Here is a 57671-nt window from a genome sequence, read left to right as displayed (position 1 = left end):
TCCCAAAGGTATAGGTGCATTGTATGTGAGACATAAACCTAGAATACGCCTTCAACCCCAAAGTTTTGGTGGGGGGCATGAAAGAGGCCTACGCTCTGGTACATTGGCAACCCATCAAATCGTCGGCATGGGGGAGGCATTTGCTTTAACTGAACACTTGCGTCTAGAAGAACAGGGGCGTATCTTAAGTTATAGTAAACGTTTATGGAATGGCATAAACCATTTACCAGGTATTCAGCTTAATGGTGATGCACATAAACGAATCGCTGGAAATTTGAATATAAGTTTTGCAGGATTGGATGGTGACTCGTTACTTTTAGCATTAAATGAATTAGCGATTTCTACTACTTCAGCATGTAGCTCTGCAAGCCTCCAACCCTCTTATGTGCTTAAAGCCTTAGGGTTAAGTGATGATCTTGCACAAAGTACGTTGAGGTTATCCATTGGGCGTTTTACTAAAGAAGAAGAAATTGAACATGCAATTAATACAATTTGCACACAAGTCACTCGATTGCGCGAAATATCGCCATTATGATGTATAATAAAACAGTACAAGATTACTTTTTTTTACCAAAACATGTAGGTGTCATTGATCTCAATCATGCTCTTGCCGTGATGGTAAAAAATAGTCAAAAAAACCAGGGAACTATTGAGTTTTACATGCAATGCAACTCAGAGGGTAAAATTCTGCGTACTTGTTTTAAAACTAATGGCAATCCCTACGTGATTGCGGGTCTGGAATGGTTATGCAGGCAGTTAGAGGGAAAGGCTGTAGATAATCTACCAACGATTGATCATTTGGTAATTATTAAAAACCTGGATATTCCAATTACCCAATACCCTATAGCATTAAGAATCATAGATATTTATAAAGAAATCATGCTTTTAATAAAAAATAAACCTCTTACATAGCCAGTAGATTTTGCTTCATTGCAAATAATCAACTGGAAAATGAGAGAGGTCTTCACATAAATTGAGAGGTAGTATCATGAGCGTTATCATGCATCATGCAGAAAATAAAACAACTGAAATCAGTTTTACTGATGCAGCTTTAAAACACGTAGTATCTTATTTACAAAAAAAACCTGGACATGCAGGAATCCGCCTATCAGTAAAAAAAACGGGCTGTTCGGGTTTATCCTATGTTGTGGATTATGTGTTGGCACCACTGGAAGGAGATTTAATTCTACCGTTAACTGAAGAATACGTTGTCTGTGTTGATAAAGCCAGTTACCCATTTCTTAAAAAGATGGAGGTTGATTATGTCAAACAAGGATTAAATCATAAGTTCGTATTTAACAACCCCAACCAAACGGGTCAATGTGGTTGTGGGGAAAGCTTTACTGTCGATTAAACATAATCCGCCAAAGCACAGTATAACCGAAACCCTATGCCAGCGAGATCCCGGTCTCAATAATTTGAAAGTGTCTGATTAGGTTCTCTTCTTTCAACATAATAAACCCTCTGCTTTCACAGAGGGTTGCGCTATTCTACGTCACAAAAAGCCCCTGTTTTTGTTATTTAAATCCTTGTCTTGCTCCAAAACTTAAGGGCAATTCATCCGCCATAGCCGTACCAATATTTTTAGTGACGCGATCAAATAGGTTTTGTTTATGAGTGTAATCAATAACTTCTGGGACATTAATAATTTCACGAGCCAATTGTCCGCTGCTTGCATATCCGTCAATTAAGCCCATAGTTAGAGCTTGTTCACCAGTCCAGAAAAGTCCTGAAAAAGTTTCATCATCAATGTGCAAGCGGCTTCCTCTCCCCTCTTTCACGCGATTAATAAATTGCTGATGTACTATATCAAGCATCGTTTGTAACTTTTGTTTTTCAAAATCGGTTTGCGGAGAAAATGGATCTAAAAATCCTTTATTAACACCGGATGTTTGTAATCGGCGTGAAACCCCGATTTTATTCATCAGATCCACTACTCCAAAGCCATTATATAAAACGCCAATCGAACCAACCATGCTTGCAGGGCTTGCATAAATAGCATCAGTAGCAACAGCTACATAATAAGCAGCAGAGGCACAAGCATCGACACAAACCGAATAAATTTTTATATCAGGATGTTTTTTTTGATAATATTTTATCGTGTTATACATATATTCAGCCTGTACCGGACTACCTCCAGGGCTATTAATACGCACAATTAGTGCTTTTAATCCTGAATTCTTATAAGCCGCATCAAGGCCTTTCGCAAAATCATCGGAGTTGGCAGGTTTTGCATCAGCCATTTCACCATTAATGTCAACAATCCCAACATGTGGCTTGGTATTGGTTCCCCCCTCTTCATTTGTGCTCGCAGAAAATTGATAAACAATGTAGGCAATAATTAATAAATAAATGACACGCATGCACCATTTCCATCTGCGCTTTTTTTTCGTTTCTTTCATATAATCAATGATGATTTGATTCAGTAAAGCCTGTGAATCCTGACTCGAATTAGAAGAAATATCATTTGTCATATTAAAATCACTTGAAATTATTTAATTAAGCCTCATTTTACGGTAGATAAAAGAAAATTAACACCCATTAAAGAAGGTGAATCGTTATGAGAATGGATAAACTGACATCAAAGTTTCAAATCGCTTTAGCAGATGCACAGTCTCTAGCATTAGGAAGAGACAATGGATTTATAGAGCCTGAACATTTAATGAAAGCACTTTTGGATCAGGAGGGAGGCAGTTGTAGACCTTTGCTCAGCAAAGCTGGGGTGAATATCCCTCTATTAAGAACTTTGCTCGATCAAGCCTTGGATAAGCTTCCTAAAGTATCTGGTATGGGGGGCGATATTCATATATCCAATGCTTTAAATCGCCTATTAAATCTTACTGACAAATTAGCACAACAAAAAAAAGATAATTTTATTTCCAGTGAACTTTTTATTTTAGCCGCAATAAGTGAAGAAGGCGTTCTTTCGCGCATGCTCAAACAAGTTGGCGGTGACGTTAAAGCTATAGAAAAAGCCATAAATGAGTTAAGAGGTGGAGAAACAGTCACCGATCCTAATGCCGAAGAACAGCGACAAGCGCTTGAAAAATATACTTTGGATTTAACAGAACGCGCAGAACAGGGTAAATTAGATCCCGTAATAGGACGCGATGATGAGATTCGTAGAACCATTCAGGTTCTGCAAAGACGCACTAAGAACAATCCTGTTTTGATAGGTGAACCAGGAGTAGGTAAAACCGCCATCGTTGAAGGATTAGCACAACGCATTATTAATGGCGAAGTTCCAGAAGGTTTAAAAAATAAACGATTACTTGCTCTAGATATGGGGGCATTAATTGCTGGAGCGAAATTTCGGGGTGAGTTTGAAGAGCGACTTAAAGCGGTACTCAATGACTTAGCCAAGCAAGAAGGTCAAATTATTCTCTTTATAGACGAGCTCCATACTATGGTTGGCGCCGGTAAAGCAGAAGGAGCAATGGATGCAGGAAATATGCTTAAACCTGCTTTAGCTCGGGGTGAATTACATTGTATTGGTGCAACTACATTAGACGAGTACCGACAATATATTGAAAAAGATGCGGCTTTAGAGCGACGCTTTCAGAAAGTTTTGGTTGAGGAACCTAGTGTTGAAGATACCATAGCCATTCTTCGTGGATTAAAAGAACGCTATGAAGTCCATCATGGCGTTGAAATTACCGATCCTGCGATTGTTGCAGCTGCTACTCTATCACACAGATATATTACAGACAGGCAGCTTCCAGATAAAGCGATTGATTTAATCGATGAAGCAGGAAGCTTAATACGTATGGAAATCGATTCAAAACCCGAAAGTATGGATAAATTAGAGCGACGTTTAATTCAATTAAAAATTGAACGTGAAGCACTGAAAAAAGAACATGATGAAGCCTCTAAAAAACGACTTGAAGATTTACAGCATACTATCGACGAGCTGGAACACAATTACTCCGATTTAGAGGAAGTATGGAAAGCTGAAAAAGCAACCATGCAAGGAGCCACTCAAATAAAAGAAGCGCTTGAACAAGCAAAACTTGAAATGGAAACCGCACGGCGAGCAGGAGATTTAAGCCGGATGTCTGAATTACAATATGGACGAATTCCAGAACTGGAAAAACGATTAGCACAAGTGGCAACGACCGAATCGCAAGAAACCAAATTAGTCCGTAATAAAGTAACCGAGGATGAGGTTGCAGAAGTTGTTTCCAGGTGGACAGGAATCCCTGTAGCTAAAATGATGGAAGGCGAAAAAGAAAAGTTGTTGCGAATGGAAGAAGTACTTCATAATCGCCTCATAGGGCAAAATGAAGCCATTGAAGCAGTCTCTAACGCCATTCGTCGTTCACGGGCAGGCCTGTCTGATCCTAACCGTCCTATCGGATCATTTTTGTTTCTAGGGCCTACCGGTGTTGGAAAAACAGAATTGTGTAAGGCCTTAGCCACATTCCTTTTTGATACCGAAGAGGCGATGGTACGCATTGACATGTCTGAGTTTATGGAAAAACATTCTGTTGCCAGGCTAATTGGCGCACCTCCTGGCTATGTCGGTTATGAAGAAGGCGGTTACTTAACAGAGGCCGTACGTCGCAGACCCTATTCAGTCATTTTACTTGATGAAGTGGAGAAAGCACATACCGATGTGTTTAATATTCTTCTCCAGGTAATGGACGATGGTCGTTTAACTGACGGCCAGGGACGTACTGTAGATTTTCGAAATACCATTATTGTAATGACCTCAAATCTTGGTTCTAATCTGATTCAGGAAATGGGTAATAAATTCAAATACGAGCAAATCAAAGAAGCAGTAATGGAAATGGTCCGACAACATTTCCGCCCTGAGTTTATTAACCGAATTGATGATACCGTTGTCTTCCATGCCTTGATTAAAGAACAAATCGCAAAAATTGCTGCCATACAAATTAGCTATTTACAAAAACGCCTAAAACAACAAGACATTCATCTTGAGGTCACACAAGAAGCGTTAACGCATTTAGCGGAAGCAGGATTTGACCCAGTATATGGAGCAAGACCGTTAAAACGTACGATTCAGCAACAATTGGAAAATCCTCTAGCCCAAGCAATCTTAACGGGAAGATTTAAATCGGGTGACACCATTGATGTAACGTATCAAGATGCGGAGATGAGGTTTGCTGGTCACGAATAGATCATTCAATTAATGAATTGGTAGCCTGGGTGCAGCATCTGAATCTTCTACACATCTTGTCTATCGCAAATAATACATGATCAAATTATTTCTTTTGCAGAAGGAGACGGTATTGAGAGCATCGTCACCCTCTGTGTAAGCAGGGGATCTCGTAAGCGTATGAGTACAAGATAAAGTTTAGAGCAAAGATTTGTTACTTTTAGACCTTCAGCTTTTGCGGAAGGCGAGGGTATTGAGAAGTCCGTAACCCTCTCTCTTGATGAGATATGCTCAAGAGACAGCCGCAGCATAGCAGAACCCGGGGTTCGCTATGCTGCGTCCAGGCAACGATGAATCCCCAATATGAAAGATCCCCCCATGATCTGTGACACAATTTCTATGTAAACTTTTTACTAGAAGTAAATTCATTATCCAAATCTTTGTCTAAACTTGCATCTTTTTTCTTGAATATAGAATAATAATTTTTTGCTACTCCTGAAGAGAAGCCCCATGAGTGCTCTCTTTGTCTACCTATATTTATAAAGTCTTTTTTCGCTTCTAAAAAGTTCTCGCTTTCTCGTGCTTTTTTTATAATATCTAATTGTTTTGCCACAGTTGCTGGAATTTTCTTTTCTTTACCATCTACTAGTACTGTATGTTTATGCCATTGAAATCCAACATTCCAATTCTTGGCAAGTAAATATTTCTCAGCTTTATCCAAAAAGAGTTTAGCTTGATATTCTGGGCTCTTTTCATTTTGGTTTTTAAGCTCTTTTATTTTTGTAGATATACCACGGATTTGTTGCAGATAATCTACTTTAGGATCTTCTTTTAGTAAATCGTGCACCACATTTTGGTATTGAGCAATTTGGATTAGAGGTTCACTTAGTTTTTCTGCTGCGACCAATTGACGATGAACCGTACCAACCTCTAACACAGGATCAATCCTCCGCACATCATCCTGAACAATCTCTAAAAGACGCTGCACAGAAGGATATTCATTTCGTATGATATCATCATTTAGAATTGAAAAAGGATCATTGTCACGCACATAAACATCGATAATTTTTTTCAAATCTTTTTCAATGAGATGTTGATATTGCTTCGTTATAAATTCTGTATCGAAGGAATCCATTTCTTTAAGAACAGGATGAATATTTTTCTGATAGATATCAGGTCTTTGTTTCATTGACTCTGTGTAAAACATTACCCGAGCTACATCATGCTTTTCTTTAAAATGTGCTTTATTTTCTTTTACTTCCAATGTTTCGAGTTTCCCTGTAAATAACCCTCCAACAATCATCGATCGTAACAATTTCGCCTCAGGAGTTACAAAAGTTGCTGAAACATGTTGGGAAAATTTCTCATCCATTGCGATAATTTCGTTTAATTGAGCTTTTAATTTATTTAACTGAGAGCGTAAAACGTTTTGTTCTAGTTGTGGATTTGAGTTTATTAATTCTATAAGATTATTGTTAATTACTTCTAAAGCCTCACGTGTATCATTATAATAAGTTTTCACAAAATCATTTTGTAACTCTTTTGGTAATTCATTATAACGCTCGATAGCAGCTGCAAGAAATTGTTCCTTGTAATGTTTTTGTATTGTTGGATCGGGGTTTAACTCGGCTAATTTCCCTAGTATTGTAGACATCTTGACATGTAATACAATCGGCGAATGTTGAAATCCATGCTTTGCAAAATTAGGGATGTTATTATCGTTTAAGTAAGACTTCAAGGTCTTATTTAAACTATCTGGGCCATAACTTTGTGGAGCATTTGCTTTATCTCCATTTAAGTAAGCAATAACGCCATTATAGACACCCATCTCATAATTGAAATCAACCATATAGCGAAAGGAATCCTCTCCAGGATCACTAACTTTAATTGCTCTATAGTTACTGTGTTGATGAGTTTGCTCAATAATGACTTTATTATCATCCAGAAATAAGACATCGTCTTCATGCAGCAGATCTTGTCTCTCGTACTTTGCCTTCTGTGCAGCCAATCGACTTTGATAAAACACTTCGATTTGAGGGATATTTTGTCTCAAATACTCCTTATGAATCTTAATGTTCTGTATCAAGCCATCCCATTGTTGCAGATCTCCATATTTTTTCTGTAAACGCTCCGGTTTATCGGCATCAAAAATTATATCTTTTAATATCGTTTGTAATGAGGGTCTTGGGTCTTTAAGTGAATCAGAGCGCATTAGGACTTCGGCCAATTTAAATAAGTCAGTCCAAATTTTTTGTTGTTCTATAAAATCAGTGATTCCTATATTTTTTGTAAATTCGGGGTTTTTAAAATCCTGTAACACTCCACCTTCAACACTTTGATAATAATTGCTTAGGTTTTTAAGTACATGATAATGCCTTCTTATTGAGTCTAATTTTGTAAATTTACCGGCGATTAATCGTGTCTCAAGCGAATCAATTTTCTGTTGTATTTTCTCGATTTTTTGGCGATAACTTTCTTTATCTTCTGCTTCGACCATTTGACCTTGTAAGATTTGAATTTCTCGTTTTAATTGAGGAACTTTTTCTTGCGCATATCTAAATATACTTTCTGCTTCATGCCGTAAAGACGGAGTTTCTAAAAAAGTTAACATATTCGAAATATCAATTCCCGCTTTCTCTCTGATTATCTTTTTTAATTGTGCGACAGGCGTTTTCTCTTCAGCATCTAAACCCTCCGTACGATTGGTAGCAAGGGCTACTTCCATACCATGTTTTTTGGCATACTCCAATACCTTGATTAACTCTTCTGCTCGTTTGAGTTCATTTTTTTCTAAATCAATAAGTGTATCATCCACATCAAATACAATGAGCTTAGGTCGTTTCGGATACTTCACCTCTTGTAATTTTTTCGTTTCAACACTCGATAAAAAATAATCAATTTCATCTTGACTCTCTCGAGCAATGCCCGATTTAACGGCATCGCGCATTGATTTTACTTTCAAAGCATTTTCCATAGATTCACTATGCTTTTGTATTGATTTGGCAAGAAGCTCTTGATTTGACTCATCTACATCAAAAACACTTTCAATTTGCTTTTCAATTTTGTTTATTAATTGATTGATCAATCCATTATTTTGTTGGCTATTGCTCCTTTTATATTCTGTTTTCAATTCAGTAAAGCGTTTTTTTAGCTCTCTAAACTCAAGGCTCTGAGTTTGAAAGTCTCGCTCAAGACGTAAAAAATCTTGGTTTAGATTTTCAAACTGCACTCTAAGATCAGTTTTACTAATAAGAAATGGAGTATGTTTTGCAATGAGTTCAATCACTTGTTGTCGTGCTTTTTCATATTCTTCCTGAGTTGGTACTTTACGTTGTTGCGATAAATCAATCTTCTCTTGCACGGAAGGTTTTTTATAGGTACTAGCTAATTTAACAACATCCTCTAATAATAGATTGATTTCTTTAGAATAAATACCATCTGCATCATCACCAAAATATTCTTTGGGAAGCTCTGTGGATGCAGCTTCTAATAAAGTTATTCCTAAACCAGCCACAAAGTCCTCTAGACTTTCTTCGTGATCTGGTTTTACCTGTAAAACTACCCCTTTAAATAAGTTTTCAGTCTGCTCTCTTTTTCCTTGAAATATTTTATCTAGCGTTGATAGGATGGCTGGAGGAGGCATATCCTCTAACTTTGTATGAGCAAATATGGTTTTGAGTGCAGTAAACTGTTTTTTAAATTCATCCCACTTTTCCGGATTAAGTTCATTAGTGGAGCTCAATTTACTTAGCTGTTCATAGAGCCAGCCCATTTTCGCATTTATCTGTTGTGGTTCTACTTCAAGATGCTCATAATCCAAATTAAATAATTGTTCTGCTAGATTACTCTTTCGTTTAAATTCTTCATTAAGCACCTTATTATCATCAACTTCTGCTTTTTCTAGAAGTTCGATGCGTTGTTTACATTGAAGATATTCTTTTTTTAAACTCTCGAACTTTTCTTTTGTGAATGTCTTAAAATTGCCTTTAATAATTTCATCTACTATTCTATTGATGCTTGTTGAAATATCTGAAAAGACTATGTTTTTTAATGGTTTTTTTTCTTGAGGCATTAATTTTTGATAATTTTTTAAATAGGCATCTTGTAAATGAGAGACAAATAAAGATACATATTTTTCATCTTTTGGAGGTTCATTAATTAAATTTAATTGGCTAAGAAAATCTTGATATGTTCCATGACTGGCTTGTAAGTCAAAAAACAACTTCAGTTGTACTGGATCCTTATTTTCTTTAAATGCACGTAATAAGAAATCACCAGAGCTCTTTATATCCTTTAATAATGTTTTCGTTTGTTCACTGATGATTGTGTTGTCACACACATGAGTAACCCATTGTTCTAGGTCTTCAGGAGCAATCGAACTGAGCTCTTGATATTTTTCCATCAATTCAATAAATTCTTTGTTCTCATCATTTACTCTCTTTTCAGGCATACCCTTCTGTTGAATGTACTTATCAATTTCTTGCTTTAATAGGGCTCCATAAATGACATAACGCTCAAGGTTTGCGCCTTTTTCTGGATGGGAAATATCTTCGTGAATTTGATATCCAGCTTCTTCAATATAATTTTTTTGAAATTCAGTTTCGATAAAACTCATTGAATCTGTGCTAGTAGTTTTCTCAACTCTCATCTGAGCGAGTCGTTCATCATGAGACAATTGACCGTATTTAGGATTTAAGGATGCTAAAAGGTAAGCAATTTGAGCACTACGTCCTTTTCCTCCGCGACAATGTGTGTGAATACTTTTTTCAGGAGCTGTTGTCTTACTCACTTCTTTGACATAGGCTAATTCTTCTGGAGTTAACTCCAAGGGTTGCTTATCTCGAATGGGAAAATGATGGATTTGGATTGGATCACTTCCATTAATGCTGATTTCATAAGTTATAAATCGTCCTACTTTTTTAATAGGGTCAGAACTAATATGGATATCCTTAAGTTCAGGAATATCTGGAAGTTTTACATTCCCATCAGTGTCTGGTATGAAATAATTAATAAAGTCCTGTTCTAAGGTTTGATCTTTTATTATATCCCTACTTTTCGAAACACCATCTTGTGGGTAGTATGGGAACACTCTACCCATGGCAAATACATGAGCTACCTTATTAGTACGTAAATTATTTAAATAATGTGCAATATCACGTTGCGCTTCGTATTGCTCGGGGTTCTCTGGATCTGTAAGTGATTTCGCAGAATGAGGCCCTGCGGAAATTGAAACATTGGTGTCTTTAAATTTAAAATACCCCATTCCCAACATTTGTTGTGCTGGACCTGTTAATTCCATACTCAATGGATGAGTAAGTTTAAAGCTTGGAAGAGGCCAAAAATCTGCAAAACTTTCTTTATCTAATCCTTTTTGTGGCTGATGAGCAGTTATATACATGAGTTCATCAAGTATTTCTTCTACTCTGTCTATTGATTTTTGGTCAGTTTTTCCACTTAGAGCAGCTTCCTCATATTGAAGACTTACTGTATCTTTATTAGTTTTATCAGAGAGATCATTAATTACAGTGGCAATAACACTTTCAAAAATGAGCATTTCTCGAAATGATAGATGTTTGAACCCACATTTTAGCAGTCGTTCTTTAACTCGACCTTCATCGAACACTATCCCATATTGACGAGCTACTTCTTGATTTACGGAACCATCTGAATTAAATACTCCATAAGCATCAAGCTCACGCAAAGATGAAGTTTTAGATCTTATTTTTGCTAGTTGTCTATCAAATACAGCTTTATCTAACTTATTAGGATCTGCAAATTGTTCACCTAGGCGAATCAAAAATTCACGTTTTTCTATTTCTGTAAACATATTAGCTCTCAATTCAACGGATTATTCTTTCTTATTATAATCCACAATGATTAATTTAAAATTAATATGAAAATGTTTTTAACATTTACCGCATTGCCTTAAATTAACTGTTTCCCAAGAAACAAACAGAGTAAGTTCGAATCATCTTGACTCAACCTCACTATGCAATGATTGGTTTTGGATGGATCTGCCAGCCGAAATAAAACTTAGGTTTTGTGTATTGATTTAGATATTTGATTTAGCAGTAATATTTAATCGTGTGCGATACACCTGAGAGGGCGCCATTAATTATAAAAACATTAAATCCCGGAACACGATGTTCACAATCCGGGACTTTTTTAGAAAACCTCCCAGATCATATTAATGCAATTGTGTTCTCAGAACTTTCCACGGATTTTGCTTTGGTCAACTCTTTCTCTGTTCGTGCCAGGAGAGTCTCCATTTTATCTCTCCCACCGAAAAACTCACAATCTAAAACTACTCCTGGTTCATGTTCAAGAAATTGTTTGAGAAATCTAATTCCATTAAACATATCATTTTTGCTTAATTCATCCAAGGAGTACTCGAGACCTAAAGCCTTTTGCAAAATAAACAACAAATTGTCATCCATGCTTCTTGGCTGCTGTAATAATAAAACATATCCGCCAAAAAGCTTATAACTGCATTTCTGATCATAACACTCCTTAATCTTAGATAATAAAGTGCTGTAATCGGTAGATTCAAGATTATCTTGAATCCAAGGTGTGTAATATAAATCATATATTATATTTCTTGATTTTTCTGATTCAACATGCTTAATAATGCTGGTGTTAATTGCCTCTTCATTTAATACCCTAAAATTATTAAAATCCCTGTGCTCCTTTGCTACCGCTTTACACCATTTTTCAATATCTTTTTCAAGTTGTTGTCGTTCATTTTCAATTTGCTTTATTAGGGATTGGACAAAAGCAATTGCCTTAAATCGATGCAAAACTGCAGCACCACGCCTCGTTTGTTGCTCGATAATATCCTGTAAGTATTTTTGGAAATTTGCATCTAGAGCAAAATGAGGATACTTCATGTATCGAAGAACTTTTTCTTGATCTTCGATAAGCATATTATCACGAAAAACCTCTAATGCGCGTACAATGGTAACAACATCAAGAATCTTTAAGTCATCCTCTTTGAACTTCTTTTTAGGAATGTACTCTATCTCCCTAAATTGTAATGCTCGTCTTATCGCCAGGAACAATTTACAATTAGTGACATCACATGTGCCAAAGTAGGTCCAAGATGCATATCCATTATAATCATCATACTCTTTGATTAACCGAAAATAGCGATGAATTAAAGCGCCTAACAAAAACAAAGTGCCTTGAGTGGTTTTTTCTTTATCCTCTTTGGGAATTTGTCGCAATTCATTAACTAATAAGTTAAATACTTCGCGTTGACTCTCTCTATCGGTCTTACACTTTATAACTTCATTTGTTCTGGCTATTAATACTTCAAGGCTGGTTTGTTGCACTGAATCACTACTTCGTACATCAACCACTTTATATCTTCCTAATAAAGTAGAATATGCAGTATCCAGGTTAAAAGTATTGACTCTAAATGTCGCAAATGGTGGTGGGGTATAAGTCATACAACCTCCTTATTACATATTCAATCCCAAAGAGCCCATGATCCCTCTATAAATACCGTATAACGTTGAAGAATCCTTATGAAACGATAAGTGTTTAGCCTCATGAATATCTTTTTGAATTGTTACTCCTAATCGTGTATTTAATTCACTATATGTTTCTTCTTCACGTCGTTCATAAACAAAAGTGCAATAATAACTAAGATCGCTCAGACACGAATCAAAGAATCTCTTATCTATCTCTTCGAGTGATTGCACCCCCAAATGACTACGAAACAGATCAATCAAAGGTTGATGCAAGTAACTGTTTATTATTGAGCTATATTGAAACCACTTTAACAAATAGATCCCAATAATCACTCTGGTTCTATATTCATTGAACTCCTCAAGAGTTAACTTAGGATCCCTTTTGACGTCTTTAATATAATTGAGTAATTCATAAGTCTCATCTAAACTCAGGGCCAGGAGACTTATGGTACCCGCAACGTCCATGGCAGCATTGTCAGGAATGAGTATTGAAAAAAAACTTAAACAGCCTGTCTGTTGTCCATAAGATCGTGCCAAACACATCGCTAATCGTTTTGCTTTTTGCTGAAAACTGGCAAACTGAGTCATTGCATCCCTCCTGCAAATAGTGACCCGCAAAACTGCAACGCGTCATTTATATCCTAAAATGTAAACGCCTCCATTTTTTATAACAACCAATAAAAAATATTGCAACTATTAATTTAACGAATTGAACATAAAAAGAATTAAGCGTTTCTTTTTCTAAATCAATGCTTGAGTTTTAACTGTTCAATGTGCTGTCATTTTATTAAAATTTTTATCAATAACGCTACATTGCAAAACGCTCATCAATTGAAGTAATTAGCTTTTGATGAATACCGTTAAAACCACGGTTACTCATAACCAATACAGCATCCCCTGCCTGTACTGCTTTTGAGACTTCATTAACAATTTCATCATGGCTTTTACAAATGGTATAAGGGCAGGTCCAATGATCCAGGGTTTTATGCAAATCAAAATCTTGGGGCTCTAAAACATAGGCACCATGAACTGATTCCAATGCGTGTGCCATTTCAGTAGCATGAACGCCGGTACGCATGGTATATGATGCAAATTCCAAAACTGCAAAAATTCGTTGATGCCTATTACTCCCTTTTAAAGCATCAACAGTGCGTCTTATGGCTGTAGGATGATGAGCAAAATCATCATAAACGGTAATACCATGCATATTGGAACGAACTTCCAATCGCCGTTTCACAGGCGTAAAACGTTCTAAGGCTCTAGCAGCTACTTCTGGGCTCACTCCGGCATTTACGCTCGCAGCAAGCGCGGCTAAACCATTTTCCACATTAAAACGGCCAATTAAGGGCCAATTGACTTTTGCGACTTCCTTTCCCAGATACAATACTTTAAATGCCGAACCATTATCTTCAAGTAATTTTGCAGACCATTGTGCATCACCGTCCAAAGAAAGCTCTTCAATTCGTGAATACTGACCACGCGCAATAACTTCATTTAGTGCTTGATCATGACAAGGTTTGATCGCAACACCACTTGCAGGTATCGTTCTTAAAAAATAATGAAACTGTAATTGAATTGCGGCAAGATCAGTATAAATATCGGCATGATCAAACTCTAAATTATTTAAAATAGCTATTCTTGGTCGATAATGCATAAATTTAGGACGTTTATCAAAAAAAGCACTGTCATATTCATCTGCTTCAATTACAAACCATTTTCCTGAACCTAAACACGCACTGGTTTTAAAATCTGATGATACCCCGCCAATCAAAAAACCAGGATTCAATCCTGCTTGATGTAGAATCCAAGCAATCATAGAAGTGGTTGTTGTCTTGCCATGTGTACCCGAAACAGCGATCACTTGAAATTTGGATAAAATGTTTTCGGCAAGCCATTGGGGTCCTGAAGTATAGGGTTTTCCTGACTCTAGAACAGCCTCCAGTACAGGCATCCCTCTTTTAATTGCATTACCTACAATAATTAAATCAGCCTGTAATGCATAACGTGTATCTACATAACCTTCAGTCCAATCTATCCCTTTTGCCTCAAGCAAATCACTGACAGGTGGGTAACAATTAGCATCGCTGCCAGTGACTCTATGCCCTGCTTCACGAGCAAGCAAGGCTAGTGCGCTCATAAATGTTCCACTGATACCTAATATATGTAAATGCATAATAATCCTTATTTCATTGTAATAAAGAAACCGTCAAAATATTAACAGCAACTAAACCAAAAGTAGTTAGTAGCGCTTGAATCATAGTCACATTTAATGCGAACTTATAAATATTAGCTGTAATAACAAATTGCCAAACCGATAATCCCAAATTTAAAAATAAATAAATAATTCCCAGAAATAAAAATAAGGGGTTTCTTGAATGAACCTGAGATAAATAGGGTGCGATCAGCAACAAAGGAACAACTAATATATGGATAATAATGTTGATAATAAATAATGAGGTTAACACTTGTACAAATCTTGTTGCTAAACCCTTAAACGATAAAACCAGATAAGTATAAATGACGTCTGAACCAATCAAGCAACAAGAAATAAGCGCAGTATTTGCCATATCATCTGAAGAATTAAAAGAAGTAACATTCCATTCCGTCATGATGAGTAAAGCCAAAAAAAATCCACTCAAAACCAATCGAGAAACAGAATAAGGGGTATTTTCAGGACTCTCTTTTAATAAACAGATATCCCAGTAACTATCGAATATAAGATGAAACATTTATGTCTTCATTTTAGAAGTTAGAGTATTCGTCCTCTTGCCATTAAATTAGTCCACTACTCTCTTCATTAGTTTCTTCACCATGCTAAGCTGCTGAATAACAGGTTCGTTCCATGGCCCTGATATTTTATAACTGTACCCAGAAATTTTTTGCATACTTTGACTTATAATATTATTCGCAACCCATGCTGCAACACCAGCAACAGGACCACCTGCAATAGTCGCGACCACAGGTAAACTTGCTGTTATATGGGGTGAGATCTTTAAGTTCAAATTGTAAGTATGCTTGGGTAAGTTTAAATCCCCTTTCATACCAGCATAAGCAACTGGACCATCCAAATAACTGTCCTGGGTGCTCATGATTCCCTTGTTAATCATGAAATTTCCTTGAAAAATGTCAAAGCTGTACCCTTGATGTGACAAATCACTAAAATCCAATTGCAATCGACGAGGAATGGTCTGTAAACTCAAAATACTTAATAGCTTACCTAAACCTAGTTTTTCTTCAGTTGCCTTACTTAAATGAGTAATTCTTCCATTTTTAAGTTGGAGATACATCTCTCCATTTAATGCGGCAAGAGAAAAATTATATATTCTATTTTTCCACCCACCATGAAACTCCATATAACCTTTTTTAGCATGGACCGCAGGGGTTATATTCCAGCGCTCCAGAGTTTTTGATAGTTGGGTCATATTTAACTTAACATCCAGTTTTGTTTGGTTGACTTTATTTTTTTCGGTCCACTCTCCCTGGATATCAAACTGATAAACTGGAGAATCAATTCGGCAATAATTGATTGACCATTTTCCGACACTGGATTGACTTTTCAAAGTAATATTACCAATTTGTATTTTATTCACTGATAAGTTATCAATACGCAAATTAAGATTTGGAATTTGATCTGGGTGTATTTCTACTGCATCAGCATAATCCTTATTAGCAACATAGAGTTTATCCAAATTCAAATACTGGACATGGCCACTCAATTCGTTGGTTGGTGCATGATAAACCAAATCTGCAGCAATCATTTTTTGCTTTAAATTAAAAGACCAATCCTTATTTGGCAGTATTTTTGCTTCAATTGCCATAGCATTGAATTGTTGTTTTAAAAAGCTAAATTTATCAATGGTTATATTGATGATACGTAGTTTATTTAATAAAGATGTATTCGTTGTCTTTGTAGAGAATTGAGTATATATGTTCCTCCAATCATGTAAATCAAAACCTTTTAATGATCCTACCAGTGAAAGTCCTGGTAAATTCTGATTTACCGCGTTTGCACTTCCCAAGCGCAACTGCCCTGAACTAAAAGCCAAACCTAGCTTTTCGTTTTTAAACAACAGATCAGCGCTAAGCCGCACATCATAATTCCCTCTTAGCCGCATTGATTTTTTAGCATTAAAATCAATATTTAAATTTAGGGGAGTTTTTTCATCAGCCTTTTTTCCCAGGGGGGCAGGTAAATGAATCGCTAATCCCTCCAAAGAGCTGCTTAAACTAATACTATCCCCTTCAGAAGGTTTATCCGTGAGCTTTAATTCTGCATTCACTAAAAATGAACCATCAGCTAAATCAAAAATAGGTAATTTAAATTGATCCTTTAAAGACTCAACGCTACATTTTCCATTAATGGTAATTGTTGTAGCTGGTTTTGGCTGCTTAACAGATTGAACTTTAATTTTCATTGGATTTTCAAGAATATTAGCAGACAAGGAACTATCAGTAACGCCTGCTTCATTGAACATTAATTCACCTGATAAATTTTTAACAGTAAATTTGCTTAATTCATGATTCACAATAATGGTATTATTTTTAAAAGTTGCATTTCCCTGAGCAAGCACTGTGTCATTTTCAGGATACAAAGGAGCTTCTACCCTTAAATTGAGTAATGCTGTTCCTTTAACAGACAACATTTTCAAAAGAGAAAGTTTTGTCTTAAGGGGAGAAGACATAATATAATTCATCATTTTTTGAACAGATGCATTAATTCTTCCAGTAACAATCAGATTTTCCTTATTGTTTCCTATATCATCAATACGCAAATGCATTTGTTTGGCTGGAACTCCCTGAAAATTAGCATGAGTAATATCAATATTTAAATTACGCTTATTGAGGTGAATGTATCCATCGATGTCTTTAATCACTTGCCATTTAGAATTGATGGCAAGCTCGCCCCCACTTGCAAAACTATCTATAGTAAACTCCCCTGTATTATCATCAAAGGGAAAATCCTTCGCTAAACCATTAAGCCTAATCCGACCACTCGCTTCAGCAATACGTTTTAAATCATTTTTTAACCAGAGATATAATTTGGGTTTCAAGTATTCTTTAGGAAGAAAAGCAACCCATTGCTGCCAATTTTTCCCGGAAAATTCGGCGCCCAAACGAATATGACCTATAGACTGACGACTCACTTGATCGACAACACCTTGCATACTCATGGTCAATTCAGGTTGACTAATGACAAATCGATCTATGCTAATACGCATACCGTCATTCAAGTCCTTCCAATCAAAAGCACCATTGAGTAATGATAAAATTTGCTCTGGATAACCATTTACCTTTATGGAGGTATTTTCAGAGTCAAGTTCTAAACGTCCCTGGTCAGGTTGCCAGTTAATCACCCCAGAAAGGTTATGTACTTCCGGGATAGAATCTTTAGCACTCCATCCCAGCTGTTCAAACCGTGTTAAAACATAATTAATGGAATAATTATTAAAAACCATCTCATTATCATCTTCTTGCAAATTATCTTTAGTATTTTTCTGGTTCTCATTGTCAGCAAGTTCGATTTGAGGTAATTCATCTGCACCAAGTGTCAACGTCTTAAAATTCGGAATGGAAGGTATACTTGAAACATTAGTGTTCGCTGTGATCATTATTTGAGAATCGTGCAAGAATCCCTGAGGTTTCATAACTAAAAGAGCTTGCATACTTTTAGGCCAGTCAATTGCATGGGACAGTAACGATTCAATGATTATTGATTTCACGAATAATTGATAACTATGTTGATCCTTTTTGTATTTAAGTAATATCTGATTTTCAGGCCAACTTATTCCTCCCATACGCAATTGAATGTGATCAGCAAGTAATTGCCATCCCACATTATCAGGCTTCCAAGATAAGTTTGCAAAAAAAGACTGAACCAATTGGCTTTGTTGATTACGTAACAAACGCCAAGCCAAGCGTTTAAAATCCACTTGTGCTTGTACCGAAGTTATCGAACCATGACGCATATCAACCCATAAAGCAATGTTACCTTTACCGCCCTCAAGATGTTCCGTAGCTTGAGGAAATAAACTTTGCCATTGAGCAGGTACGATATTTTTAGCTGAGAAATAAAACCTCCCTTTTATCTCTTCAAAATGATCCGAATCAAAATACCCATCTCCTAATAACTGAAAATCAGTGCTGTTCGTTTGAGCGAGTCGTGCTCCACCCTTAAATTTATAATGTCCACCGCTATTGGCTACCGATACATTTAATCCATCTACTGGAATCAAACCACCATCGCTAAAATAAAAATAAGCTGAAACATGTTTAATAATTAAACGCTCTTGTTGTGATAACCAAATTAAAATTTGTTTGGTTTTTTCGGGGGTCATATCACTATTGAGTGCATTAGTAGTAATACCATCAATGGTCCAATGAGCATCTTTTTCCCTTAGATTAAGATGCATATCATCAATATAAAGGACTCCTGGCTGTATTTGCCAATTCCATAAGGATTTGAATAAATTAATTCCTACTAATAATTTATTGACATGGAAATTTTTATTTGAGTCATCGCCTAAAGTAACTTGATTTAACTTAAGTACAGGGTGAAACCAATACCACCCAGTCTCTATCGTTTGAATGGTAACTGGCTGGCCGAGAAGAAGGGATAAATGTTGCTCAATCTCTCCTTTATACTCTTTTGCCCATGGAGTCAGTGCACGGAAAATGCTGGAAAAAACAGCCATAAAAATAATGAAGACTGCTAAATACATCCAGACTCGTTTAAATACTTTACTCACGCTTGGGATTCGGTTACTCATTAGTTGTTTTACTATACCATTGCTTTCTTGCTCATACTACATTTTAAGCTTTATACAGTGTAACCTTCCTCACGCATTTTCGCTAATTTATAACGCAAAGTTCGCTCACTTACTCCTAATAAAGCAGCTACCTTTTGCCTGTTACCTTCATTTTCTAATAATGTTTTCTCAATCAATTCAAATTCATGGACTTGTAAGTTTTTACTGTGTGCAGTTGAATTTGTATCTGGAACTAAAGGGGCGGTTAAGGATAACTGTAAATGTTCTGCTTCGATAATACCTTGTGTTTGTAACACTAATGCTCTTTGAATTACATTATCAAGTTCTCGTGCATTTCCTGGCCACGGATAAGCTAACATCAACTTTTGTGCAGCTGGACTAATTACAGGAACTACGGGTTGCTTATGCTGGCAATGTTTACGAGTTAAATAATTGGCTAAAGGAATTATATCATTTTTTCTTTCTCGAAGCGGATGCCATTGTAAGGGAAAAACATTCAAACGATAGTACAGATCCTCTCTAAAACGTCCGGCTTTCACTTCATCCTTAAGTAGTCTGTTTGTTGTAGCCAAGATACGGACATCAAGGGTTATTGTTTTATTAGCTCCAATACGCTCTACTTCTTTCTCTTGTAAAACACGAAGCAATTTCGCTTGTAAACTTAAAGGCATTTCACTCACTTCATCCAGAAGCAAAGTTCCGCCTTGCGCTTGCTCAAATTTTCCGGGAGTAGACTTATATGCCCCGGTAAATGAACCTTTTTCATAACCAAATAAAGTTGCTTCAAGCATTTGTTCAGGAATTGCGGCGCAATTAATTGCAATGAAAGGTTGTTTTTTTCGTGGAGAATGATCATGGATAAAATGTGCCAACACTTCTTTGCCCGTTCCACTCTCACCGCTAATCATAACTCCTACATCAGATCGAGCAACTTTTAATGCCATAGACAATAGAGCCTGGCTTTTAGGATCTTGGGCTATGGGTTCTCCAGTATTTTCATCAAATTCAACTTTTATGTATTGATTGATTTTTTCAGTTAATACCTGGGCACTAAAAGGTTTTTGTAAATAATCCACTGCACCGTGATGAATAGCCGTCACTGCATCTTGAACAGAACCATAAGCGGTCATTAAAATAACCGGCAACCCCGGTCTTTTTTTTTGGATTTCCGATAATAACTGATTTCCATCCATCTCATCCATACGGATATCAGATAAAACTACAGATGGATTATGTATTTCAAGAAGAACTAAAGCTTCCTTGCCATTTTTAGCTGTAATATAGGTATGGCCAGAAATAGTCATTGTTTCAGCCAGAGCTTCCCTTAATACCGGATCATCTTCAACGATTAAAACATGACTCATAAGATTTCCTTTTCTAAAAGTTAGTACCCTTACTAGGGTAAAAACAAATTAACTTGTGTGCCAATTCCTTCCGTAGACTCCAAACTCACTCGACCACCATGCGCTTTTACTACAGCATAAACAACTGCCAAGCCCAGGCCATTACCTTGAGCTTTTGTAGTATAAAAAGGTGAAAAAGCTTGATTCTTCACCTCTTCTGTCATTCCTTTTCCATTATCTTCAACTGTTATTTGTATACCTGAATTGTCAGTAGATGCAAGTGTTAAATTAATTTCTGTTGCCTCTGATTGCAATGAATTGATCACCAAGTTTAAAACTGCGCCAAGGAGTGACTCCCCATGGATTAATGCCTCACAGGTAATAAGTTGATTATTTACATTAAAGGTTACGCCACGGGCCAAAACATAGGGTTGGGCTCGTTGCACCAGTAAAGAACACCAATAAGTTACATCCATGCGTGTGGGTTCGATTGTAGTACCGCGTGCAAATAATAATAAATCCTGAATTTGTTGCTCAATGCTACTATGACATTCTTGTAATCTAAGAATCCAATTTTGAGTGCGAGAATCCAAATCAAGAAGATTATTCAAATGCTCTGTATACAACATAGCTGAAGCTAGAGGAGTTCTGATTTGATGGGCAAGCTGGGCTGTCATTGTACCAATAGAAACTAAACGCTTTTCATTTTCTTTAGCTTTTTCATAATCACGTGTTGCTGTAATATCGGTTAAACTAACTAAAATACCCGGTAAGCTATCTAAAGTAGCAACTGCTACATGAACACGCCGTCCATCTGCAAGAGAAACCTCATGACCATCATCAACACGCGGAACAAACGCACGCAATATCACATCCAACCATAAGGAACCAAGTAATCCATAACCTAACATCGCCTCTGCAGGCGGGTTTAACCAGACAATGCGTCCTTGGGAATTAATAATAACTAAAGCCGTAGGCAAACTAGATAGAATATCCCACTCAGAAAGAGGTATTTGTGGTTTTACAGCACAAGTTTGGTAATTAGAATAATGCATGCTAGATGAAATTATTATAATTAATTTATTGACTCTAACAAATTTAGATTCAAATGAGAATATCTAAAAGTTATGTAATTAAGACATATTGACAATTCATCCCCACCACCTACGGACCACGACTTGTTTGCGGCATCCAGACGCTGGGGATGAATTGTCAACACACCTTACTTACAATCCTGGAATACCCAAATATTTTTAAGTTAAATTATCTTACTTCGAATCTCTTTTTTAAAAGTTTCTTGAACAACAGTCTCTTTGATTAAAATTAATCCCTTTTTAATTTTATCACCTCGTTTAATTGTATTCGCAATATCGTCAACATTTAGAGGCAAAGCAGTAACAAGTTGATGATGTACAGGCCGCTCCACAGATGTTTCACCACTCTTAAGTGAAGTTTTTGTTCTCTTTACATCCTTACCTTGCTCTTTTTCACTAATATCATGGATTATCACATCACATGCTTCACTTGTAACTGTATCATGAATTATCACATCGCATATATCATCAAGGAGACCCTGTAAATTACTATTTGTTGATTTACCCAAGCGGTTACGGTTAGATTTTTCAACATCTTTTGGGGCTTGTTGCTCAACTTTTTGTCTCAAGATGCTTATCTCTTGAAATAAAGCACTTTTGTTTGCATCAAGCCCCGGAAAAGTTTCATTACCTGCCAGTCTGTTTAAAAAAATACATGCCTGGGTTATTTTATTCATTTTGGGCAAATTAGCCTTTATATCCTCTATAGCACTAACCCGAGGTACCCTGAAAAATCCAAAAGAAACTTTATGAAGAAACCATCTAAAGTTACTGGATTTTTCTAAATCTTTTTCTAATAATGCCTTATCTACACCGCTCAAATATTGATTCGCATGAGAGAGAGCATTCCCTTTGAACAATGATTCTGAATTAAGTCTTGGATCTTGAAGTAGTTTTTCTAAATGAGCTGGCTCCTTTTGCCCTAGTTTTTCCTCTAAGTTCTTATCTAGACTATCAGCAGTTAAAATTGTTCGAATTAATTCCAAATCTTCATAAGAGCTTAATTTAGATGCCGGAGATAATTTTTCCACCTCTTGTATAAAGGTATCGGCTGAGGATGTTACCTTTTCTAATAATGTTTGAAAATGTCTGATAGGTAACCGATCTTTTGAATTTTCCCGAGTTAATTCTTGTACAAGTAATGACAGATTCGTTACCTCATTTGTCGCTGGTGGAGATATTACAAATTTACTTAATAATTGCCATTTAACAAATTTTTGCTCAAAATCTTTTTCACTTTCCTCGTTAAAAGGAATAAGGTTACTTTTGAGCATAAACTCTTTTAACGCCGTACCCACTTGAAAAGACATGTAGGAAGGCATATCGAGTTTAGTAGAAAATGCTCTAAAATTTAGACCGATACTACCAGCTCTAAGACACCGTTGGTACTCAGGCGCCCCATACGCCGGGGAAGTGGAAATCTCGTTTACTTTTGGATCCTTCTTATCGGTGATTGTTTTTCTATCACTGACAATAAGTCGCTCACCATCAGTTAGGAAATTAGATAATTTAATATCAGGATGATAATGCCCTGAGTCCATTAGTTTAGTGCAAAAATCGCTGAGCTTTGCCATGAAATTCAGTGTTTGCTTAGAAATTTCCTTTGGATCTCGGCCCTTAAGTTTTTCGGCATAACGAGCTAAATCTCCTTTTGTTCCAAATTCACTAATTACGACAGGTTGATGCATTGTTTCGTCATCATCATTAAGAAATGGAACCATAATCGTTACATAATCTTCAGAGAAATATTCACTCACCTGATGTGTTTGCAATTGTTGTTCTTTACCCATCGTATGTCGATCTTCTACCCGGATTACTATGCTTATTGGCTCGCCGTCAATATTAAAAGTAAAGTTCTTATTATTGCTCTTGGGATTTCCAAGAACTTCGGTTTGATATTCATCAAACTCTTCATGTACAAATCCCTGAATGGCATCAACTTTTGCATAAGCAAGTGATAAATAATACATATGCCGTTGAATTTTTTCTTGTAATTGTTGATTCTGTTGATAATAAGCTTTTATGGTCTGATTATACTCAATATACTTCGCAATATTTTCCTTGGTTGGATCATTAGTAAATAATTTATCGCGTTCTTGCATTGCCTTATAGAAATCTGTTAGCGATGTTACTTGTAAAGGTCTTAATGGAGAAAAAACACAAGAGACGGCGTTGGCAAATTCAATGCTTTGCAATATTTTTGATGAATCACGGTGTATTTGATATTTTTGCAAATGACTCTCTAAACCATTTTTTCCTGGTTGATTTCTCCATTGTATTATTTTGTTGATTGTACTGTGTTGCGTTAAGTAATTGATTTTTTGTAGATAAAATAACCTTTTTAATTCGACATATTCTTCTTCATCAGAAATTTCATTATATTTTGAAACTAACTCTATCAGTTTTTTGAGTTCTTTTGAGGTATTTGAACTTGGGGTATCTAAATGCCTGGACATGAAACAAACCTTAATGAATTATTATTTTCATTGTCATCACCAATATATGGGAAATATAAATTCAAATAGTGATCAACATTGAAAATTTACTGCTATTTCAAATCGATACTACTGTATTAATTATTCTTTTTATCCAATGATCTTAAATAAGCGAGTTTTTCGGCGATTTTTATTTCTAAGCCACGTTCGACTGGTTTGTACCATCCAGGCTCTTGCATTCCTTCTGGCAAATAATGTTCACCAGCAGCATAAGCATGAGGCTCATCATGCGCGTAACGATACTCTTTGCCATAGCCTAGTTTTTTTAACAATCGAGTTGGTGCATTACGCAAATGGATAGGTACTTCTCGAGATTTATCCTGTTTTACAAAAGCCATTGCTTGATTAAAAGCCATATAACCTGCATTACTTTTCGCAGCTATTGACAAATAAATAACCGCTTGTCCCAATGCAAGTTCTCCTTCAGGAGAACCGAGGCGTTCGTATGTTGTTAGCGCATCATTTGCAATTTGTATTGCCCGTGGATCAGCCAAACCAATATCCTCCCACGCCATTCTCAAAATACGCCGTGCTAAATAAAGAGGATCTACACCTCCATCTAACATACGGCACAGCCAATAAAGTGCCGCATCAGGATGAGAGCCACGAACAGACTTGTGTAAAGCGGAAATTTGATCGTAAAAGTTTTCTCCACCGTTATCAAAACGCCGTGGATTTTTAGCCAAAGAGTTTATAACAAAGTCTTTGGTTACATGTTCATTATTCATGGCGGTACATGCAGTTTGTAATTGTTCTAGCGTATTTAATAATCGTCTGGCGTCTCCGTCAGCAAACTCGATTATCATTTCTATAGCCTCTTCATCAAATTGAAGATGGGACAAAACTGCTTGATGTGCTTTTTGGAATAATTGTCGTAATTCGTCTTCAGATAATGGTTCTAATACGTAGACCTGGGCGCGAGAAAGTAAAGCAGAATTTACTTCGAAGGAAGGGTTTTCCGTAGTAGCACCTATAAATGTTACTAAGCCTGATTCTGTATAAGGCAATAACGCATCTTGTTGTGCTTTATTAAAGCGATGAATTTCATCAATAAACAATAAGGTATGTTTACCATAAATCAAGTTTTCTTGTGCTTTTTCAATCGCGGCGCGGATGTCCTTCACTCCCGAAAAAACTGCAGATAATGCTATCCATTCACAATCAAAAGTTTCTGCAGCAACTCGCGCAATTGTTGTTTTGCCAACACCAGGTGGGCCCCATAAAATCATAGAATGAGGTTTTTTCCCTGCAAAGCATAGTTTTAAAGATTTCCCCTCGCCTAATAAATGGCCTTGCCCAATGACCTCATTGAGATTTTTAGGTCTTAAAAGCTCTGCCAGTGGTGGCTTAGGTTCTACCTGAAACAAACTCATTGTTGAACTACATCCACCCCTTTAGGCGTTTTGAATTGAAACATATTGGAAGCCAATTTGGGGTTTAATTTAATTTGAGATAATTGAACAGTAGTCACTTGCCCTAATTGATCATAAAGCTCTAACCCTGTTAAGAGATCTTGTCTAAAGTTCAATTTAATTCGTTGAAAACTCGCCTTGGATGATTTTGATTTTAGATCAAAAACCAATTCATCACCCACTCCAGTTTGAGATACATTAAAATCTCTAGTGACTGTATCGTCATAACCACTTAAAAATAAAGCAGCAGTACCTCCTAAACCTTTGCTTTGTTTTTTAACCGTTACTTGTTCTAAATCCTTATCATAAACCCAGATTCTTTGCCCATCCGCAACCATCAATTGCGCCATAGGTTGAGCAGTTTGCCAACGAAATCGCCCTGGCCTTTGCAAAGCCATGGTGCCCGACGAGCGGGATACGACTCGATGTTTTGCCTTCACTGATTGCTTAAAATTCGCGGTCATTGCTCGGATACCATTAAGTTTGGCCTGCAATAATTCGCCTGGTGTTTGACAAAACACCGTAGTAGAGATACTTAATAGCAATGCAATAAATATTTTTTTCATAATCAATCCTCTGTCACTGATGCCACCAGGACATCTCGATATCCCCCCTCTAGGGGACCCACAATTCCTACACGCTCCATTTCCTCAATCATTCGTGCCGCACGGTTATAACCTATTTTCAAACGTCTTTGTACTGCAGAAATACTTGCCTTACGTGTCTGAATGACAAACTCTACAGCCTGGTCATAAAGAGGATCATCGTCTTCAGCTTGACCTTCTTCATCAGAACTACCTTCATTCCCATCCCCGGGCATTTTTAAAATAGCATCAATGTAATCAGGTTCACCACGAGCGCGCCAATCATCAGCAATACGATGTACTTCCTTGTCATCAACAAAAGCACCATGAACACGTAAAGGAGCACCACTCCCTGGTGCTAAGTATAACATATCTCCGTGCCCCAATAATTGCTCGGCGCCTTGCTGATCCAATATAGTCCGAGAATCAATTTTTGACGAAACCTGGAAAGACATTCGCGTAGGAATATTTGATTTGATAAGGCCTGTTAAAACATCTACAGACGGTCTTTGGGTAGCAAGAATCATATGAATTCCTGCGGCTCGCGCTTTTTGTGCGATGCGGGCAATTAATTGTTCTACTTTCTTACCCACAACCATCATCATATCTGCAAGTTCATCAATCACTACTACAATACAAGGTAAAGGTTCTAATTCCGGGGCTACCTCGTCCATTGAGTCAGTGGGCCTCCATAAAGGATTCGCTAAAGGTTGGCCATTAGCAATGGCTTCAGTTATTTTACTGTTGAAACCTGCTAAATTTCTTACGCCTAATGCAGCCATCAGCTTATAACGACGCTCCATCTCCTCCACACACCAACGTAAGGCACTGGCAGCTTCTTTCATATCAGTAACTACTGGAGTTAATAAATGAGGGATACCATCATACACTGATAATTCCAGCATTTTAGGATCAACCATAATCAAGCGCACTTGCTCGGGAGTGGCCTTAAATAAGATACTTAAAATCATGGCATTTATCCCCACAGATTTACCTGAACCAGTGGTACCGGCCACAAGTAAATGAGGCATTTTTGCTAAATCAACTACTACAGGATGGCCTCCAATATCAACTCCTAAAGCCATACTTATAGGCGAATGTGCCTGCTGATAAACATCTGCGGATAGAACATCAGATAATCGAACCATTTCGCGTGAATGATTAGGTAACTCAATACCAACGACAGTCTTACCAGGAATAACTTCAACAACACGCACTGAAATGACCGACAAGGAACGGGCTAAATCTTTAGCCAAAGCAGTCAATTTACTGACTTTTACTCCTGCAGCCAATTGCAATTCAAAGCGCGTAACTACAGGGCCAGGATGTACAGCGACTACTCCTGCCTGAATGCCAAAATCTAATAAATGTTGCTCCACTTCACGTGATAAATTTTCTAACTCTTGGTGCGTATATCCCCCCATAGGTTTGCCAGGCTGCCCTTTATCTAACAAGCTAAGCGAAGGCAAATCGCCTGAAGTACTCATTTTAGGAGGGCGAATTTCTTTTATTTCTTTAGCAGGTTTAATAATTTCAGACTTTACTTCGTTGGATATTAAAACAGGAGCGGCTACAATTGTTTCCTTTTCATTCACTACTTTTGGCTTAAATAGCTTGGGTGCGGGTTTCTCACGAGGTGTAGCAGGGATCTTCGCTGTACTTTCTGATTTATTTTTATAAATCTTTAACTTGATGAGCTGCCATGTTTTTTGCAATGCTCTGGTCAAATAATTTACAATAAATAAAGTATAAAAACCAATTAACTCAATCGCATTTATCCAGGACAAACCAGTAAACCAGGTAGTCCCTACTAAAAGTATTGCTAATAAAGCGAGACTTGCTCCATAGACATTGAGCATTTGGTACCAGCCACCACCTACTGCCTGTCCTATAAAGCCCCCGGGACCACGAATAGAATTTAATTGGCTCATCTCCACTTGCAAACTTAATAAACCACATCCTCCTGCAAAAAGAAATATCAAGCCAATAGAGCGCAGCAATATCACGCGTTTATCAAGAATTTTTAATACACGAAAATCGTGTAAAATAAACCATGCAATGTAAACGAAAGATAGCGGTACTAAATAAGCAAAATATCCAAATGTAAAATAAAGTGCATCTGCGACATATGCACCTACTTGCCCCCCTGAGTTAGCAACAGTAATTCCCTTCAATGAGGCATGTGATAATCCAGGATCACTTATTTTAAAGGTTAATAAAGACAAAAGAACAAAAAGAGCACTTGTTAGAATGAGTATAAAACTCCCCTCACTAACTCGCTTCATGACATAGTTAGGCATGTGTTTTTTAGTTCCTTGTTTTTTTTTTCCGGAGCGTTGTTTTTCCATGGGTATTTTCATATCTTTGTTTTTATCATAATATTCGCCATCTTAACACAAAATATTAAGGAAGGCAGAGAGATGAGCGCAAGCAATCACCATCGCTTAATCATATTAGGTTCAGGTCCAGCAGGTTATACCGCCGCTGTCTATGCTGCAAGAGCCAATCTTAATCCTGTTTTAATCACCGGCATGCAACCTGGTGGTCAACTAACCACCACAACAGAGGTAGATAATTGGCCTGGAGATATTGAGGGATTACAAGGCCCTGCCCTGATGGAACGTATGCAAAAACATGCAGAGCGTTTCGAAACCAAAGTCATTTTTGATCATATTGTTAAAGCTGATCTAGCACAACCCCCTTTTGTTCTTCAGGGTGATAGTGAAACTTATACTTGTGACGCTTTAATCATTGCTACTGGAGCCTCTGCGCGTTATCTAGGATTGGAGTCTGAATCCGCCTATCAGGGACGGGGTGTTTCTGCCTGCGCCACTTGTGATGGTTTTTTCTATCGCAATAAAGCAGTCTGTGTCATTGGCGGAGGAAATACTGCAGTCGAAGAAGCACTTTATTTATCAAATCTTGCTTCGTCAGTAACTTTGGTTCACCGACGTGATAGTTTGCGTGCTGAAAAAATCCTTCAAGACAAACTCTTTGAGAAAACTCAAAATGGAAATATCAAAATCATCTGGAATTCAACATTGGAAGAAGTTATTGGTGATGGTAAAAAAGTAACTGGTGCCTTAATTCGCAATGTTCAAAATGATAGTAAAGCATCATTAGATGTAGATGGTGTCTTTATCGCCATTGGTCATACACCTAATACTGATTTATTTAAAGACCAACTTATAATGAATAACGGTTATATTGTAATTAAATCAGGACTTGATGGCATGGCCACAAGTACATCTATTCCTGGAGTATTTGCATGTGGTGATGTAGCGGATCATGTATATCGCCAAGCCATCACTTCGGCAGGTTTTGGATGTATGGCAGCACTTGATGCAGAACAATATCTAGATTTAAATGTACATAAATAAGGCACAAAATTGTAGCTTGGGTCACTAATTAGGCCCAGGCTATGGTCTTTCAACTCTTAATCCCGAGGAGTTATTTTAATCTTATATTTGACACCAAATATTTCAAACTAACAAACTCGCCATTAAAAAATGCCAATAGAGTTTTCTTTTTTTTCCTGATACTTGCTTATAATCACTGTAAGATGCCATTTTATTGAAACGAAAGTTCAGGAGATTAAGTTGAGTGATACTGAACAATACTCTTTCCCAAACCCAGAAACAAGCGATGATCATGGTCTATTGATGGTCGGAGGAGATCTATCCCCTCAACGGATACTTCAGGCTTATAGGCAGGGAATTTTTCCCTGGTATGAACCTGGCATGCCGGTACTTTGGTGGTCCCCTAATCCCAGGCTAATATTGATTCCCAATGAATTTAACTTATCTCAAAGTTTAAAAAAATCTCTTAAAAAAGAGTTTACTTGCACTATCGATACCGCATTTAAACAAGTAATTACTGCTTGTGCTACTTGTTCTAATCGGGTTAATAACACCTGGATTACCGAAGAAATGATAGAAGCCTACACCAATTTGCATCGTTTAGGTTTCGCCCATTCATTTGAAATATGGTATGCAAACAATCTTGTTGGTGGTCTTTATGGAATTAATTTAGGGCGGGCTTTTTTTGGTGAATCCATGTTTCATAAAATAACAGATGCATCCAAAATTGCCATTTATTATTTATGTAAAACTTTAACAGACTGGAATTTTGATTTTATTGATTGTCAAATCCCAACAAATCATTTACAAAGTTTAGGCGCTAAGGTCATTGATCGCAAAGAATTTCTTTATTTATTAAACAAGACGTTAATTTACCCTGCGAAACAAGGCTTATGGCATTTCTCTTATTAAGCCCGAATATTTACAATTAGTAGAACTATACTATTAGGAGGCTGTATAAGGTAGCTAATAATCACCCTCTTTTACCATAACTTACTGATTATGGCCTGGCCTTGATATGTTTTTAAAAACTGGAGTACATTATGGAAGCGATGCAAAAAAATGAACTAAACTCCAAGATCCCGATTATTTTTGGATTAATCAACAGCTACCAAATACATAACCTTCTAGAACAACATAATGCAAAAACAAAAGAGTCTAAGGCAGTATTTTTAATTAGAGATAGTTCCACCTATCCAGGTTTACTCACGATTTCCTATTATTGTCAAGAACAAGATATAGTGAAACATATTCGATTTGGACTAACTGATAAAGGATGGAAAACAGCGCCCAAGCCACCTCATGAACCCCTAAAATCAGATTCGCCTGAAATTAAAGAAAAATATACTTTAGATAAAATAAAGTTTGAAAGGAAAATGAAACAATTCATCAATACTGCAAAAAAACTTTTTGAACAACATATCAGGGCTGAATCGTTCAAAACATTAATCATGGAATTAAAAATACACGAATTTAATCTAGAAGGACTCATAAAACCTACACGTTCCCAAGCCAGTCAAGAAAAACATTTTACTGACTATGTTTAGTATAAGTCGTACATTTTGAATTATTTAAACACAATAAGATAGATTACAATCATGAAATTTAATACGTTAGATTGCCATTTTATTTATTTTAGTGCAGTATACATGGCTGCAAGTAAATGTATAATTATGCATAATAAACTTTATCAATTTGGTACATCACTGAGAGACCTATGGCAAAAGAAGATCATATAGAAATGGCTGGTACTGTTATAGACACCCTACCCAACACCATGTTTCGTGTTGAATTAGAAAATGGGCATATTATTACTGCTCACATTTCTGGTCGTATGCGTAAAAATTACATAAGAATTTTGACTGGAGATAAAGTCAAGGTTGAGTTAACCCCTTATGACTTAACTAAGGGTCGCATCATATTCCGCGATAAAAATTAGTCCCATTAAGAGTTAGTTGTAACTTAATCATCTCATCCTAAAAGCAATAAAGCCTGTGGTTCTTATTTTGAGCAAGGACCACGCAGCGTACCCATGTCAACTTCACAACAAAGCACGAGAATAAGAGAATAGACATGTAAAACCGCTGCAACTCCCGTGATTCAAATGAGTATAAATCGATGAGACGGGAGAATCGCCTGCTGCATATTTCAAAAAAATATCCTCAGTAATAAATAGCCACTGAACTTTACTTTTAGTAATTCGCCTCAAAACTTAAGCAAATATACCCCTAACTATTTGTATTTACACAGATATAAAAATAATTCATTACATATATAAAAAAAATCAATTATTCAAATACAAATCATGTTGCTTTAATGCTTATAAAATATTTAATTTCATCAGGGAGCATTATTATGAAAAATAAGTATGAGTATAAACCTGAATATGATTATCTACTTCCAATTCATATTATCGGATATCAACATTCAGGAAAAAGTCAACTCCTAAATCGCTTTGCAAATAATGATTACATGGAATCATATTTCATAACTATAGGTTTTGATTTTAGGGTTAAAACTTTGAATGTGCAGGATAAACGCGTTAAGCTACAAGTTTGGGATAATCCTTCCTCTACAACAAACAAGGTTGTTCCTGCAAAAGCTTTTATTGTTGTATATGACTGTACTGATATGCAAAGCTTTATTGAAGCAAAAAAACTTGTTAATAAATTACAATCAGAACATTCCGATAAACCTGTTACATTGGTAGCCACAAAAAGCGATTTAATCTGCAAGAAAGTAATTGAGTACGAAACAGCGAAAGAATTTGCAGACAGTAAGGATTTAAACTTTTTTGAAGTCAGTGCAAAAGAAAATAGCAATGTAAATGATGTGTTTATAGCCCTTAGTTTACAGTTGATGGAAAGCATTGAATATCAAGAAAAGAAAAGTGGTCATTTAAATCCTGGCCAGAAAACCCCTGCTGCTATTAGTAATAATTCTGATGATGAGAAATTCCGAAAAAAATTAGAGGCGTATATAACAAAAAGAAACAACGAGTTCACTAATACAGGTAAACAGTATCATTGGGGTGCTAGATTATTTATCTGGTTTCAAAATAAAAACATTAGTGCAAATAATAAAATAGTGACTGCTGAAAAAGCTTTAAATTTGCTTTATAGTAATGACGCCGAGCCTCAAAAAAATAAATCAAATTCTGCTACATTCACAATGGATGAAATAACTACCTTAAGTAATGGACGCTTGGGTACTATTATGAAAGAAAAATTAAAAAGCATGAAACATACTAACGAAAATGGTGAAATTAGATATTTTTTTGATAACAGTAACGGGTCAAAAAATCATTAAAAGCAATCTAGCCATAAAAAGTGCTGTTTATACAGCACCTTTTGTCTTAATAAAAATCCACGTAAATACTGTCTTGTATGGAATAAATTGGAAGAAGATCGGGCCACTGCAATAGACTTAAAGGTTTCGTAATTTTCGCGAAAGCGGAAATCCATTTCTATTCAACAAACATTTCGAGTGTTTAATAGTGTCTATACCTAACACCAATGAGTTTTTCGGTTACCACAAAGTGTAAATACGTCATTCCCGCCTCCTCTGAGCTATAGACGAAGTCGAATCCATAAAGCGGGAATCTATAACTGAATGTGAACGCAGGTTGGTTACGTACTAGTCCCAAAACCGTTGGCACTAATACGTAAAAAAGACTTTATAAAGCTTCAAATATTGCTGCAGCGCCCATACCTGTACCAATGCACATGGTAACCATACCATAACGGCCCTTGGTTCTTTGCAAACCATGTAATAAAGTTGCCGTCCTTATTGCACCAGTAGCTCCTAATGGGTGGCCTAAGGCAATAGCCCCACCTAACGGGTTTACTTTGTCACGTGGAAGATCAAGCTCCTTGATCACTGCTAAAGCTTGAGCTGCAAATGCTTCATTAAGCTCTATCCAATCCAATTGATCTAATGTAATTCCCGCCCTTTTTAGCGCAATAGGAATGGCTTCAATAGGCCCAATTCCCATAATTTCGGGTGGAACACCTGCAACTGCATAACTTAACAGTCGCCCGATGGGTTTTAACTTATAATAATGTAGCGCCTGCTCACTAGCTAATAAAGCAATACCTGCTCCATCACTGGTCTGTGAGCTGTTTCCAGCAGTGACTGTTCCTCTTGCAGCGAAAACGGGTTTTAACTTGGAAATTGCCTCATATGAAGTATCAGCCCGTGGCCCTTCATCCTCACTTACCAATTTTTTCTTAATTAACACATTTGAGTTTTCTAAATCGGCATGTCTTATCGTGATTTCAATAGGACTGATCTCCGCCTTGAAATCACCACGTTGCTGTGCTGCCACAGCTTTTTTATGACTTTCAGTAGCAAACTCATCTTGTTGCTCTCTCGAAATTCCCCATCGCTTAGCCACATTCTCAGCAGTAATTCCCATGCCATAAGCAATTGCTATGTCTTCATTATTAAAAATAGCTGGGTTTGCTGTGTACTTATTTCCACCTAAAGGCACCATCGACATACTTTCCACACCACCAGCAAGAGCAAAATGTACATCACCACTACGAATAGAGTCTGCAGCGATAGAAATACTTTGTACACCTGAACAACAAAAACGGTTAATAGTCATTGCAGGGACTGATTGAGGCAAATCGGCGAGCAATGATGCGATACGTGCTACATTCATTCCTTGCTCAGCCTCTGGCATGGCACATCCTATAATAACATCCTCTATTTTTGACTTCTCTACAGACAAATTACGCTGCATTAAATTTCTGATTACGTGCGCTAACAAATCATCAGGTAAAGTATGCTTAAATACACCACGAGGTGCTTTACCAACTGGAGTACGTAATACGTCAACTATGTATACATTAGTCATTTTTCAATCTCCCTTAATTACGTAGTGGCTTGCCGGTCTCTAGTAAATGACTAATCCGTGCCTGAGTTAACGGTGTCGAAGCAAGATTAATAAAAGCTTCTCGCTCTAATTTAAGCATCCAATTCTCATCTACAACTGTATTTTGATTGAGATTGCCACCACATAGCACTGTTGCCAACTCCGTAGCGATAAAGTAGTCATGCTGAGATATAAAACCTCCTTCTAGCCAATTCACTAAACCTGCTTGCAATCGAGCTTTACCTTCAATACCTGCAATTTTAAATTGTTTCTTTAAGGGGGGAAGATAGTTCTTTGCATGCATGGATTTTACTTGCTCTAATGCTGCATATAGAACCTCATTCGCATGCATAATATAACTGTCGGTATTGCGTAAATAGCCCATTTGCATCGCATTGGCAGCTGAACTAGCCACTTGGGCAGTTGCAATTTGCTGAAAATAAACTTGTATTACGGACAATAAATCACCTTGGGGGACGAGTTGTGCCGCCCGCATTGCCATTTCTTTACATCCACCACCAGCAGGTATCAGGCCAACACCAAACTCCACCAAACCCGGATAAGATTCAAAAGCAGCAACTACTGCATCACAATGCATCATTAATTCACAACCACCACCTAACGCCCGCCCTCTTAAGGCAGCAACAATTGGCATAGGGCTATATTTTAAGCGCAAAGCTACATGCTGAAATTGGGCAATCATAGCCTCTAAATCATGCATTTTATTATCTTGAATTAATTTTAATACGCCGCGTAAATCAGCTCCTGATGAGAAGTTATTAGCATCATGTTGATGTACAATCAGTCCTCGGCATTGTTTTTCAGCTATTTGCAATGCTGCATCTAACCCATCAAGCACCGCTTGTCCTACTGTATTCGCTTTACTCTTAAAATTCACTACAGCAACATCATCTTGTAAATGCCACAAACAAATCCCTTCATTTTCATAAAGTACAGGCTTAGGGTGAGTAGATTCTTTGAGAATTTTATCAGGGAAAAATTGGCGTTTATAAACAGGCAATTGACTTCTAGGTTGGTAATCATCGAGTTGTGGCGAATAGGCGCCCTTTTCAGTATAAAAATGACTAATTTCAAAAAGCCATCCGGGCAAAGACGCTGAGCCAAGAGTTTTATTTTCTTTTATTTCTCGATAAATATACTGGGTCATCGTTGCCAAATCAGCGAGTTGCCAGGTTTCAAAAGGACCTTGCATCCAACCAAATCCCCAGCGAATGGCTAAATCCACATCTCTTACATTATCCGCAATTGTCGCAAGATGATAAGCACAATAATGGAACAAATCCCTAAAACATGCAGCTAAAAATTGCGCTTGCTTGTCTTTAGAGGTAATCAGACTTTGCATGCGCGCAACTGGATCCTGGTTTCCCATAATGGCTTTTAACTCATCACTTACACAAGGGTTAGCTGGACGATAGCTCGCTGATTTTACATCGTAAACTTCTATTATTTTACCATTTTTTCGGTAAATACCTTGCCCTGTTTTTTGTCCTAAATGTCCCTCTTTAATTAAATGAACAATCCATTCTGGTAATTGATAACTATGATGCCATGGATCATCAGCTAATTGTTGCTGCATGGTATTCACAACATGCTGCATCGTATCTAAACCCACAACATCCATCGTCCGAAAGGTTGCTGATTTGGGTCTGCCCAATAAAGGACCAGTTAAAGCATCAACCTCATCCAACCCCATATCCATAGCAAACGCATGGTGTAAGGTTGTTAATAAGGAAAATACCCCTATACGATTCCCAATAAAATTTGGAGTATCTTTTGCCCTGACGACCCCTTTGCCCATATAGCGAGTCAACCAAGTTTCTAAATGATCCACTAACTCTTCATCCGTAGCCTCTGCGGGAATAAGCTCAGCAAGATGCATGTAACGTGGAGGATTAAAGAAATGAACGCCACAAAAATTCGTTCTATGCCGTTCAGGCAAAACAGAACTCAAGGTATTAATACTTAGGCCGGAAGTATTGCTCACAAGAATCGTTTTTTCTCCTAAGTACGGAGAAATACGTTTATACAGATCCTCTTTCCAATCCAAGCGCTCAGCAATAGCTTCAATAATTAAATCACATGAAGACAAGTCCGAAAGATGTTGATCATAATTTCGTGCTTGTAATAAAGCAGCAGTTTGTGCTGTTGCAAGGGGGTCTGGTTTTAACTTTCCTAAATGAGCTATTGCTTTGTCAACAAATGCATTAGGGTTCCCTTCTTTCGATGCCAAATCAAAAAGTAAGGTTTCTATACCTGCATTCACTAAATGCGCAGCAATTTGTGCCCCCATAACACCAGCCCCTAGAACTGCGGCTTTTTTTATAAAAAAAGATCCCTGCATTCTTTTTTCCTTATTCATTTTATTTTATCTGAGTAAGCGCCATGAAATTTAGAGATAAACACATTGAAATACCTCTCTGTCACATGGCAGCAAACAGCGAGGTAAAATAAATATCTTTAATTAAATGGTAGCCATGCTTCACATTACCAATTAACAATTTTTTCAAGACAGATCAAAACGAATCCCTTGAGCTAAAGGTAATTCATTACCCCAGTTAATTGTATTGGTTTGGCGACGCATATACGCCTTCCAAGAGTCAGACCCTGATTCACGCCCCCCACCAGTCTCTTTCTCTCCTCCAAATGCTCCACCAATTTCAGCACCTGAAGTACCTATATTAATGTTGGCAATTCCACAATCACTGCCCCATGCACTTAAAAAATATTCTGCATTTTTCAAATTTTGAGTAAACATCGCTGAGGACAATCCTTGAGGAACATTATTTTGTAAGGCAATGGCTTCATCTAAAGTCTGATAAGGCATTACGTACAAAATAGGTGCAAAAGTTTCTTCTTGCACAACATCCCAATGATTTTTTACATCACATACCAAGGTAGGTTGGACAAAAAATCCCGGTTGATGCAACGACTCCCCACCAAATAAAATACGGCCACCCGCTGATTTAATACGGGATATTGCTTTATTAAATTGTTCTACAGCTGGCTTATCAATAAGTGGTCCCATTAAATTGTGCTTATCCAAGGGATCGCCAATTGTTATTTGCTCATAAGCAAAACGTAAACGCTCAATAACATAATCATACATGGAATGATGTACAAATAAACGTCGTGTTGAGGTACATCTTTGACCTGCAGTGCCTACTGCTCCAAAAACTATTGCAGGTATCGCTAAATGAAGATCTGCTGTTTCATCTAAAATAATTGCATTATTACCACCCAGCTCAAGAATAGTTTTTCCTAATCGAGCAGCAACTTTCGCAGCAACTTGTTTTCCTACAGCTGTTGAGCCGGTAAATGAAATAAGTGGAATCCGACTATCATTAACCATCGTTTCGACAACATCGTGATGTTCGGGAATTATTAGACTAAATATCTCAGGACAGCCATTGCGACTTAATACCTCATTACAAATTTGTTGTACTGCTATAGCACATAAAGGTGTTTTTGCCGAAGGTTTCCATAACGTGACATTTCCACATATAGCCGCTAGAAAAGCATTCCAAGACCAAACAGCAACCGGAAAATTGAAGGCGGAAATAACCCCAACAATTCCATATGGATGCCATTGTTCATACATTCTATGCTGAGGCCGTTCTGAGTGCATGGAATTCCCGTATAACATTCGGGATTGGCCAACGGCAAAATCAGCGATATCAATCATTTCTTGAACTTCGCCATCGCCCTCTTGCTTTGATTTACCCATTTCTAATGATACCAAACTACCTAAAGCATCTTTATGCTCACGTAAAGCCTGGCCAATTTGCCTGATAATTTCTCCTCGTTTCGGAGCTGGAACTTTTTTCCATTCATGCGCTGCATATTGGGCACGCTTCATTACTTCTTCATAATCTTCCATAGTGCACGTTGCAACTTCAGCAAGCTTTTCCCCATTTGTAGGGTTAAAAGAAACTAACTGATGTTCATGAACCTTGCTTTGCCATCCCTGACCACTAAAAGCCCCAGGGTTAACAGCATGAATTTTTAAATGCTTTAATATATCCATTGATTATCTCCGTAATAATCCAAAACTATATCATTCAACTCGAGATACGACCGCTAAGGAGCGGTCGTGGATAAGAACGTTTGATTGCGATCGATTATGCGTAATAACGACCAAAACGGTTTTCCAATACAGCAGATAATTGGAATTTTTCTTGTAAAACCAGCCCCTTGTATTCATTGGCCTGGCCTAGTGTTAAATCAACAACAGCACAGACACCCGAAGCCGTACTTATTTGAATAGCAGACCACTCCAATCCACAAATTTCGACTGGATAAATCTTCTTCACATAATTTCTTTCTGTAAGTTCACCGCGTTTTATTCCTTCTACAGAAACATAAACAATGACAATATCTTGATAGGTTTTAGGAATAGCATTTTCTAGGATTCGCTTTAATGTAGGCCTATCTTGATTTAAACGCAAGTCATTCATTAATAGACGCATTTTTTGACAGTGTCCTGGATAACGCATCGTTTTATAATTCATGGTTTGCACTTTACCTGCGTGCATTTCTGCCAAGCTTCCAAGCCCCCCAGAGGTATTAAAAGCTTCATATTCACAACCATCAATTTGAATGGTTTCCAAACCTTCTAATGGGGCTAAAGTAACTGCTTTCCCATATTTAATAGCGTAGCAAGGATTACCATATTCATTAATTACCCCATCAGTCGACCAGGTTAATGAATATTGCAGCGCATTGTTTGCATTTTGAGGAAGCGCACCCACGCGTAATTTGACATGATGACATTCTTCAAACTCTTGCATTAAGCTATTAGCAGCGATGCTAATAAATCCTGGGGCTAAACCACACTGAGGTACAAATGCAGTTTCTGCATCTATAGCTATTGCTTTGACTGCCTCAGTTACAGCCGTATCTTCAGTCAGGTCAAAATAATGTGCTTTAGCTGCTCTTGCGGCTTCAGCAACATGTGTATTTAAAAAATAAGGAAGGCTTGAGATGACAGCCACTATTCCGTTTTTTTCCATATACGCTTGTGTCGATGCCTTATCTTGAACATCTAAGGCCACGGTTTTGATTTGTGGTACCGCTTCCAATAACCTTTTAACATCTGATCCATTAAAATCTATATCTACTAAATGGACCTGATAAGAACCGCTTTCTGACAGTAAGCAAGAAATTAAACTACCAATTTTCCCTGCGCCAGTAATCATTACATTATACATTTAATCCCTCTCCCATTATAAAACGCAATCATCCTACACAAATTCTCAAGGCTTGGGTAGTATTCTCTAAATCTAAATTTTGAACATCAATATGCAAAAGGAAGTTATTCTGGAATTATTCATAATCTTAATGCACGACTTTTCCTCCTCCATAAATACGCTCCTTATAAGGAAAAACAGCCGTTTTCTTTGCAATTCCAATGTAGCTTATTAAAATTTACCGATAGAACAGAACCATTCATTTTTTGGACCTTAGAATTAATCATTCATCGCTTTCAGCAAAAAATTGGTTTAATCAATGAATGAAACTTCTTTTACTACACCCCCACCCCAAATGAATTATGATGTACGAACCAGATAAATAAATTGCCTGTTGAACTAATGGTGCAATATCAATTGATACATGTTATCTTTCTTTTTTAAAGAAAAGAATTTGCTAATTCTTGACCTAAATCCAGTACTCATTTATCTTACCCTTTTATAATTTGTTGATAAAATATGAAGCAAACTGCTTTAGCGAATAGCACAACGCTTAAATCATCAATCTGTCTTGGCTATACAAAATATTTGTTTGTATTTATAGCCGGCCTATTTTCTCCTTTTGGCTTTGCACCTTTTCACATGCCAGGCCTCACTTTATTAAGTTTAGCCTCTCTTTATTTCAGCCTGAAGAATTGTTCTGTAAAGCAAAGTGCTTACCTGGGCTTTATTTATGGATTAGGTTTTTTTGGCTTCGGAGTTTCGTGGGTTATCATCAGTATTCATGATTATGGTCAGTTGAATTATTTTGGATCAGCATTTGTTACATTAATTTTTATCATGTACCTCTCTCTTTTCCCTGCTCTGGTTACTTACTTATATAAGCTATTAGAATTAAAACACCGAACACTACTGTCTTTACTCTTATTTAGTACTTTATGGTGTCTTAGTGAGTATTGTCGCTCCACGTTATTTACTGGATTCCCATGGTTATTGGTGGGTACAACCCTTATTGATACACCAATTAAATATCTTGCCCCTATTTTAGGAGTTTACGGGTTAAGCCTGGTCTGTGTTTTTATCTCTGCATTGCTTACCTTGGCTGTTTCACCAAATTATCCAAAACGGTTTTACTGCTTAATTACTTTCATACTCATCATGATAAGCCCCGCACTATGTAAAAATGTTTCTTGGTCACAAATAAAACAAGAGCCCATTAGTGTTGGTGCAGTTCAAGCAAATTTATCCATGCGCGATAAATGGGATGAAGCTTTGTTTTGGAATTTATTAAAATATTATGAAAACGCAATCAATAAACTTTTAGGAAAACAACTTATTATTTTGCCTGAATCCGCAATACCCCTTCCTGCGAGTTATCTGGATAAGTATTTGCTTAAATTAAACAAAAAGACAACAAAAGCAAACAGTGCGTTAATGTTAGGAATACTCCAACCCACAAATGACAATGAAACTCATTATTATAACTCCATCATCACTTTTGGTCAGGCAAAAGGAACAAAGTTTAAACGCCAACTTGTTCCTTTTGGAGAATACATTCCAAAACCTCTAATTACGATTTATCAATGGCTCAAGTTACCCGAGGCTAATTTATTACCTGGAAAAAAACAACAGCCTTTAATTAAAATCGCTAAACACCCAATTGCAAGTCTGATTTGTTATGAAATTGCCTATCCCAATATTTTACGTTCACAAATGCCCAAAGCCCAATGGATCGTTTCCATCAGTGATAATGGTTGGTTTGGACACTCACTAGCAAGTTATCAGCAGTTACAAATGGCCCAACTCCTCTCCTTAATGACTGGGCGATATCAAGTGCTTGTTAATAATGATGGTTTATCTTCAATAATTGATACCCATGGTGATATAGTTGAAAGCCTTCCTCCATTTAGTTCTGGATTATTACAAGGTACGGTTTATCCTGCCCATGGTTTTACTCCATGGATTATTTGGTATGAGTATCCTTCTTTGATTTTTTGTGCATTTTTTATAATTTTTATACTTTTTATTCAACTTCGTCGCTTATTCCAGCAATAATCTATTGCTGGCAAGCACAAGAGGAGTTATCCTTAGCGATTTAGAGTCACTTAAAAATTTGGACCATGGATAAAACCTATATACCACAAGAAGTTGAGGAACAAGCTCAACAATATTGGCATAAAAAACAATCATTTAATGTTTCAGAAGATTTGAACAAAGAGAAATTTTATTGTTTGTCCATGTTCCCCTACCCAAGTGGAACATTGCACATGGGGCACGTACGTAACTACACTATAGGCGACGTCATTGCCCGCTATCAACGTGCTTTAGGCAAAAATGTCTTGCAACCTATAGGTTGGGATGCATTTGGTTTGCCTGCAGAAAATGCAGCGATAAAAAATGGTATTCCTCCTGCTGAATGGACTAAAAAGAATATAGAGTCCATGAAAAAGCAGTTTTTACGCCTTGGTAATGCCTATGATTGGAGACGTGAAATTAGCACATGCACCCCTGAATATTACCGGTGGGAGCAATGGTTTTTTATTCGATTATTTGAAAAAGGTTTAGTTTATAAAAAAAATGCTGTAGTCAATTGGGATCCTGTCGATCAAACTGTTTTAGCGAATGAACAAGTAGTCGATGGACGAGGATGGAGATCCGGAGCCTTGGTTGAGAGAAAAGAAATTTCTCAGTGGTTTATTAAAATTACAGCTTATGCTGATGAGTTATTAAGTTCACTAGATAGTTTGGACGAATGGCCATCACAAGTAAAACAGATGCAGCGCAACTGGATAGGACGTTCTACTGGGACTGAAATTTATTTCAATGTCAATAACCACCCCAAACGATTAAAAATTTATACAACCCGGCCCGATACCCTCATGGGCACAACTTATCTTGCAGTAGCAACAGATCACCCTATAGCCAAAGAAGCAGCCAATAATTGTAAGGAAATAAAAGAGTTTATTGACAGCTGCCAAGGCACGAAAATGGCTGAAGCAGAGCTAGCTACTATGGAAAAACGGGGTGTAGATACCGGAATGACTGCAATTCATCCTATAACGGGAGAAAATCTACCTATATGGGTGGCAAATTTTGTACTAATGCAATACGGTTCTGGCGCTGTAATGGCGGTTCCGGCTCACGATCAAAGAGATTGGGAGTTCGCAAAAAAATATCAATTACCTATAAAAGTAGTCATAAAACCAGAAAATAATGTTGTACATGATTTTAATCTATCAGCCTATGTCGGGGAAGGAACGCTTGTTCATTCAGGCCAGTTTGATGGATTAAGTTCTACTCAAGCTCTGGAAGCCATAACAAACTTTCTCGAAGAGCATGATGCAGGTAAGGCTACAATTAATTACAGGTTGCGTGACTGGGGTGTATCGAGACAAAGATATTGGGGAACGCCTATTCCCATGATTTTATGTGAGCAATGTGGCACAGTACCTGTTCCAGATGAAGATCTTCCAGTAGTACTCCCAGAAAATGTTTCGTTTACGGGCTCTGGTTCTCCTTTAGCTCAATGTCCTGAATTTGTGAATGTTACTTGTCCGAAATGCGGGCAGGATGCATATCGTGAAACAGATACTTTTGATACTTTTGTCGAGTCTTCCTGGTATTACGCACGTTTTGCCTGCAAAGGCCAAGAAAATGCCATGCTCGATGATCGGGCAAAATATTGGACTCCTGTCGATCAATATGTAGGAGGTATAGAGCATGCTGTAATGCATTTACTCTACGCCCGTTTTTTTCATAAATTAATGCGTGACGAGGGCTTAGTTAATTCAGATGAACCTTTTAAAGCTTTATTAACCCAAGGTATGGTTTTAAAAGATGGGCATAAAATGTCTAAATCTGTTGGCAACGTCGTAGATCCAAACCATCTGATTAACACTTATGGAGCGGATACAGCTCGACTATTTGTTATGTTTGCAGCACCACCAGAACAATCTTTAGAGTGGTCGGATACTGCCGTAGAAGGCGCACATCGTTTCCTTAAACGAATTTGGTATTTTGCTTATCAGCATCAAAATATGTTTACTGATATAAATGACCTGATCCTTAGTGGCAACGGTCATGTAAACTGGCAGCAAGCTGAAAGCCGCTTAAAAAAATCACGCCATATTGTGCACCAAATTTTAGCCCAAGCGACTCATGATTACGATCGTAATCAATTTAATACAGTAGTTTCAGGGTGTATGAAGTTGTTTAATGAATTATCAAGTTATTCTATAGAAACCGAAGATGACAAATTTTTTATTCATTCTGGAATGAGTATATTACTGCGATTACTCGCTCCTATAACTCCTCACATCACACATCACTTATGGCAACAATTGGGCTTTGAAAAAGCAATTATTGATGCTAATTGGCCTAGAGTCGATAAAGGAGCTCTAAAAACGGATGAAGTCGATTATGTGGTCCAAGTAAATGGTAAACTTAGAGGACAATTTACTGCTAGCGTAGATGCCACTGAAGAAACGTTAATTGCTGCAGCGAAACAGCATGTCAGTGATTTTCTAGCCAATCAAACGGTTAAAAAAGCGATCGTTGTTGCGCACAGGCAATTGATTAATTTGGTTGTTGGTTGATGAAATATAGTTACTCAAAGTTTCAATCTTTGATTTTACAAGGTATCATTACCGTAGCACTGATCTCTTTTCTACCTGCTTGTGGATTTCATCTACGTGGCGTTAGTAACGTACCTAGTTGGCTTAATAATATCGCACTCATTTCAGAAAATAACGACAAACAATTTATCTCCATAATAGAATCACGATTGGAAGGTTCAAAGATACAAATTAATGAGCCTTCCCATGCCCAATATTGGCTTCTAATTAATGAAGTGAATCTGCAACAACAAATTATTAGTGTTGGAGCAAGCACCAATCCCAGACAGTATACGTTAACTCTAACCGTAATCTATATATTGAAAACTCGAAAAGGACAAGAGTTAACACCTCCGAGCAGGGTTAGTGTGTCCCGGCAACTTACCTTGAATAATGATAGAATTCTGGGTTCTAAAGATGAAGAAAGCATCTTAATTGGAGAAATGAAACAAGATGCTGTGACTCAAATCCTGTATAGACTGAGCCATCTACAAAAACCTTCGTTTTAAGCTGTTATTCGAATGGATGGTTCAATTAATGGCGGTACTTTTAAGCCCGTCTGCGTCAGCATACAAGGCTTACAAAGTGTTATTTTTGCGCAAGATTTGCCAAATTCGGCCTATCTGTGCTAGAAGCGTGAACGCTTATGGCTACAAAAATAAAGGGTGACCTCTTTCATATGCAAATCAAACAACAAATGCTCGCACAGCAAGTCCAAAAAAGAATTGCCCCACTCTACATGCTTATTGGGCAAGACAACTATCTATTAGAAGATTCTTTAGCTACAATAAAATCTGCCATCAAAAAAAATCATCACTATGATGAAAAAGTAATCTCCGTCCAGTCTAGCGAAGATTGGATTAGTGTTAAAGAAGAGGCAAACAGTTATTCTTTATTTTCAGATATTGTACTTTTAAATATACTTTTTGATAAAAAGACAATAGATGCGCCAGGAAAGAAAATTTTAGTAGAATATCTTAATTCTATTAATCCACGATGCTTTATTATCATAAGGGCACCTAATTTATCTCTAAAACAATTACAATGGCTCTCTTCCCAAGAACACGCTGTGCTGACTGTTGCTTATCCACTTAATGCAGATGCTATGAAAAATTGGATAATCACGCAATTTAAAAAAAACTCTATCCCATTTGATCCACAGATTCCTGATTTAATTCACTATTATACCCAAGGAAACATGTTAGCTTGTTCCCAGGTTATTGAAAAAATAGCACTTTCTAATGATGGTAATCACAAAATTGATATCCAGCAAGTGCAAGAACATTTATCAGATCAATGCGAGCACGATCTTTTTGAGTTAGTTAATGCATGTCTTCTTGGCCAAAATGATAAAGCAATTCAAATTTTACGCCATGCCGCGAATAATAAAACGGAAGCCACTTTGGTGCTATGGATACTTAGCCAGGAAATCAGAATAATCATGCAACTCCATCATCTCCTGGAGCTTAAAAGTGATATTAAGAGTGCCTGCGATCAATTAAAAATATGGCAACAACGCATTAATCTGTATCAGACATGTTATAAGCGATTTACTAAAGAAACATTAATAAAATTACATCGATGCTGCTACTCCATTGATGAACGTATTAAATCAAATATCAATACGCAAGTATGGAATGCTTTAGAGAATATCGCTCTTTCATTATGTCTAGGAAACATAATAGGTAATTTATGTACAGCATAGCTATTTTCGGTGGCTCATTCGATCCCATTCATAATGGGCATTTGCAGACAAGTTTAGCCATACAAAAGTATTTTAACTTTGACTCTTATATTTTTCTTCCATGTAAAACACCAACACTTAAACCAGCCACAGTTGCTAATAGTGAACAACGAATAGAAATGATACTACGCGCAATAAATCGCTATAAACAAAATTTCAAGTTAGATTTACGTGAAATAGAACGTACTACTCCCTCTTATATGGTTGAAACTCTGGAAAGCTTTAGAGCAGAGTCACCTGAGGCATCGATTACCTTAATTATTGGTTATGATGCTTTTATTTCCTTATCTCAATGGCATCAGTGGCAAAAAATAATTACACTTGCAAATCTCATTGTAATCAATCGATCTGAATTTGCTAAGAAACCTGTTCCTGAAATCATGCAACAATTTTTAAAAAAATATCAAAGTGAAAATAAAGTGAAACTTTTGAACACTCAATCTGGGAGTCTATTTTTATTTGATGCAGGTAATTTTGAAATTTCCTCTACTTCACTGCGTGATGAGATAAAAAAGGGAGCTGATGTTAAAAATAAGCTCCCTCATTCTGTATATGAATACATTAAACATCAGGGGTTATATCAATAAGATTGAAGGACTTATTGTTTGCTGCCATTTGTTTCGCTTGATTCAGAAGTCCTGGTAAATAACCAGAGATCCAGCTAATCACGGGTGTTAGTTGGTTATAAACTCTAGAGCCTTGAACATATTGCTGATAAGGCAAAGAGGTCATACTTAATATTGCAAAAATAAGTGACAGGATAAACACTCCACGACCAAAACCAAAGATACCACCTAAAACTTTATCCATAGCACCTAAGCCACTGCCTTTTAAAAAAAGACCGATAACAAAATTAGCGATACCGCCTGCGATTAAAACACCAAGAACAACAACCATAAAACTTACTATCGAAAGAATTGATGGATTTTGTATGTAAGGTTGTATATAAGGAGTAACACTACCCGAATAGTTATAACCCGCCCACACAGCTAAGATCCATACTCCTATTGCAATAAATTCTTTAACAAATCCTCTTAGTAAACCAGTAATAGAGGACAACCCTATTATTATTATGAAAATAATATCAACCCATTGAAATTGCATCGTCAGCTAACTCCAGTATTGACCACTAAACCATTCAACTGCATGGCGCTTGCTAATTGAGTCCTTACTTTTATCACATCACTTTTAACAGGTGAGTGTCCCACATAAACTTTATAAATCACACCTCGCTTTCCATCTGTTTTAAGGTAGTTGGCCTTATATCCTTGGCTTTGTAATCTGTTAACTAAAGCTTGTGCATTAGAAATCTTTGCAAAAGATGCTAATTGAACTGCATAAATACTTTTTTGTCTTGCAGAACGACTTTCATTTGCTTTAGCAATAACTGGCGCGGAAACAGCTTTCTTTGGTGCAGTTTGTTTCTGCACGCTGACAGTTTTAACCAGTTTCACTGGCTTCACTACCACTTCATTAATTTGCCTCTCTGCCGCATTTTTTGCAGCATTATTTAACGCAAGCTCAATTGGTTTTGTAGCAACCTGTCGATTCACTGTAGGCTCTGATTTAGCTATAGGAACTCCTGCATCAACAGCTTGTACCGATTGAATAAAATCTTCTTTATCGAGATCCGATCCCTTTTGGTCTAAAACAGGGGGGATTTTAACTTTGGCCACTTTTATAGTCTCAAACATCTCTTTTTCATCAGATATAGCGACTTTAGGAGCTGTTGGTTTAGGAGGTAACTGCACATTGACACTAAAATTATGTTCAAAGCGCTGACTTGATTTCTTCATCATTGAAGGAAGGAAAATAGCACCCAATGATAAAACAACAGCAAAGCCAACTATACGATGTTTTAGCTTCTCATCAATTACTATTTTCATTGAATCTCCTATTAGCCATAACATGACTTACTGTAAAAAAAGACCCGTAGACAACGATTAAGTCGCCAAGTCTAGATTGCTTTAATGCAGCTTCAAAAGCAATCAGAGGACTAGTATAGCAAATTTCCACAGAAATTGCTGCATCTCTTAAAACTGTAATCAGTAAATCAGCCTCAGCAGCTCGTTTATTATCCAAGAGCGCGGGATACCAATAATCGACACAATTTTTTAAAGGCGCAATTAAATTATAAATATCTTTATCCTTTAACGCAGAAAAAACAGCATGGACCTTTGTTTTATTCATCCTTTGTATCGTCTCAGCAAGCAATCTTGCTGATTGAGGATTATGAGACACATCATATAAGACATCCACAGTGCCTCGATGCAACTGCAAGCGCCCTGGGATAAAAATACGTTGCATTGCAGAGTGTAAATGTGTACGAGCTACAGGTAAATGCTGATTCAACAAACAACATGCGGTGATTGCAGCTGCAGCCGATTTAAGTTGTATCGAGGGTTTAGGTAATTCATTAATTGAAAAAAGTCCGGTCTTTTCCCCATAATGAACACTCCAGGTAGAATTTTTTTCCTGAATTGAAAAATCGACATCATAAAGATATGCCGGAGAAGCTAATTGTGCCGCTCTTTTAATTACAGAAGCAGGAGGATTATTGTCCGCATAAATGAATGGTTTACCAGAACGAAGAATTCCAGCTTTTTCATAGCCAATTGCTTCAAGGGTGTCCCCCAAATAATCTTGATGGTCGTAATCAATCGTTGTAATAATCGATAAATCAGCATCTACTATGTTAGTGGCATCCAGGCGTCCACCTAATCCGACTTCCAAAATTATGATATCCAATTTCATTTTTTTGAAATACCACAAAGCAGCTAGAGTAGTCATCTCAAAATATGTCAGGAGAATTTCCCCTCGAGCGTTCTCAATAATGCTAAATGCCTGACATAAATCATCATCAGAAATAGGAATTAAATTGACTCTTATTCGTTCATTAAACTGGATAAGATGAGGCGAAGTATAAGAACCTACTTTATATCCAGCAGAATGATAAATTGTTTCAAGAGCCGTTACAGTCGAGCCTTTTCCATTAGTACCCGCTACAGAAATCACTCGACATCCGGGAAGTTGCAAATGCAAGGTATGTGCAACTTCTTTAATGCGGGTTAAACCCAGTTGTATCTCTTGAGTATTTCTGGTTTCTAACTCGTGTAACCATTCATTAATATAATGATATTTTGGCAACTAAACCCCTGCAGCTTTGCACGTTAATTTAGAAACCAGTTCAGCGACAACAGGACGAATATTTTTTCGTTCCAGAATCATGTCAATGTGGCCATGCTCTAATAAAAATTCACTACGTTGAAACCCTTCTGGTAAAATTTGCCTTACTGTTTGCTCAATAACCCGGGGACCAGCAAAACCAATTAAAGCATTAGGTTCAGCAACAATTACATCACCAAGACTTGCAAAACTCGCTGATACCCCACCCATAGTGGGATCAGTAAGCACTACAATAAAAGGCAATCCTGTGTTTGCAAATTTAGCTAAAGCAGCTGAAGTTTTCGCCATTTGCATTAAGGAAAAAAGCCCCTCCTGCATACGTGCTCCACCGCTTGCAGTAAAGCAAATGTATGGTCTTTGTTCTTTAGTTGCAGTATGAACTGCACGAACAAATTTCTCACCTACTGTAGCTCCCATGGATCCGCCCATAAAATTGAATTCAAAAGATCCAACTACTACAGGTTGCTGTAATAAAGTCCCTTTTACAACGACGAACGCTTCTTTTTCACCGGTTGCTTTTTGAGCTTGTGAAATTCTATCTTTGTATTTTTTAGAATCTCTGAATTTTAATCGGTCATGAGGTTCTAAAGAAGCAGCAATTTCTTCTTGATTCCCCTCATCAAGAAATTGCTTAATTCGGGTTCTAGCAGATATCCTATGATGAAAATTACAGGATGGGCAAACCATTAAATTTTTTTCCAACTCAATACTATAAAGTACCTCATTACAGCCAGAGCATTTCAGCCATAAACCTTCAGGAACTCCTTTTTTTTGAGAAGTATCTGTATTTATTCTTGAGGGTAACAGTTTTTTAAACCAACTCATAATTGGAACCTAATTTAAAAATTGGATTATTATACACAGAAAAAAATATTCTTAAATCCACATGTTGTTCATCTGATAATATCTTCTTTCATATTAAATAGCAGCATTGATGAAATTATTGATGTTTTAAAGCCTAATTATTGTTTCATTTCAATATACTTAAAGTTATTATTTAAAATGCCGCTAAAGAAAATATAGCGACCTGAATTGAGATACATGTATGAAACTTATAACATCAATAATAACATTCATCTGTTTCTTGGTTTGTAGTCAACTTGTTTTCGCTCATAATCGATATGGCGAAACATTATGCAACTCACCCGATTATTTTTGTATGAAAATTAAAAATGGTGAGAGTTGGAATAAACTTTTTCCAAATGAAGAGGAACGGGATATGGTGAAGCGAATTAATCGTATGAATATTGCTTTACGTCCCGGACTCACTATTGCTGTACCTAAAAATATCGATCGTTTAACGATTTATGATGTCTCTCCATTTCCCCGATACATAGAGTCCAACGGTGAAAAAACAATTTACGTCAGTCAAAAAAAATTAGCATGGGCAGCATACGACCAGGATGGAGAGTTACTCTGGTGGGGGCCAATTTCTTCAGGAATAGGGAAATGTCCTGGTGTCCTTGGTGGATGCACTACACCTACAGGTTCATTTCGAATTATTCGCAAACAAGATATAGACTGTGTTTCAACTGTGTTTCCAAGACGCGCTGATGGAAACGATGGTGGCGCTTTAATGCCATATTGTATGCATTTTTATAGGGGCTTTGCTCTTCATGGCAGTTATGAATTACCTGGTTATAGAGCAAGTCATGGTTGTGTCAGGATGTTTATTGAGGATGCGCGTTGGCTTAATGAGGAATTTATAGATTTACCTGGAGGTGGTATGAAGGGAACTCGGGTTGTCATTGATGAAACAAACGATCCCAACGAGCAGTAGACAAATAATAAACAAACTGTTAATATTTTAAATGGTGAATTTAATACATGAATGTGATAAGGTTGTTTGTTGGCATTTGTGATCGAAAAAACTGCATAATTAAACGTCAAGCAGTTTAATCGATTACCCTACAGTATGGAACTACTCCCAATTTTCGTCAAAATCAATAGGGTTTACACCTGGAGAATGATAAAAGAATGGCACATTACAATACACAGCCCGAGTCAATAACAAATTTCGGAATGCAAGCAATTATGCCTTGGATGGTATGGGGCTTAGGTTGTTTGTTTTATTTTTATGAATGTCTCTTACAAGTATCTCCAAGTGTTATGAGTCACGAATTGATGAGAGACTTCTCAGTTACCAGCCAAACTTTAGGAATTTTATCAGGCATCTATTTTTATTCTTATGCAGCGATGCAATTGCCAGGTGGTGTATTAATGGATTATTTCGGCCCACATCGACTGTTAACATTAGCTACTATAGTCTGTGCCTTGAGTACCATTGCTTTTGGTATGACTGATAGCTTTTTTATGGCTTGTGTTGCACGCTTAATGATAGGTTTTGGTTCTGCTTTCGCAGCTGTTGGAACAATGAAGCTTGCTGCAAATTGGTTTCCAGCGCAACGTTTTGCCTTATTAACTGGCCTTATGGTAACATTAGGGATGCTTGGGGCTATTGGTGGAGAAGCTCCCTTAGCACTATTGATTGACAGTTTTGGTTGGCGCCATAGCATGCTGATCATGGGAAGCACAGGTCTTGTGCTCGCCGTTTTACTTATTTTTATTGCCAAAGATACGCCTAAAAGCCACGAGGTTACTACCTCCCATCACACTGAAGAAGAACAATTAATTCCAAGTTTACTCACATTAATGAAGAATAAACAACTCTGGTTAGTTGCATGCTATGGTGGTCTCATGTACATGGCAACGCCAGTTTTTTGTGGGCTATGGGGTGTTCCTTTTTTAATGAACAAAATGATGATTACCAAAACGACAGCGGCAAACTATATTTCTCTGGTCTTTGTTGGTTGGGCAATTGCCAGCCCCTTATGGGGAATATTTTCTAACCGCATTGGCTTACGCAAGCCACCAATGTATATAGGTTGCGTTGGCGCTCTAATTTGTTCTTTATTCTTTATTTTTGTCCCAATTAGTAAAGCAATATACATGGAGCTCTTATTGCTCGCATTTGGCATTTTTTCTGCAGGATTTTTACCTGCCTTTACCGTCGCTAAAGAGTTATGCAATAAAAAATATGTTGCTACGGGTTTAAGTTTCATGAATATGATGAATATGATAGGAATAGCATTAGCACAGCCGCTTATTGGTTATATTCTTGATAAAATGTGGGAAGGTGAAATTAATGGTAATGTCAGGGTTTATCCCTTGGAAGCATATCATACTGGTCTTGCTATTCTTCCATTAGGAATGCTTGTTGCTTTAATTATTTTACCCAAAATCAAAGAAACTTATTGCCAAAGTGCGCATTAATGAAATAATACATGGCTCCTTTAGATTTTATAAAGTAACCTGGGTGCAATAGAGTACCTCTCCTATTAATAGGAAAATCTTGCTTTACTCTTTGCTCCTAAGAATACATTTTGAAAGTAGATTTTAAATATGGCTAAAAAATTATATATCAAAACTAACGGCTGTCAGATGAATGAATATGACTCATCTAAAATGGCAGATGTTTTGTTGCAATCGCATGGTTTGGTTAAAACAGACCAGGTTGAAGATGCAGATGTTATCTTACTTAACACATGCTCTATTCGTGAAAAAGCACAGGAAAAAGTTTTTTCCCAATTAGGACAATGGCGAGAATATAAAGCGAAAAACCCTCATGTTGTGATTGGCGTAGGTGGTTGTGTAGCAAGCCAAGAAGGAGCGGATATCATTAAAAGAGCCCCCTTCGTTGACCTTGTCTTTGGCCCTCAAACGCTACATCGACTTCCAGAGTTACTTAATGAAAGAATGGAAAAGAAAAAGCCAGTTGTTGATATTAGTTTCCCTGAAATCGAGAAATTTGATCATCTCCCTGCCCCACGTGCTGAAGGCCCAACCGCTTTTGTTTCCATCATGGAGGGTTGTAGCAAATATTGCAGTTTTTGTGTTGTCCCTTATACTCGTGGGACTGAAATTAGTCGACCTTTTGATGATGTGCTTGCTGAATGTTACCAATTGGCAACACAAGGGGTTAGAGAAATTAATTTATTGGGCCAAAATGTTAACGATTATCGCGGCACAATGGAAAATGGCGATATTGCTGACTTAGCACTTTTAATTCATTATCTTGCCGCCATAGAAGGTATAGATAGAATTCGTTTTACTACATCACACCCTTTGGCGTTTTCAGACAACCTAATTAATGCTTATGCAGAAGTACCCGAGTTAGCCAATCATCTACACTTACCGGTACAAAGTGGCTCAGACCGTATTTTAGGCTTAATGAAGCGAGGATACACTGCTCTAGAATTCAAATCCAAGATTAGAAAGTTACGAAAAATACGACCGGATATTCGTTTATCTACAGATATTATTGTTGGTTTTCCAGGGGAAACTGATAAAGACTTTCAAGATACCATGGATCTAGTCCACGAAATAGGTTTTGATACTTCATTTAGCTTTATTTATAGCCCAAGACCTGGCACCCCAGCCGCTAATTTGCCCGATGACACACCTTTGGAAGTTAAAAAGCAAAGACTCCAGATTTTACAAAACAGGCTCTTATTACAAGCATCTCGATATAGCCAGTCTATGGTTGGAACCATACAGAAAATATTAGTTACTGGTCATTCCAAGAAAAATTCTCAACAACTTTCTGGACGTACTGAGTGTAATCGAGTAGTCAATTTTGATGGCCCAGCACATTTAATTGGGCAATTTGTTGACACTCAAATCAGTGATGCTTTGCCAAACTCATTACGAGGACGCCTCATTGCCGCTGAGACTGAAACGATTTAATGATAGAACATATTAAAAAACAATTGACCATTCCACGCGAGTACCATAATCAACGAATAGATACGGCACTCGCACATCTACTTTCCGACTATTCACGCTCACAAATTAGCAACTGGATTAAATGTGGCTCAATTATGCTTAATCACCAGTCTTGTAAACCCAAAGATAAAGTTGAAGATGGTGACCTAATCGATATCAACGTTAATTTTAATAAAACAGATACCAATTTAGAACATTGCATCCCAGAAGAAATTCCTTTAAATATAATTTATGAAGATGACGATGTTCTAGTGCTTAATAAACCAGCAAATATGGTTGTACATCCTGGCGCTGGAAATAAAGAACATACATTGGTTAATGCATTACTCCATCATTCCCCCTCACTTATTCATTTACCTCGAGCAGGGATTGTCCATCGACTCGACAAAGACACAACCGGCCTGTTAATCATAGCGAAAACATTACCCGCACATACCTCCTTGATACGCCAAATGCAGGCTCGAGAAATTAAACGTCATTACATTACTTTAGTACAAGGCCATATTATTTCCGGCGGCACTATTGATACAGGTTTTGGACGCCACCCTAGAAATCGATTAAAAATGGCCGTACAAGAACATGGAAGGCAAGCCATAACTCATTATGCAGTAAAGAAGCAGTATCATGACTTTACCTTATTGGACGTCAACCTCATGACTGGACGAACACACCAAATCAGGGTTCATCTAGCATATATCCATCATCCTGTTGTTGGTGATCCACTATATGGAACACGCATGCGCTTTCCATCGCAAGCTCCTGAGCACTTACGCACCCTATTTCAAAACTTTAAAAGACAAGCCCTACACGCGCGCACTCTTTCATTTTATCATCCAAAAACAGAAAAAGAGTTGACGCTTATGGCTCCTATCCCTGATGACTTTAAGCTCCTTCTAAACACATTGGACGAGCATTATGAAGACTAAATTAGCGAATTGGCTTGCCCCAGAAAATATTACCGCCTTGAGTACTACTCGACTCTCAGGATTTAGCCAATCACCCTATGAAAGCAATAATATGGGCATGGGTATTGGTGATGACGATCTTCAAGTATTGCAAAATAGACAACAACTGATTGAGCGATTGCAACTACCTGGTGAACCCCAATGGTTAAAGCAAACTCACAGCACCCATTGTGTCCTAATCGAAGAAGACTCTAATAGAAATGCAGATGCCTCAGTAACTCGCTCTAAGAACCATCCTCTAGTAATTCTTACTGCGGACTGTTTACCCATTATGCTCTGTAACAGACAAGGCACAGAGATTGCGGCAATTCATGCGGGATGGAAAGGATTGGCTCATGGCATCATTGAAAATACACTGAATAAAATGAATAGTCTGGAATCGGAATTGATAGCCTGGATTGGCCCATCGATTTGCCAACAATGCTATGAAGTAGGTGATGAAGTCTATCAAAAATTCATTACTACTTACTCCTTAAGTAAACAGGCGTTCAAGCCCATAAAGGAAAAATGGCTTGCTAATTTACCTTTAATCGCTGAAGTTGTTTTAAATTCGCAGGGAATTAAAACAGTATATCAGTCAGGATTATGTACTTTTGAGTTAAAAAATGAGTTCTATTCCTACCGAAGAACCTCACAAACAGGTAGAATAGCTACCTTAATCTGGTTTAATGATCAACCTCAGGACTAAAATATGATAAAACGTATCAAATTATTTATGAGTACCTTGCTTCTTTTAACCGCTTCAGCTACATATGCGGCTAATGAAGCCCCGTCACCAATCCCAAGCCTCGCTCCGGTTTTAAAAAACATAATGCCGGCTATTGTAAATGTTGCCGTACAAGGTTATTTACCTAGTGACGCAACGCCACCTGGAGCTTCATCTAGAAATGATGATGAAGCATTAAATACTCGGCGCCCCCATCAAGCTACTCCAGAAAAAGGACGTAAATTTGAAAGCATTGGCTCTGGTGTTATTTTAGATGCCCAAAATGGAATCATTATAACTAATGATCATGTCATTCGTAATGCTACCCTCATCACAATAACCTTACAAGATGGCCGACGATTGAAAGCAAAATTGATTGGTAGTGATAGTGAAACTGATTTAGCGGTATTAAAAATCAATGCTACAAATCTAAAATCTTTACCAATTGGTGATTCAGATCAATTACAAGTGGGTGATTTTGTAGTTGCTATCGGTAACCCTTTTGGTCTAAATAGTTTTGGTAATAGCCAGTCAGCCACTTTTGGTATTGTCAGCGCTTTAAAACGCAGTGATTTAAATATTGAAGGCGTAGAAAACTTTATTCAAACTGACGCAGCAATTAACCCAGGTAATTCTGGTGGAGCTTTAGTAAATACCAAAGGGGAATTAATAGGAATTAACACAGCGATTCTTTCACCCTACGGTGGTAATGTAGGTATAGGATTTGCTATTCCTGTTAATATGGCTAAAGATGTAGCACAACAAATAATCAAATTTGGTTCTATACACCGTGGATTGATGGGTATATATGTCCAACATTTAACTCCAGAACTTGCCCACTCATTAGGCTATTCTGAAGATTTTCAAGGAGCATTGGTATCACAGGTTAATCCAAACTCGCCTGCTGAACGAGCTGGTTTAAAGTCTGGTGATATAATTACGCAAATTAACAACACCAAAATCACCCAGGCAACTCAAGTAAAAACAACAATCAGTCTCTTGCGTGTAGGTTCAAATGTTAAAATGATCGTTCAACGTGATGGCAAACCCATTACCCTAGACGCAGTTGTAACAGATATCAAATCTCATGAGCAAAAACTTCAATCTGAAAATCCATTCCTCTATGGTTTAGCATTAAGAAATTTTGAACAAGAAACCCCACCTCATGGTAATGTCATAGGGGTACAGGTTGTTGGTGCTTCAGAAACAAGTGCGGGATGGCGTGCTGGTCTAAGACCCGGGGATATTATCATTTCTGCAAATAAAGCCCCTGTAAAAGACGTAAAATCTCTGCAACAAATCGCACTACAGAAAAAACAAGAGCTACTGGTTCAAATATTACGTGGACCGGGCGCAATGTATTTATTGATTATTTAATTTTTCCTATAGCCTGGGTCAAGAAGCACCCAGGCTCAAATTGCTTTATTAATTAGTGTTAAACACGATACCTATAATAAAAAAGCTACCTCAGCTCATTTTAAATAGCATTTTTAACCCGGTTAAAAATCAACCCATTCAAATCAAAAATTAGCATTAGTTCCAAAATTTAAGCTCATAATAAATAAAAATATAAAAAAATACGCTAACAGGCTTGACATCTTCTCATTAAAACGACAAAATCACGCGTCTTGTGGCTATGTAGCTCAGCCGGTTAGAGCGCGGCACTCATAATGCTGAGGTCGGTGGTTCGAGTCCACCCATAGCCACCATTAAAGCTCGGTTCAGACCAAGCAGTTGCATCTTCAAGGCTCACCCCCATTTCCCTGAATCTTCTACACATCTTGTCTATCGCAAAGAAACATGATCAAATCAAATCAGTTGATTTAGGTGATAAACGACTGACTCGTCGGTTAACTCAGATAGGTAAACAACTATCATCCATGCCTGGTGGTTGTCTTCCTGAAAGTTGTGAAGGTCAGGATGCGCTTATAGAAGGGAGTT

The 57671-nt window shown here is 37.3% G+C and carries 42 protein-coding genes and 1 tRNA gene (1 of these 43 running past the window's edge); 22 read left to right on the top strand and 21 right to left on the bottom strand.

The features are described from left to right. The 3 genes from EKG34_RS10370 to EKG34_RS10360 form a co-directional block, all read left to right on the top strand. Positions 1–535, top strand: the final stretch of a protein-coding gene (locus EKG34_RS10370) for an IscS subfamily cysteine desulfurase (protein ID WP_085956289.1). It extends 629 nt beyond the left edge of the window; only the last 535 of its 1164 coding nucleotides appear in the window; its start codon lies beyond the left edge, outside the window; the stop codon is at positions 533–535. Beyond that, positions 532–912, top strand: coding sequence for an iron-sulfur cluster assembly scaffold protein (locus tag EKG34_RS10365; protein WP_012979287.1), 381 nt, complete (start codon positions 532–534; stop codon positions 910–912). The genes EKG34_RS10370 and EKG34_RS10365 overlap by 4 nt, the downstream gene beginning before the upstream one ends. A 76-nt stretch (positions 913–988) precedes the next feature. Further along, the gene (locus EKG34_RS10360) at positions 989–1354 is read left to right on the top strand and encodes a HesB/IscA family protein (protein ID WP_003636142.1); all 366 of its coding nucleotides are present in this window, start codon (positions 989–991) and stop codon (positions 1352–1354) included. A gap of 163 nt (positions 1355–1517) precedes the next feature. On the opposite strand, the gene EKG34_RS10355 is transcribed toward EKG34_RS10360, so the two are convergent. Next, positions 1518–2474 (bottom strand): S49 family peptidase, encoded by a 957-nt coding sequence (locus EKG34_RS10355; RefSeq protein WP_003636140.1) that lies wholly within the window; start codon positions 2472–2474, stop codon positions 1518–1520. Positions 2475–2560: 86 nt separating this feature from the next. On the opposite strand from EKG34_RS10355, the gene clpB reads away from it, so the two are divergent. After that, positions 2561–5140 (top strand): ATP-dependent chaperone ClpB, encoded by a 2580-nt coding sequence (gene clpB, locus EKG34_RS10350; RefSeq protein ID WP_003636138.1) that lies wholly within the window; start codon positions 2561–2563, stop codon positions 5138–5140. Between the two features lie 376 nt (positions 5141–5516). Here clpB and EKG34_RS10345 read toward each other — a convergent pair whose 3' ends face one another. The 12 genes from EKG34_RS10345 to EKG34_RS10290 all read right to left on the bottom strand — a co-directional run bounded on the left by EKG34_RS10345 (position 5517) and on the right by EKG34_RS10290 (position 28634). After that, a complete protein-coding gene (locus EKG34_RS10345; protein WP_003636135.1) occupies positions 5517–10946 on the bottom strand; it encodes a protein-tyrosine phosphatase family protein in 5430 nt (1809 codons plus the stop codon). Between the two features lie 355 nt (positions 10947–11301). Next, entirely contained in the window at positions 11302–12567 is a 1266-nt protein-coding gene (locus EKG34_RS10340) for a hypothetical protein (RefSeq protein WP_003636133.1), read from the bottom strand. A gap of 12 nt (positions 12568–12579) precedes the next feature. After that, positions 12580–13179, bottom strand: coding sequence for a hypothetical protein (locus tag EKG34_RS10335; protein WP_003636131.1), 600 nt, complete (start codon positions 13177–13179; stop codon positions 12580–12582). A gap of 220 nt (positions 13180–13399) precedes the next feature. Then, on the bottom strand, positions 13400–14764 hold the full coding sequence (gene mpl / locus EKG34_RS10330) for a UDP-N-acetylmuramate:L-alanyl-gamma-D-glutamyl-meso-diaminopimelate ligase (RefSeq protein WP_003636129.1): 1365 nt from the start codon (positions 14762–14764) through the stop codon (positions 13400–13402). Positions 14765–14777: 13 nt separating this feature from the next. Beyond that, positions 14778–15320 carry a hypothetical protein gene (locus EKG34_RS10325; protein ID WP_003636127.1) on the bottom strand — a complete coding sequence of 181 codons (543 nt, stop codon included), beginning with the start codon at positions 15318–15320 and terminating at the stop codon, positions 14778–14780. Positions 15321–15368: 48 nt separating this feature from the next. Next, the gene (locus EKG34_RS10320; protein ID WP_012979288.1) at positions 15369–19358 is read right to left on the bottom strand and encodes a YhdP family phospholipid transporter; all 3990 of its coding nucleotides are present in this window, start codon (positions 19356–19358) and stop codon (positions 15369–15371) included. Positions 19359–19408: 50 nt separating this feature from the next. After that, positions 19409–20722: a sigma-54-dependent transcriptional regulator gene (locus EKG34_RS10315; RefSeq protein WP_003636123.1), complete on the bottom strand. Its 1314-nt coding sequence runs from the start codon at positions 20720–20722 to the stop codon at positions 19409–19411. A 32-nt stretch (positions 20723–20754) separates the two neighbouring features. Then, entirely contained in the window at positions 20755–21756 is a 1002-nt protein-coding gene (locus tag EKG34_RS10310; protein ID WP_003636121.1) for a sensor histidine kinase, read from the bottom strand. A 203-nt stretch (positions 21757–21959) separates the two neighbouring features. Then, positions 21960–24251: a hypothetical protein gene (locus EKG34_RS10305; RefSeq protein WP_003636120.1), complete on the bottom strand. Its 2292-nt coding sequence runs from the start codon at positions 24249–24251 to the stop codon at positions 21960–21962. A gap of 116 nt (positions 24252–24367) precedes the next feature. Then, on the bottom strand, positions 24368–25663 hold the full coding sequence (locus EKG34_RS10300) for a replication-associated recombination protein A (RefSeq protein WP_003636119.1): 1296 nt from the start codon (positions 25661–25663) through the stop codon (positions 24368–24370). After that, the gene (gene lolA, locus EKG34_RS10295; protein ID WP_003636118.1) at positions 25660–26268 is read right to left on the bottom strand and encodes an outer membrane lipoprotein periplasmic chaperone LolA; all 609 of its coding nucleotides are present in this window, start codon (positions 26266–26268) and stop codon (positions 25660–25662) included. The genes EKG34_RS10300 and lolA overlap by 4 nt, the downstream gene beginning before the upstream one ends. Before the next feature lie 2 nt (positions 26269–26270). Continuing rightward, positions 26271–28634: a DNA translocase FtsK gene (locus tag EKG34_RS10290; RefSeq protein ID WP_003636117.1), complete on the bottom strand. Its 2364-nt coding sequence runs from the start codon at positions 28632–28634 to the stop codon at positions 26271–26273. A gap of 72 nt (positions 28635–28706) precedes the next feature. Between EKG34_RS10290 and trxB the strand changes: the two genes are divergently transcribed. From trxB to EKG34_RS10265, 5 genes are all read left to right on the top strand, one after another. Then, on the top strand, positions 28707–29666 hold the full coding sequence (trxB, locus tag EKG34_RS10285) for a thioredoxin-disulfide reductase (RefSeq protein ID WP_003636116.1): 960 nt from the start codon (positions 28707–28709) through the stop codon (positions 29664–29666). 282 nt (positions 29667–29948) lie between these two features. After that, entirely contained in the window at positions 29949–30557 is a 609-nt protein-coding gene (gene aat / locus EKG34_RS10280; protein WP_223800146.1) for a leucyl/phenylalanyl-tRNA--protein transferase, read from the top strand. Between the two features lie 131 nt (positions 30558–30688). Next, complete coding sequence (locus EKG34_RS10275; RefSeq protein ID WP_003636113.1) at positions 30689–31192, top strand: SH2 domain-containing protein; 504 nt, start codon at positions 30689–30691, stop codon at positions 31190–31192. A 170-nt stretch (positions 31193–31362) separates the two neighbouring features. Next, positions 31363–31584 carry a translation initiation factor IF-1 gene (gene infA / locus EKG34_RS10270; protein ID WP_003636112.1) on the top strand — a complete coding sequence of 74 codons (222 nt, stop codon included), beginning with the start codon at positions 31363–31365 and terminating at the stop codon, positions 31582–31584. A gap of 416 nt (positions 31585–32000) precedes the next feature. Beyond that, positions 32001–32954 carry a GTP-binding protein gene (locus EKG34_RS10265; RefSeq protein WP_003636111.1) on the top strand — a complete coding sequence of 318 codons (954 nt, stop codon included), beginning with the start codon at positions 32001–32003 and terminating at the stop codon, positions 32952–32954. 367 nt (positions 32955–33321) lie between these two features. Here EKG34_RS10265 and EKG34_RS10260 read toward each other — a convergent pair whose 3' ends face one another. The 4 genes from EKG34_RS10260 to EKG34_RS10245 all read right to left on the bottom strand — a co-directional run bounded on the left by EKG34_RS10260 (position 33322) and on the right by EKG34_RS10245 (position 39752). Beyond that, positions 33322–34506, bottom strand: coding sequence for an acetyl-CoA C-acyltransferase (locus EKG34_RS10260; RefSeq protein ID WP_003636110.1), 1185 nt, complete (start codon positions 34504–34506; stop codon positions 33322–33324). Positions 34507–34519: 13 nt separating this feature from the next. Beyond that, a complete protein-coding gene (locus tag EKG34_RS10255) occupies positions 34520–36886 on the bottom strand; it encodes a 3-hydroxyacyl-CoA dehydrogenase/enoyl-CoA hydratase family protein (protein WP_003636109.1) in 2367 nt (788 codons plus the stop codon). Positions 36887–37048: 162 nt separating this feature from the next. Continuing rightward, entirely contained in the window at positions 37049–38569 is a 1521-nt protein-coding gene (gene amaB / locus EKG34_RS10250; protein ID WP_003636108.1) for an L-piperidine-6-carboxylate dehydrogenase, read from the bottom strand. A gap of 94 nt (positions 38570–38663) precedes the next feature. After that, positions 38664–39752 carry a saccharopine dehydrogenase family protein gene (locus tag EKG34_RS10245; protein ID WP_003636107.1) on the bottom strand — a complete coding sequence of 363 codons (1089 nt, stop codon included), beginning with the start codon at positions 39750–39752 and terminating at the stop codon, positions 38664–38666. Positions 39753–40250: 498 nt separating this feature from the next. On the opposite strand from EKG34_RS10245, the gene lnt reads away from it, so the two are divergent. The 5 genes from lnt to nadD all read left to right on the top strand — a co-directional run bounded on the left by lnt (position 40251) and on the right by nadD (position 46675). Then, entirely contained in the window at positions 40251–41786 is a 1536-nt protein-coding gene (lnt, locus tag EKG34_RS10240) for an apolipoprotein N-acyltransferase (protein WP_003636105.1), read from the top strand. A 65-nt stretch (positions 41787–41851) separates the two neighbouring features. Then, positions 41852–44326: a leucine--tRNA ligase gene (leuS, locus tag EKG34_RS10235; protein ID WP_012979290.1), complete on the top strand. Its 2475-nt coding sequence runs from the start codon at positions 41852–41854 to the stop codon at positions 44324–44326. Continuing rightward, positions 44326–44853, top strand: coding sequence for an LPS-assembly lipoprotein LptE (locus EKG34_RS10230; protein ID WP_003636103.1), 528 nt, complete (start codon positions 44326–44328; stop codon positions 44851–44853). The genes leuS and EKG34_RS10230 overlap by 1 nt, the downstream gene beginning before the upstream one ends. A 170-nt stretch (positions 44854–45023) precedes the next feature. Continuing rightward, complete coding sequence (gene holA, locus EKG34_RS10225) at positions 45024–46049, top strand: DNA polymerase III subunit delta (protein WP_003636102.1); 1026 nt, start codon at positions 45024–45026, stop codon at positions 46047–46049. Continuing rightward, positions 46037–46675 carry a nicotinate-nucleotide adenylyltransferase gene (nadD, locus tag EKG34_RS10220; RefSeq protein WP_003636101.1) on the top strand — a complete coding sequence of 213 codons (639 nt, stop codon included), beginning with the start codon at positions 46037–46039 and terminating at the stop codon, positions 46673–46675. Before holA ends, nadD begins: the two co-directional genes overlap by 13 nt. Here the strand turns inward: nadD and EKG34_RS10215 are convergent. Genes EKG34_RS10215 through accD form a run of 4 tightly spaced genes read right to left on the bottom strand, consistent with a single transcriptional unit; the run spans position 46650 to position 50099 of the window. Beyond that, positions 46650–47192, bottom strand: a complete 543-nt coding sequence (locus tag EKG34_RS10215) for a CvpA family protein (RefSeq protein ID WP_003636100.1) — start codon at positions 47190–47192, stop codon at positions 46650–46652. The genes nadD and EKG34_RS10215 overlap by 26 nt on opposite strands. Positions 47193–47194: 2 nt before the next feature. Next, on the bottom strand, positions 47195–47974 hold the full coding sequence (locus tag EKG34_RS10210; protein ID WP_003636097.1) for an SPOR domain-containing protein: 780 nt from the start codon (positions 47972–47974) through the stop codon (positions 47195–47197). After that, positions 47958–49235, bottom strand: a complete 1278-nt coding sequence (gene folC, locus EKG34_RS10205; protein ID WP_003636096.1) for a bifunctional tetrahydrofolate synthase/dihydrofolate synthase — start codon at positions 49233–49235, stop codon at positions 47958–47960. Before folC ends, EKG34_RS10210 begins: the two co-directional genes overlap by 17 nt. Next, positions 49236–50099, bottom strand: a complete 864-nt coding sequence (gene accD, locus EKG34_RS10200; protein ID WP_003636095.1) for an acetyl-CoA carboxylase, carboxyltransferase subunit beta — start codon at positions 50097–50099, stop codon at positions 49236–49238. A gap of 220 nt (positions 50100–50319) precedes the next feature. Here accD and EKG34_RS10195 point away from each other — a divergent pair, with 220 nt between their 5' ends. The 8 genes from EKG34_RS10195 to EKG34_RS10160 form a co-directional block, all read left to right on the top strand. Continuing rightward, positions 50320–51054 carry a L,D-transpeptidase gene (locus EKG34_RS10195; protein ID WP_012979291.1) on the top strand — a complete coding sequence of 245 codons (735 nt, stop codon included), beginning with the start codon at positions 50320–50322 and terminating at the stop codon, positions 51052–51054. A 197-nt stretch (positions 51055–51251) separates the two neighbouring features. Beyond that, positions 51252–52547: an MFS transporter gene (locus EKG34_RS10190; protein WP_003636091.1), complete on the top strand. Its 1296-nt coding sequence runs from the start codon at positions 51252–51254 to the stop codon at positions 52545–52547. A 129-nt stretch (positions 52548–52676) separates the two neighbouring features. Continuing rightward, a complete protein-coding gene (gene miaB, locus EKG34_RS10185; protein WP_012979292.1) occupies positions 52677–54020 on the top strand; it encodes a tRNA (N6-isopentenyl adenosine(37)-C2)-methylthiotransferase MiaB in 1344 nt (447 codons plus the stop codon). After that, positions 54020–54985, top strand: coding sequence for a 23S rRNA pseudouridine(1911/1915/1917) synthase RluD (rluD, locus tag EKG34_RS10180; protein ID WP_003636087.1), 966 nt, complete (start codon positions 54020–54022; stop codon positions 54983–54985). Before miaB ends, rluD begins: the two co-directional genes overlap by 1 nt. Then, entirely contained in the window at positions 54975–55712 is a 738-nt protein-coding gene (gene pgeF, locus EKG34_RS10175) for a peptidoglycan editing factor PgeF (RefSeq protein WP_003636085.1), read from the top strand. Before rluD ends, pgeF begins: the two co-directional genes overlap by 11 nt. Positions 55713–55715: 3 nt before the next feature. After that, positions 55716–57107, top strand: coding sequence for a Do family serine endopeptidase (locus EKG34_RS10170; RefSeq protein WP_003636084.1), 1392 nt, complete (start codon positions 55716–55718; stop codon positions 57105–57107). A 255-nt stretch (positions 57108–57362) separates the two neighbouring features. Next, positions 57363–57439: transfer RNA gene (locus tag EKG34_RS10165), tRNA-Met, on the top strand. A 54-nt stretch (positions 57440–57493) separates the two neighbouring features. Beyond that, positions 57494–57671 (top strand): IS4/Tn5 family transposase DNA-binding protein (locus EKG34_RS10160; protein WP_242616751.1); only part of this gene is annotated, 178 nt, incomplete at its 3' end.

Source organism: Legionella longbeachae, assembly GCF_004283175.1.
Lineage (GTDB): Bacteria > Pseudomonadota > Gammaproteobacteria > Legionellales > Legionellaceae > Legionella > Legionella longbeachae.
The sequence above is the reverse complement of the archived record's forward strand: the minus strand, read 5'-3'. Positions and strand labels throughout refer to the sequence as shown.

Excerpts from the sequence above, each read along its gene's own strand:
- EKG34_RS10340 (WP_003636133.1), bottom strand. The coding sequence starts at position 12,567 with ATGACTTATACCCCACCACCATTTGCGACATTTAGAGTCAATACTTTT.
- EKG34_RS10210 (WP_003636097.1), bottom strand. The coding sequence starts at position 47,974 with ATGAAAATAGTAATTGATGAGAAGCTAAAACATCGTATAGTTGGCTTT.
- EKG34_RS10275 (WP_003636113.1), top strand. The coding sequence starts at position 30,689 with ATGGAAGCGATGCAAAAAAATGAACTAAACTCCAAGATCCCGATTATT.
- EKG34_RS10260 (WP_003636110.1), bottom strand. The coding sequence starts at position 34,506 with ATGACTAATGTATACATAGTTGACGTATTACGTACTCCAGTTGGTAAA.
- lolA (WP_003636118.1), bottom strand. The coding sequence starts at position 26,268 with ATGAAAAAAATATTTATTGCATTGCTATTAAGTATCTCTACTACGGTG.
- clpB (WP_003636138.1), top strand. The coding sequence starts at position 2,561 with ATGAGAATGGATAAACTGACATCAAAGTTTCAAATCGCTTTAGCAGAT.
- EKG34_RS10315 (WP_003636123.1), bottom strand. The coding sequence starts at position 20,722 with ATGAGTCATGTTTTAATCGTTGAAGATGATCCGGTATTAAGGGAAGCT.
- EKG34_RS10190 (WP_003636091.1), top strand. The coding sequence starts at position 51,252 with ATGGCACATTACAATACACAGCCCGAGTCAATAACAAATTTCGGAATG.
- lnt (WP_003636105.1), top strand. The coding sequence starts at position 40,251 with ATGAAGCAAACTGCTTTAGCGAATAGCACAACGCTTAAATCATCAATC.
- leuS (WP_012979290.1), top strand. The coding sequence starts at position 41,852 with ATGGATAAAACCTATATACCACAAGAAGTTGAGGAACAAGCTCAACAA.
- amaB (WP_003636108.1), bottom strand. The coding sequence starts at position 38,569 with ATGGATATATTAAAGCATTTAAAAATTCATGCTGTTAACCCTGGGGCT.
- accD (WP_003636095.1), bottom strand. The coding sequence starts at position 50,099 with ATGAGTTGGTTTAAAAAACTGTTACCCTCAAGAATAAATACAGATACT.
- EKG34_RS10325 (WP_003636127.1), bottom strand. The coding sequence starts at position 15,320 with ATGTTTCATCTTATATTCGATAGTTACTGGGATATCTGTTTATTAAAA.
- EKG34_RS10195 (WP_012979291.1), top strand. The coding sequence starts at position 50,320 with ATGAAACTTATAACATCAATAATAACATTCATCTGTTTCTTGGTTTGT.
- EKG34_RS10265 (WP_003636111.1), top strand. The coding sequence starts at position 32,001 with ATGAAAAATAAGTATGAGTATAAACCTGAATATGATTATCTACTTCCA.
- aat (WP_223800146.1), top strand. The coding sequence starts at position 29,949 with ATGGTCGGAGGAGATCTATCCCCTCAACGGATACTTCAGGCTTATAGG.
- EKG34_RS10305 (WP_003636120.1), bottom strand. The coding sequence starts at position 24,251 with ATGTCCAGGCATTTAGATACCCCAAGTTCAAATACCTCAAAAGAACTC.
- EKG34_RS10310 (WP_003636121.1), bottom strand. The coding sequence starts at position 21,756 with ATGCATTATTCTAATTACCAAACTTGTGCTGTAAAACCACAAATACCT.
- miaB (WP_012979292.1), top strand. The coding sequence starts at position 52,677 with ATGGCTAAAAAATTATATATCAAAACTAACGGCTGTCAGATGAATGAA.
- EKG34_RS10230 (WP_003636103.1), top strand. The coding sequence starts at position 44,326 with ATGAAATATAGTTACTCAAAGTTTCAATCTTTGATTTTACAAGGTATC.
- EKG34_RS10300 (WP_003636119.1), bottom strand. The coding sequence starts at position 25,663 with ATGAGTTTGTTTCAGGTAGAACCTAAGCCACCACTGGCAGAGCTTTTA.
- infA (WP_003636112.1), top strand. The coding sequence starts at position 31,363 with ATGGCAAAAGAAGATCATATAGAAATGGCTGGTACTGTTATAGACACC.
- holA (WP_003636102.1), top strand. The coding sequence starts at position 45,024 with ATGCAAATCAAACAACAAATGCTCGCACAGCAAGTCCAAAAAAGAATT.
- EKG34_RS10245 (WP_003636107.1), bottom strand. The coding sequence starts at position 39,752 with ATGTATAATGTAATGATTACTGGCGCAGGGAAAATTGGTAGTTTAATT.
- EKG34_RS10360 (WP_003636142.1), top strand. The coding sequence starts at position 989 with ATGAGCGTTATCATGCATCATGCAGAAAATAAAACAACTGAAATCAGT.
- EKG34_RS10345 (WP_003636135.1), bottom strand. The coding sequence starts at position 10,946 with ATGTTTACAGAAATAGAAAAACGTGAATTTTTGATTCGCCTAGGTGAA.
- EKG34_RS10255 (WP_003636109.1), bottom strand. The coding sequence starts at position 36,886 with ATGCAGGGATCTTTTTTTATAAAAAAAGCCGCAGTTCTAGGGGCTGGT.
- mpl (WP_003636129.1), bottom strand. The coding sequence starts at position 14,764 with ATGCATTTACATATATTAGGTATCAGTGGAACATTTATGAGCGCACTA.
- EKG34_RS10365 (WP_012979287.1), top strand. The coding sequence starts at position 532 with ATGATGTATAATAAAACAGTACAAGATTACTTTTTTTTACCAAAACAT.
- pgeF (WP_003636085.1), top strand. The coding sequence starts at position 54,975 with ATGAAGACTAAATTAGCGAATTGGCTTGCCCCAGAAAATATTACCGCC.
- EKG34_RS10320 (WP_012979288.1), bottom strand. The coding sequence starts at position 19,358 with ATGAGTAACCGAATCCCAAGCGTGAGTAAAGTATTTAAACGAGTCTGG.
- nadD (WP_003636101.1), top strand. The coding sequence starts at position 46,037 with ATGTACAGCATAGCTATTTTCGGTGGCTCATTCGATCCCATTCATAAT.
- EKG34_RS10170 (WP_003636084.1), top strand. The coding sequence starts at position 55,716 with ATGATAAAACGTATCAAATTATTTATGAGTACCTTGCTTCTTTTAACC.
- EKG34_RS10335 (WP_003636131.1), bottom strand. The coding sequence starts at position 13,179 with ATGACTCAGTTTGCCAGTTTTCAGCAAAAAGCAAAACGATTAGCGATG.
- EKG34_RS10290 (WP_003636117.1), bottom strand. The coding sequence starts at position 28,634 with ATGGAAAAACAACGCTCCGGAAAAAAAAAACAAGGAACTAAAAAACAC.
- rluD (WP_003636087.1), top strand. The coding sequence starts at position 54,020 with ATGATAGAACATATTAAAAAACAATTGACCATTCCACGCGAGTACCAT.
- trxB (WP_003636116.1), top strand. The coding sequence starts at position 28,707 with ATGAGCGCAAGCAATCACCATCGCTTAATCATATTAGGTTCAGGTCCA.
- EKG34_RS10355 (WP_003636140.1), bottom strand. The coding sequence starts at position 2,474 with ATGACAAATGATATTTCTTCTAATTCGAGTCAGGATTCACAGGCTTTA.
- EKG34_RS10215 (WP_003636100.1), bottom strand. The coding sequence starts at position 47,192 with ATGCAATTTCAATGGGTTGATATTATTTTCATAATAATAATAGGGTTG.